The 54,239-nt window shown below is 62.5% G+C and carries 64 protein-coding genes (1 of these 64 running past the window's edge); 42 read left to right on the plus strand and 22 right to left on the minus strand.

Annotated features, from left to right (window positions below):
- Positions 1-109: 109 nt before the first annotated feature.
- From V6766_RS11220 to V6766_RS11245, 6 genes are all read left to right on the plus strand, one after another.
- Entirely contained in the window at positions 110-1,834 is a 1,725-nt protein-coding gene (locus V6766_RS11220) for a ParB/RepB/Spo0J family partition protein (RefSeq protein WP_448466435.1), read from the plus strand.
- A gap of 95 nt (positions 1,835-1,929) precedes the next feature.
- Positions 1,930-2,346: a hypothetical protein gene (locus tag V6766_RS11225; RefSeq protein ID WP_448466437.1), complete on the plus strand. Its 417-nt coding sequence runs from the start codon at positions 1,930-1,932 to the stop codon at positions 2,344-2,346.
- A complete protein-coding gene (locus V6766_RS11230) occupies positions 2,343-2,600 on the plus strand; it encodes a DUF6117 family protein (protein ID WP_448466439.1) in 258 nt (85 codons plus the stop codon). Before V6766_RS11225 ends, V6766_RS11230 begins: the two co-directional genes overlap by 4 nt.
- A gap of 174 nt (positions 2,601-2,774) precedes the next feature.
- Entirely contained in the window at positions 2,775-7,082 is a 4,308-nt protein-coding gene (locus V6766_RS11235; RefSeq protein WP_448466441.1) for a strawberry notch-like NTP hydrolase domain-containing protein, read from the plus strand.
- Entirely contained in the window at positions 7,082-8,119 is a 1,038-nt protein-coding gene (locus V6766_RS11240; protein ID WP_448466443.1) for a DUF7146 domain-containing protein, read from the plus strand. Before V6766_RS11235 ends, V6766_RS11240 begins: the two co-directional genes overlap by 1 nt.
- Positions 8,120-8,431: 312 nt before the next feature.
- Positions 8,432-9,355: a DUF2493 domain-containing protein gene (locus V6766_RS11245; RefSeq protein WP_448466445.1), complete on the plus strand. Its 924-nt coding sequence runs from the start codon at positions 8,432-8,434 to the stop codon at positions 9,353-9,355.
- Positions 9,356-9,388: 33 nt separating this feature from the next.
- Here the strand turns inward: V6766_RS11245 and V6766_RS11250 are convergent, their stop codons facing one another.
- Positions 9,389-10,222, minus strand: coding sequence for an RES family NAD+ phosphorylase (locus tag V6766_RS11250; RefSeq protein WP_448466447.1), 834 nt, complete (start codon positions 10,220-10,222; stop codon positions 9,389-9,391).
- A gap of 712 nt (positions 10,223-10,934) precedes the next feature.
- Between V6766_RS11250 and V6766_RS11255 the strand changes: the two genes are divergently transcribed.
- The 16 genes from V6766_RS11255 to V6766_RS11330 all read left to right on the plus strand — a co-directional run bounded on the left by V6766_RS11255 (position 10,935) and on the right by V6766_RS11330 (position 22,095).
- The gene (locus V6766_RS11255; protein WP_173186699.1) at positions 10,935-11,261 is read left to right on the plus strand and encodes a DUF736 domain-containing protein; all 327 of its coding nucleotides are present in this window, start codon (positions 10,935-10,937) and stop codon (positions 11,259-11,261) included.
- A 189-nt stretch (positions 11,262-11,450) separates the two neighbouring features.
- Positions 11,451-11,705: a helix-turn-helix domain-containing protein gene (locus tag V6766_RS11260; RefSeq protein ID WP_114215823.1), complete on the plus strand. Its 255-nt coding sequence runs from the start codon at positions 11,451-11,453 to the stop codon at positions 11,703-11,705.
- Positions 11,706-11,840: 135 nt separating this feature from the next.
- Entirely contained in the window at positions 11,841-12,107 is a 267-nt protein-coding gene (locus tag V6766_RS11265; RefSeq protein WP_200334603.1) for a DNA -binding domain-containing protein, read from the plus strand.
- 118 nt (positions 12,108-12,225) lie between these two features.
- A complete protein-coding gene (locus V6766_RS11270) occupies positions 12,226-12,450 on the plus strand; it encodes a transcriptional regulator domain-containing protein (protein WP_201766666.1) in 225 nt (74 codons plus the stop codon).
- Positions 12,451-12,673: 223 nt separating this feature from the next.
- Positions 12,674-13,000 carry a DUF2285 domain-containing protein gene (locus V6766_RS11275; RefSeq protein WP_353389893.1) on the plus strand — a complete coding sequence of 109 codons (327 nt, stop codon included), beginning with the start codon at positions 12,674-12,676 and terminating at the stop codon, positions 12,998-13,000.
- Positions 13,001-13,140: 140 nt separating this feature from the next.
- On the plus strand, positions 13,141-13,422 hold the full coding sequence (locus V6766_RS11280; protein WP_448466451.1) for a helix-turn-helix transcriptional regulator: 282 nt from the start codon (positions 13,141-13,143) through the stop codon (positions 13,420-13,422).
- Between the two features lie 10 nt (positions 13,423-13,432).
- Positions 13,433-14,320 (plus strand): replication initiator protein A, encoded by an 888-nt coding sequence (locus tag V6766_RS11285; protein WP_448466453.1) that lies wholly within the window; start codon positions 13,433-13,435, stop codon positions 14,318-14,320.
- A gap of 211 nt (positions 14,321-14,531) precedes the next feature.
- Complete coding sequence (gene parA / locus V6766_RS11290; RefSeq protein ID WP_448466455.1) at positions 14,532-15,185, plus strand: ParA family partition ATPase; 654 nt, start codon at positions 14,532-14,534, stop codon at positions 15,183-15,185.
- A complete protein-coding gene (locus tag V6766_RS11295; protein ID WP_448466457.1) occupies positions 15,182-15,433 on the plus strand; it encodes a hypothetical protein in 252 nt (83 codons plus the stop codon). The genes parA and V6766_RS11295 overlap by 4 nt, the downstream gene beginning before the upstream one ends.
- Positions 15,430-15,951 (plus strand): DUF2840 domain-containing protein, encoded by a 522-nt coding sequence (locus V6766_RS11300; protein ID WP_448466459.1) that lies wholly within the window; start codon positions 15,430-15,432, stop codon positions 15,949-15,951. The genes V6766_RS11295 and V6766_RS11300 overlap by 4 nt, the downstream gene beginning before the upstream one ends.
- Positions 15,948-16,493, plus strand: coding sequence for a S26 family signal peptidase (locus tag V6766_RS11305; protein ID WP_448466461.1), 546 nt, complete (start codon positions 15,948-15,950; stop codon positions 16,491-16,493). Before V6766_RS11300 ends, V6766_RS11305 begins: the two co-directional genes overlap by 4 nt.
- Before the next feature lie 68 nt (positions 16,494-16,561).
- Positions 16,562-16,909, plus strand: a complete 348-nt coding sequence (locus V6766_RS11310) for a DUF736 domain-containing protein (RefSeq protein WP_448466463.1) — start codon at positions 16,562-16,564, stop codon at positions 16,907-16,909.
- A 4-nt stretch (positions 16,910-16,913) separates the two neighbouring features.
- Entirely contained in the window at positions 16,914-17,630 is a 717-nt protein-coding gene (locus tag V6766_RS11315) for a lytic transglycosylase domain-containing protein (protein ID WP_448466465.1), read from the plus strand.
- A gap of 243 nt (positions 17,631-17,873) precedes the next feature.
- Entirely contained in the window at positions 17,874-19,613 is a 1,740-nt protein-coding gene (locus V6766_RS11320) for a relaxase/mobilization nuclease domain-containing protein (RefSeq protein ID WP_448466467.1), read from the plus strand.
- Positions 19,614-19,642: 29 nt separating this feature from the next.
- Positions 19,643-21,634, plus strand: a complete 1,992-nt coding sequence (locus tag V6766_RS11325; RefSeq protein ID WP_448466469.1) for a conjugal transfer protein TraG — start codon at positions 19,643-19,645, stop codon at positions 21,632-21,634.
- A 5-nt stretch (positions 21,635-21,639) separates the two neighbouring features.
- Positions 21,640-22,095, plus strand: a complete 456-nt coding sequence (locus V6766_RS11330) for a CopG family transcriptional regulator (protein WP_448466471.1) — start codon at positions 21,640-21,642, stop codon at positions 22,093-22,095.
- An 18-nt stretch (positions 22,096-22,113) separates the two neighbouring features.
- On the opposite strand, the gene V6766_RS11335 is transcribed toward V6766_RS11330, so the two are convergent.
- Positions 22,114-23,400: a hypothetical protein gene (locus V6766_RS11335; RefSeq protein ID WP_448466473.1), complete on the minus strand. Its 1,287-nt coding sequence runs from the start codon at positions 23,398-23,400 to the stop codon at positions 22,114-22,116.
- A 193-nt stretch (positions 23,401-23,593) separates the two neighbouring features.
- Here V6766_RS11335 and trbB point away from each other — a divergent pair, with 193 nt between their 5' ends.
- The 11 genes from trbB (at position 23,594) to V6766_RS11390 (ending at position 33,435) form a co-directional block, all read left to right on the plus strand.
- Positions 23,594-24,622: a P-type conjugative transfer ATPase TrbB gene (trbB, locus tag V6766_RS11340; RefSeq protein WP_448466475.1), complete on the plus strand. Its 1,029-nt coding sequence runs from the start codon at positions 23,594-23,596 to the stop codon at positions 24,620-24,622.
- A 68-nt stretch (positions 24,623-24,690) separates the two neighbouring features.
- Positions 24,691-24,966: a TrbC/VirB2 family protein gene (locus tag V6766_RS11345; RefSeq protein WP_448466737.1), complete on the plus strand. Its 276-nt coding sequence runs from the start codon at positions 24,691-24,693 to the stop codon at positions 24,964-24,966.
- Positions 24,966-25,247, plus strand: coding sequence for a VirB3 family type IV secretion system protein (locus V6766_RS11350; RefSeq protein ID WP_448466478.1), 282 nt, complete (start codon positions 24,966-24,968; stop codon positions 25,245-25,247). Before V6766_RS11345 ends, V6766_RS11350 begins: the two co-directional genes overlap by 1 nt.
- Before the next feature lie 13 nt (positions 25,248-25,260).
- Positions 25,261-27,699: a conjugal transfer protein TrbE gene (trbE, locus tag V6766_RS11355; protein WP_448466480.1), complete on the plus strand. Its 2,439-nt coding sequence runs from the start codon at positions 25,261-25,263 to the stop codon at positions 27,697-27,699.
- Positions 27,696-28,454, plus strand: coding sequence for a P-type conjugative transfer protein TrbJ (trbJ, locus tag V6766_RS11360; RefSeq protein ID WP_448466482.1), 759 nt, complete (start codon positions 27,696-27,698; stop codon positions 28,452-28,454). The genes trbE and trbJ overlap by 4 nt, the downstream gene beginning before the upstream one ends.
- A gap of 13 nt (positions 28,455-28,467) precedes the next feature.
- A complete protein-coding gene (gene trbK-alt / locus V6766_RS11365; RefSeq protein ID WP_448466484.1) occupies positions 28,468-28,875 on the plus strand; it encodes a putative entry exclusion protein TrbK-alt in 408 nt (135 codons plus the stop codon).
- A gap of 2 nt (positions 28,876-28,877) precedes the next feature.
- Positions 28,878-30,248, plus strand: a complete 1,371-nt coding sequence (gene trbL, locus V6766_RS11370) for a P-type conjugative transfer protein TrbL (RefSeq protein ID WP_448466486.1) — start codon at positions 28,878-28,880, stop codon at positions 30,246-30,248.
- Positions 30,249-30,250: 2 nt separating this feature from the next.
- Positions 30,251-30,934: a conjugal transfer protein TrbF gene (gene trbF, locus V6766_RS11375; protein WP_448466488.1), complete on the plus strand. Its 684-nt coding sequence runs from the start codon at positions 30,251-30,253 to the stop codon at positions 30,932-30,934.
- The gene (trbG, locus tag V6766_RS11380; RefSeq protein WP_448466490.1) at positions 30,931-31,956 is read left to right on the plus strand and encodes a P-type conjugative transfer protein TrbG; all 1,026 of its coding nucleotides are present in this window, start codon (positions 30,931-30,933) and stop codon (positions 31,954-31,956) included. The genes trbF and trbG overlap by 4 nt, the downstream gene beginning before the upstream one ends.
- Positions 31,953-33,206: a TrbI/VirB10 family protein gene (locus V6766_RS11385; protein ID WP_448466492.1), complete on the plus strand. Its 1,254-nt coding sequence runs from the start codon at positions 31,953-31,955 to the stop codon at positions 33,204-33,206. The genes trbG and V6766_RS11385 overlap by 4 nt, the downstream gene beginning before the upstream one ends.
- A 1-nt stretch (position 33,207) precedes the next feature.
- Positions 33,208-33,435 carry a DUF2274 domain-containing protein gene (locus V6766_RS11390; RefSeq protein WP_159599682.1) on the plus strand — a complete coding sequence of 76 codons (228 nt, stop codon included), beginning with the start codon at positions 33,208-33,210 and terminating at the stop codon, positions 33,433-33,435.
- Here the strand turns inward: V6766_RS11390 and V6766_RS11395 are convergent.
- The 3 genes from V6766_RS11395 to V6766_RS11405 all read right to left on the minus strand — a co-directional run bounded on the left by V6766_RS11395 (position 33,380) and on the right by V6766_RS11405 (position 35,570).
- Entirely contained in the window at positions 33,380-34,366 is a 987-nt protein-coding gene (locus tag V6766_RS11395; protein ID WP_448466495.1) for a LysR substrate-binding domain-containing protein, read from the minus strand. The genes V6766_RS11390 and V6766_RS11395 overlap by 56 nt on opposite strands.
- A 44-nt stretch (positions 34,367-34,410) precedes the next feature.
- Positions 34,411-34,887, minus strand: coding sequence for a PaaI family thioesterase (locus V6766_RS11400; protein ID WP_448466497.1), 477 nt, complete (start codon positions 34,885-34,887; stop codon positions 34,411-34,413).
- A 128-nt stretch (positions 34,888-35,015) separates the two neighbouring features.
- A complete protein-coding gene (locus V6766_RS11405) occupies positions 35,016-35,570 on the minus strand; it encodes a 2'-5' RNA ligase family protein (protein WP_448466499.1) in 555 nt (184 codons plus the stop codon).
- A 108-nt stretch (positions 35,571-35,678) separates the two neighbouring features.
- On the opposite strand from V6766_RS11405, the gene V6766_RS11410 reads away from it, so the two are divergent.
- From V6766_RS11410 to V6766_RS11420, 3 genes are read left to right on the plus strand one after another with little or no spacing between them, the layout of a single operon-like run.
- A complete protein-coding gene (locus V6766_RS11410; RefSeq protein WP_234187005.1) occupies positions 35,679-36,317 on the plus strand; it encodes a LysE family translocator in 639 nt (212 codons plus the stop codon).
- Positions 36,314-36,706 (plus strand): nuclear transport factor 2 family protein, encoded by a 393-nt coding sequence (locus V6766_RS11415; RefSeq protein WP_448466502.1) that lies wholly within the window; start codon positions 36,314-36,316, stop codon positions 36,704-36,706. The genes V6766_RS11410 and V6766_RS11415 overlap by 4 nt, the downstream gene beginning before the upstream one ends.
- A complete protein-coding gene (locus V6766_RS11420; RefSeq protein ID WP_084466028.1) occupies positions 36,703-37,065 on the plus strand; it encodes a cupin domain-containing protein in 363 nt (120 codons plus the stop codon). The genes V6766_RS11415 and V6766_RS11420 overlap by 4 nt, the downstream gene beginning before the upstream one ends.
- A gap of 56 nt (positions 37,066-37,121) precedes the next feature.
- Here the strand turns inward: V6766_RS11420 and V6766_RS11425 are convergent, their stop codons facing one another.
- Genes V6766_RS11425 through V6766_RS11435 form a run of 3 tightly spaced genes read right to left on the minus strand, consistent with a single transcriptional unit; the run spans position 37,122 to position 39,800 of the window.
- Positions 37,122-38,330, minus strand: coding sequence for a tetratricopeptide repeat protein (locus tag V6766_RS11425; RefSeq protein ID WP_448466504.1), 1,209 nt, complete (start codon positions 38,328-38,330; stop codon positions 37,122-37,124).
- Positions 38,331-38,355: 25 nt separating this feature from the next.
- Entirely contained in the window at positions 38,356-38,808 is a 453-nt protein-coding gene (locus V6766_RS11430; protein ID WP_448466506.1) for a GNAT family N-acetyltransferase, read from the minus strand.
- Positions 38,805-39,800 carry an alpha/beta hydrolase family protein gene (locus V6766_RS11435; protein WP_448466508.1) on the minus strand — a complete coding sequence of 332 codons (996 nt, stop codon included), beginning with the start codon at positions 39,798-39,800 and terminating at the stop codon, positions 38,805-38,807. Before V6766_RS11435 ends, V6766_RS11430 begins: the two co-directional genes overlap by 4 nt.
- 65 nt (positions 39,801-39,865) lie before the next feature.
- Here V6766_RS11435 and V6766_RS11440 point away from each other — a divergent pair, with 65 nt between their 5' ends.
- From V6766_RS11440 to V6766_RS11450, 3 genes are read left to right on the plus strand one after another with little or no spacing between them, the layout of a single operon-like run.
- Complete coding sequence (locus tag V6766_RS11440) at positions 39,866-40,459, plus strand: cupin domain-containing protein (protein ID WP_448466510.1); 594 nt, start codon at positions 39,866-39,868, stop codon at positions 40,457-40,459.
- Positions 40,456-41,025 (plus strand): YbhB/YbcL family Raf kinase inhibitor-like protein, encoded by a 570-nt coding sequence (locus tag V6766_RS11445; protein ID WP_448466512.1) that lies wholly within the window; start codon positions 40,456-40,458, stop codon positions 41,023-41,025. The genes V6766_RS11440 and V6766_RS11445 overlap by 4 nt, the downstream gene beginning before the upstream one ends.
- Positions 41,026-41,064: 39 nt before the next feature.
- Positions 41,065-41,553: a GNAT family N-acetyltransferase gene (locus V6766_RS11450; RefSeq protein WP_448466514.1), complete on the plus strand. Its 489-nt coding sequence runs from the start codon at positions 41,065-41,067 to the stop codon at positions 41,551-41,553.
- 84 nt (positions 41,554-41,637) lie between these two features.
- On the opposite strand, the gene V6766_RS11455 is transcribed toward V6766_RS11450, so the two are convergent.
- From V6766_RS11455 to V6766_RS11465, 3 genes are read right to left on the minus strand one after another with little or no spacing between them, the layout of a single operon-like run.
- Positions 41,638-42,807: an MFS transporter gene (locus V6766_RS11455; RefSeq protein ID WP_448466516.1), complete on the minus strand. Its 1,170-nt coding sequence runs from the start codon at positions 42,805-42,807 to the stop codon at positions 41,638-41,640.
- Positions 42,794-43,354 carry a hypothetical protein gene (locus V6766_RS11460; RefSeq protein ID WP_448466518.1) on the minus strand — a complete coding sequence of 187 codons (561 nt, stop codon included), beginning with the start codon at positions 43,352-43,354 and terminating at the stop codon, positions 42,794-42,796. The genes V6766_RS11455 and V6766_RS11460 overlap by 14 nt, the downstream gene beginning before the upstream one ends.
- Positions 43,354-44,268, minus strand: a complete 915-nt coding sequence (locus tag V6766_RS11465) for a LysR substrate-binding domain-containing protein (protein WP_448466739.1) — start codon at positions 44,266-44,268, stop codon at positions 43,354-43,356. Before V6766_RS11465 ends, V6766_RS11460 begins: the two co-directional genes overlap by 1 nt.
- 173 nt (positions 44,269-44,441) lie before the next feature.
- On the opposite strand from V6766_RS11465, the gene V6766_RS11470 reads away from it, so the two are divergent.
- Entirely contained in the window at positions 44,442-45,341 is a 900-nt protein-coding gene (locus V6766_RS11470) for a branched-chain amino acid transaminase (protein WP_448466520.1), read from the plus strand.
- 192 nt (positions 45,342-45,533) lie between these two features.
- On the plus strand, positions 45,534-46,886 hold the full coding sequence (locus V6766_RS11475) for an aminotransferase-like domain-containing protein (RefSeq protein ID WP_448466741.1): 1,353 nt from the start codon (positions 45,534-45,536) through the stop codon (positions 46,884-46,886).
- On the opposite strand, the gene V6766_RS11480 is transcribed toward V6766_RS11475, so the two are convergent.
- The 5 genes from V6766_RS11480 to V6766_RS11500 are packed head-to-tail and all read right to left on the minus strand — an operon-like array spanning position 46,825 to position 49,853.
- Positions 46,825-47,691, minus strand: a complete 867-nt coding sequence (locus V6766_RS11480) for a DMT family transporter (RefSeq protein WP_345900610.1) — start codon at positions 47,689-47,691, stop codon at positions 46,825-46,827. The genes V6766_RS11475 and V6766_RS11480 overlap by 62 nt on opposite strands.
- A 1-nt stretch (position 47,692) precedes the next feature.
- Positions 47,693-48,436, minus strand: coding sequence for a sulfite exporter TauE/SafE family protein (locus V6766_RS11485; RefSeq protein ID WP_448466523.1), 744 nt, complete (start codon positions 48,434-48,436; stop codon positions 47,693-47,695).
- 6 nt (positions 48,437-48,442) lie between these two features.
- A complete protein-coding gene (locus tag V6766_RS11490) occupies positions 48,443-49,093 on the minus strand; it encodes a LysE family translocator (protein ID WP_448466525.1) in 651 nt (216 codons plus the stop codon).
- A 1-nt stretch (position 49,094) separates the two neighbouring features.
- A complete protein-coding gene (locus V6766_RS11495) occupies positions 49,095-49,634 on the minus strand; it encodes an RBBP9/YdeN family alpha/beta hydrolase (protein ID WP_448466527.1) in 540 nt (179 codons plus the stop codon).
- Between the two features lie 12 nt (positions 49,635-49,646).
- Positions 49,647-49,853 (minus strand): DUF1737 domain-containing protein, encoded by a 207-nt coding sequence (locus V6766_RS11500; protein WP_448466529.1) that lies wholly within the window; start codon positions 49,851-49,853, stop codon positions 49,647-49,649.
- A gap of 138 nt (positions 49,854-49,991) precedes the next feature.
- Here V6766_RS11500 and V6766_RS11505 point away from each other — a divergent pair, with 138 nt between their 5' ends.
- Positions 49,992-50,633, plus strand: coding sequence for a hypothetical protein (locus tag V6766_RS11505; RefSeq protein WP_448466531.1), 642 nt, complete (start codon positions 49,992-49,994; stop codon positions 50,631-50,633).
- Between the two features lie 27 nt (positions 50,634-50,660).
- On the opposite strand, the gene V6766_RS11510 is transcribed toward V6766_RS11505, so the two are convergent.
- The 6 genes from V6766_RS11510 to V6766_RS11535 form a co-directional block, all read right to left on the minus strand.
- The gene (locus tag V6766_RS11510; RefSeq protein ID WP_448466533.1) at positions 50,661-51,053 is read right to left on the minus strand and encodes a hypothetical protein; all 393 of its coding nucleotides are present in this window, start codon (positions 51,051-51,053) and stop codon (positions 50,661-50,663) included.
- Positions 51,050-51,529, minus strand: a complete 480-nt coding sequence (locus V6766_RS11515) for a hypothetical protein (RefSeq protein ID WP_448466535.1) — start codon at positions 51,527-51,529, stop codon at positions 51,050-51,052. The genes V6766_RS11510 and V6766_RS11515 overlap by 4 nt, the downstream gene beginning before the upstream one ends.
- Positions 51,530-51,601: 72 nt before the next feature.
- On the minus strand, positions 51,602-52,489 hold the full coding sequence (locus tag V6766_RS11520; RefSeq protein WP_448466537.1) for a hypothetical protein: 888 nt from the start codon (positions 52,487-52,489) through the stop codon (positions 51,602-51,604).
- Positions 52,490-52,583: 94 nt separating this feature from the next.
- Complete coding sequence (gene pdxY / locus V6766_RS11525; RefSeq protein WP_448466539.1) at positions 52,584-53,429, minus strand: pyridoxal kinase; 846 nt, start codon at positions 53,427-53,429, stop codon at positions 52,584-52,586.
- Positions 53,426-54,106 carry an MOSC domain-containing protein gene (locus tag V6766_RS11530; protein WP_448466541.1) on the minus strand — a complete coding sequence of 227 codons (681 nt, stop codon included), beginning with the start codon at positions 54,104-54,106 and terminating at the stop codon, positions 53,426-53,428. The genes pdxY and V6766_RS11530 overlap by 4 nt, the downstream gene beginning before the upstream one ends.
- A protein-coding gene (locus V6766_RS11535; protein ID WP_448466543.1) for a glutamine amidotransferase crosses the window boundary here: on the minus strand, positions 54,103-54,239 show its 3' end. Its footprint extends 562 nt past the window's final position; only the last 137 of its 699 coding nucleotides appear in the window; the start codon falls outside the window, past its right edge; its stop codon occupies positions 54,103-54,105. The genes V6766_RS11530 and V6766_RS11535 overlap by 4 nt, the downstream gene beginning before the upstream one ends.

The raw sequence follows: 54,239 nt of genomic DNA on the forward strand, positions 1-54,239 counted from the left end.
GAAGTCCTTAGAATCAGCGTTATCCAGCCAAAAGGACACTTGACGCATAACCTAAAATATGCACCCTCTCGATCAATTCCGGGCCTTTCAGGACATGTGCACCAAAGGCATGACCGAGGAAGAGATCGCCGCCGCCTTCTTCGTTTCGGCCCAGGTCGTGAAGCAGCGGCTCCGGCTTGCCTCTGTCTCGCCGGCGCTGCTCGACATCTATGCCGAGGACGGCATGACGCTGGAGCAGCTCATGGCCTTCACGGTTTCCGGCGACCATGACCGCCAGCAGCAGGTCTGGGATGCCGTGAAGGATTCCTGGTCGAAGGAGCCCTATCAGATCCGCCGGATGCTGACCGATACCACGGTCCGGGCCTCCGACAAGCGCGCCGTTTTCGTCGGCCTCGACGCCTATGAGGTGGCCGGCGGCATCATCATGCGCGACCTGTTCCAGTCCGACGATGGCGGCTGGCTGCAAGACGTGGCGCTGCTCGACCGGCTGGTCGCCGAGAAGCTGAAGGCCGAAGCCGACACAGTTGCAGCCGAAGGCTGGAAGTGGATCGAGGTCGCCGTCAGCTTTCCGTATGGCGCGACCCATGGCCTGCGGGCGCTGGAAGGCGAGCCGCTCGACCTGACTACCAATGAACAGGCGACGATCGCAGCCCTGAACGCTGAATATCAGAAGCTCGAAGCCGAGTATGAAGGCGTTGACGACCTGCCGGAAGAGGTCGATCAGCGTCTCGGCGAGATCGAGACAGCCCTTGCGGCCTTCGATGAGCGTCCCATCCGCTTCGAGCCCGCCGACATCGCCCGCGCCGGCGTCTTCGTCAGCGTCGGCCATGACGGCCGGCTCGACATCGAACGCGGCTATGTCCGCCCCGAGGACGAGGCGCCCGAACCGGTGCACGACATCGAGGACGGCGAGACCGGCGAGGTTCAGCATGATCCGGCTGATCCGCGTGTGCAGCGCGCCGTCATCACCATCGGCGGCGAACCGGCCGACAGCGAAGACGAGGAGGAAGAGGCGATCAGGCCGCTGCCCGACCGTCTGGTCACCGAGTTGACCGCGCACCGGACGCTGGCGCTGCGCAACGCGCTGGCTGAGCATCCGCATGTCGCCATGACCGCGTTGCTGCACAAGCTGGTCTCGGACACCTTCCAGCATCGCATGTGCAAGGGCGCGCTGGAGGCGAGCGTCAATCACATCTTCTTCCCCGTGCAGGACGAGGGGCTGAATGACAGCCCATCGGCTCGTGCGGTGCAGGAGCGTAACGAGGCTTGGGCAGGCGACATCCCCGCCGAAGACCAGGCGCTGTGGGACTGGCTGGCCGGGCTCGACGATACCAGCCGCATGGCGCTGCTCGCCCATTGCGTCAGCTATGGCGTCAACGCCCTCTACGAGAAGCCCAACCCCTATGGCGGCAACGGCGTCTCGCAGCACACGCTGGACATGCGGCTCGCTCAGGCTGACCGGCTGGCGCGCGCGACCGGTCTCGACATGGTCGAGGTCGGCTGGCGGCCCACGGTCGGCAACTATCTCGGCCGGGTCACCAAGCCGCGCATCCTCGAAGCGGTACGCGAGGGTGCGGGCGAGCAGGCCGCGCAGCTCATCGACCATCTGAAGAAGGGTGACATGGCACGGGAAGCCGAGCGCCTGCTGGCCGACACCGGTTGGCTCCCGGAGCCCCTGCGCCTGGCAGCCGAGGCCGAAACCGCCACGCCCGACGTCGACGCGGGTGCTGAGGATGACGGGGCCGACCTGCCAGCCTTCCTCACCGAGGGCGATGAGGATGAAGACGTCACCGCGGACGAGGACGACGAAGTCCACGCCATCGCGGCCGAATGATCACAGGAGGCGGGGTGGCTCCAGCCGCTCCGCCCCATTCCCCTCTCATCGAGCCCGGCCATCGCGCCGGGCTCCTTTCGTTTCAGGAGCCTGACATGGCCGACTACTTCACTCATTTCTCGTGCCTTCTCGATGTCGGCACGCCTCAGAACGCCGCTCGGGCGCTCGATCTCTACAACGTCCTTTCGGAGGAAGGCGTCTCGGAGGAACCGCCTTCAGACGGGTTCCTGCTCTCGATCCAGCCCGAACATGGCGGCACGAACCTCTGGATGCGCGATGACGTCACCGGCGATCCCGAGCGGCTGATCCAGTTCGTCAAACGGTGCGCTGTGGAATTCGGTCTCACCGGCCGCTGGGGCTTTCAATACGCCAATACCTGCTCGAAATCTCGGCTCGATGGTTTCGGCGGCGGCGCGCATGTCCTCGATCTCGCCACGGGCGAGACCGTCGACTGGACTTACACCGATGGCTGGCTTGCCGAGCTTCTCTCTGGCGATGGAGAATGGACATGAGCATCCCCGACCATGCTAGGTGCAATTTCCAGACGCTGCTGCGCGCGGCGGCGGATGGCAATCTCGCGCTCATGGAATGCCTCGACGCCGAGACCGGCGCCCATCGCTATGTCATCTGCGCCGTTGGGCGCGATAGCGGAGATTATGTCTTCACTCCCTTCGGCCATCTCGCCGTCGACAATCCCTATGACGCCTATCTGCCACCTGATCCTGACGATCCGGGCGGTTTCTTGCGGCCCGAAGCGCCATCATAGTTGTGGTAGCCAGCCCCCTTCCCCCCGATCGGCAAAGCGCCCCGCCTCGCGGCTGGGCGCTTTTTTCATGCCCGCCTTCGAGAGTGAGAGGCCCGCCGGGGCGGAATGAGTCCGGGGGTTCGAGAGAGAGCGCCGGCCGGACTTATCCGTTCACGCTCTTTCGAGGATCTCCCGATGACTGTCTTTTTACCCGTGGCCGCTCCAACAGCGCCCGTCGCCCGTGGGCCTGCCATCCTGTCGGCAGCCCAGAACCTGCTCGGCCATCTCGAACGCGGCGAGCGCATCGATACGCCGCTGCTGCGTGCGGTGATAGAAACCGCGTTCTGCGCTTCCGATTCCGCTGGCGCATGGGATTGGAAGACCGCCTACGAAGCCTGCGAGGTCGCCGCCGTCCTGTTCCTGCGGAAATTCGGACGCGCACTTTTCCGCAAATCCGTGTCTCCGGCGGCACGGCTCTCCACGCTAGCGAAAGTCGCGGCGCTTTTGCCCACCCATACTCGCCGATCCGAGGAATCTCAGGAGCTCCAGCAATTCTCGACACCAGTGCCGCTTGGCCTCGCTGTGGTGACGGCGGCGGCGATCACGCCGGACGACATCGTGCTGGAGCCTTCAGCTGGCACTGGCCTGCTCGCCATTCTCGCATCGATGGTCGGCGGATCGCTGATCCTCAACGAATTGGCCGACCTTCGTGCAGATCTACTCGCTTCGCTCTTTCCGGCCGTCACTGTCACGCGGTTCGACGCCGCGCAGATCGACGATCACCTTGCCCCTGCCGCCACTCCCTCCGTCGTCATCATGAATCCGCCATTCTCGGCCATGACCAATGTCTCCGGCCGCGTTGCTGACGCCGGCTTTCGCCACATCGCCTCGGCCCTGAACCGGCTTGCGCCCGGTGGCCGGCTCGTGGCGATCACCGGAGCCAATGTCGGGCCGGACACGCCTAATTGGCGCAGTGCGTTCGAGCGCCTGCAGAAACGGAGCACTGTCGTCTTCTCCGCGGCAATTGCCGGCTCGGTCTATGCCAAGCACGGAACGACCTTCGCGACACGGCTGACCGTCATCGACAAGATGCCGGCTGGCGATCCGGCCACCTTTCCGACGTCGCCCGGCATGGCGCCCGATGTCGCCACGCTGCTCGGTTGGATCGAGCGCGACACGCCGGTCCGTCCACCCGTCGCCCTGCCAGCGATCCCCGTGCCGCTCTCGGCCGCGCCCCCGAAATCCGTGCGCGGCTATCTTGCCCGCACCGCAACGTCACTTCCGGCGGCGCCGATCGGCATCGACCCCGATGGTGTTAAGCTTGGCTACGAGACCGTGGACTGGACGCCAGCCGAGGGCGCGCATCTGACCGACGCGATCTATGAAGAATACGGATTGCAGTCGATCCGAATTCCTGGCGCGCAGGCCCACCCGACCAAGCTCGTCCAGTCCGCCGCCATGGCGAGCATCGCGCCGCCGAAGCCGGGCTATCGGCCGACCCTACCGGCGAACATCCTGGCTCTCTTGTCCGACGCCCAGCTTGAGACGGTGATCTATGCCGGCGAGGCCCACAGCGATTATCTCGCCGGATCGTGGACGGTCGACGAGACCTTCGATGTCGTGAAGGCCGCACCCGCCGAAGCGCCCGACACCATTCGATTCCGCCGCGGCTTCATGCTCGGCGACGGCACCGGCGCCGGGAAAGGCCGCCAGTCGGCCGGCATCATCCTCGACAATTGGCTCCAGGGCCGGCGCAAGGCGGTCTGGATCTCAAAGTCCGACAAGCTGATCGAGGACGCACAACGCGACTGGTCCGCGCTCGGCATGGAACGCCTGCTGGTCACACCGCTGTCGCGGTTCCCCCAAGGGCGCCCGATCACGCTGTCGGAAGGCGTCCTATTTGCAACCTACGCCACGCTGCGGTCCGATGACCGTGGCGAGAAGGTTTCGCGCGTCCGACAGATCGTCGATTGGTTGGGCTCCGATTTCGACGGAGTGATCATTTTCGACGAGAGCCACGCGATGCAGAACGCCGGCGGCGGCAAGGGAGAACGGGGCGACGTCGCCCCATCGCAGCAAGGTCGCGCCGGCCTACGGCTTCAGCATGCCATGCCGAATGCCCGCGTCGTCTATGTCTCCGCCACTGGCGCCACCACCGTCCACAATCTCGCTTATGCCCAGCGGCTCGGCCTTTGGGGCGGCGACGATTTTCCCTTCGCCACGCGCGCGGAATTCGTGGAGGCCATCGAGGACGGCGGCGTTGCAGCGATGGAGGTGTTGGCGCGCGACCTGCGTTCGCTCGGACTCTACACTGCCCGTTCGCTCTCCTACGACGGCGTGGAATACGAATTGGTCGAGCACGCGCTGATCGATGAGCAACGCCGCATCTACGACGCTTATGCCGGCGCGTTCGCCATCATCCACAACCATCTCGACGCGGCGATGCAGGCCGCCAACATCACCGGGTCGACCGGCACGCTGAACCGGCAGGCGAAATCCGCCGCCCGCTCGGCCTTCGAATCCGCGAAGCAGCGCTTCTTCGGGCATCTGCTGACCTCGATGAAGACGCCGACCCTGATCGGCTCCATCGAGCACGACCTGGCGGCGGGCCATACCGCTGTCGTGCAGATCGTGTCGACCGGCGAGGCATTGATGGAACGTCGCCTGGCCGAGATCCCGACCGATGAGTGGAACGACGTGCGCGTCGACATCACGCCGCGCGAATATGTTCTCGACTATCTCGCCCATTCCTTCCCGGTGCAGCTCTACGAGCCGTTCACCGATGGCGAGGGCAATCTGTCGTCTCGCCCCGTCTATCGCGATGGCCAGCCCGTCGAGAGCCGCGAAGCCGTCGCCCGCCGCGACGAACTGATCGAGCGCCTCGCGTCGCTTCCGCCCGTGCCGGGCGCGCTCGACCAGATCGTCCAACGCTTCGGCACCGATATGGTAGCCGAGGTGACGGGCCGCTCGCGGCGGATCGTCCGGAAGGGCGACCGTCTGGCCGTGGAGAACCGCGCGCCATCAGCCAACCTCGCCGAAACCGCCGCCTTCATGGATGACCTGAAGCGCATCCTCGTCTTCTCGGACGCGGGCGGCACCGGCCGCAGCTACCATGCGGATCTGTCGGCGAAGAACCAGCGGCTGCGCGTGCATTACCTGCTCGAACCGGGCTGGAAAGCCGACGCGGCGATCCAGGGGCTGGGCCGCACCAACCGCACGAACCAGGCGCAGCCGCCCTTGTTCCGTCCAATCGCGACCGACGTGAAAGCGGAAAAGCGCTTCCTCAGCACGATCGCGCGCCGGCTCGACACGCTCGGTGCGATCACACGCGGGCAACGCCAGACAGGTGGCCAGGGCCTGTTCCGGCCCGAGGACAATCTGGAATCCTGCTACGCCCGCGATGCGCTGCGCCAGCTCTATCTCCTGATCGTGCGCGGCAAGATCGAAGGCTGCTCGCTCCATCGCTTCGAAACCGCCACCGGCCTCAAGCTGATGGACGACAACGGCATCAAGGACGAGCTGCCGCCGATCACCACCTTCCTCAACCGGCTGCTGGCGCTGACTATTGAGCTGCAGGGCATTCTCTTCACCGCCTTCGAACAGCTTCTCGATGCGAAGGTGTCGGGCGCGATCGCCAGCGGCGTCTACGACGTTGGCCTCGAAACCCTGACGGCGGAGAGCTTCGTCGTCACCGATCGCACGACCATCTACACGCACCCAGCATCGGGCGCGCAGACCCGACTGCTGACCATCACCCAGCGGACTCGCAATCGCCCGCTGTCGCTCGACGACGCGCTCGGCTGGCTAGACGATCGCGGGGCGAAGCTGCTGGTGAACGAACGATCCGGGCGCGCCGCCGTGCAGATCCCTGCACCGTCGCTGATGCTCGACGATGGCGAGATCGAACGTCGCGTTCGGCTGATCCGGCCGATGGAGCACCACCACGCTTCGTTGAAGTCGATGGCGGAAAGCCATTGGCAGGAGGCCGACCGCAGCACCTTCGCCGCAGCCTGGTCCGACGAACTCGCCGATGTGCCCGCCTACAGCGACAGCACCATCCACATCGTCGCCGGATTGCTGCTGCCGGTGTGGAAGCGCCTGCCGAACGAGTCGACCCGCGTTTACCGGCTTCAGACCGACGATGGGGAACGCATCATCGGCCGCCGCGTCTCGCCGGCCTGGGCCGCAAACGCCGCCTCGACCGGCACGACCAGCCTGTCGGCCGACGACGCCTATGCGGCTCTGATTGACGGGCGGACGATCCTCGACCTCGCGGAAGGGCTTCAGCTTCGCCGCGTGCGTGTCATGGGCGCCAACCGCATCGAGCTATCCGGCTTCACCGAGGCCATGCGGGATCGCCTTCGCGCCTATGGCCTCTTCACCGAGATCATCTCCTGGTCGCTGCGGTTCTTTGTTCCGATCGACAGCACGGGACCGACCGTGCTCGACAAGCTGCTCGACACCTATCCGGTGGCCCGGATCGGCGAGCGGGAGGCCGCGTAATGGCCCGCCGCGACGCTTCCGACCTCGCAACCCGTCTCGGCCTGCAGGCCGAGGCGGTGTGCAAACGCTATCTCGGCGCCGGTCGCCGCCAGGGAAACTATTGGCAGGTTGGCGATGTTCGCAACACGCCGGGCCAGTCGATGTTCGTGCGCCTGAAGGACACCGCCAAAGGCCCCGCCGGCAAATGGACGGATGCCGCGACGGGCGAGCATGGCGATCTGCTCGACGTGATCCGTGAATCGCTGGGCCTCATCGACTTCGCGGATGTCGCCGAGGAGGCCCGCCTGTTCCTTAGCATGCCTCCCGATCCCGAACCGCAACTGGGGCAGCACGCGCGCACGCCGGCACCATCAGGGTCGACCGAAGCCGCACACCGGCTCATCGCGATGTGCCAGCCGATCGGCGGGACGCTCGTGGAAGCGTATTTGCGCGGACGCGGCATTACGGCTTTGCACGGATGCGGAAGCCTGCGCTTCCATTCCCGGTGCTACTATCGGCCCGACGAGCACAGCCCGACCGAGACCTGGCCGGCCATGGTCGCCGCCGTCACCGATCTCACCGACAAGATCACCGGCGCGCATCGGACCTGGCTCGCGCCCGACGGTTCAGACAAGGCGCCAATCGACATCCAGCGTAAGGCGATGGGCGACCTTCTTGGGCACGCGGTCCGCTTCGGGCTCTCCGGCGACGTACTGGCGGCCGGCGAAGGGATCGAAAGCGTCCTATCGGCTCGTGAGGTCATGCCCGGCATGCCGGCGGCTGCGGCACTCTCCGCGGCGCACCTCGCCGCCATCCAGTTCCACGATGCACTGCGCCGGCTCTATATCGTGCGCGACAATGATCGCGCCGGGGACGGTGCGAGGAACACGCTGATCGAACGGGCGAACGCGGTCGGGATCGAGGCGATTGCCCTGTCACCCATGCTCGGGGACTTCAACGAGGATCTCCGCACCTATGGCCGTGACACGCTGATGGCGCATATCCGGGTGCAGCTCGCACCGCAGGACGTCGCCCGCTTCATGCTCCTGGCGGCGTAGACCGGCGACTGAACGGCGGCGGCGCGCGGCCGCCGTCATACTCGCACGGATGCACGGCCCCTTGGAGAGGACCGCGCCTCGGCCTTCGAGAGGGCGATCGGCCCACAAGCGGCTCGGACAGGCAATGCCTGCGGCCGACTATTTTCCGGCGGCGGCCGAGGCCGCCTTTCCATCGCGAAACAAAATAGCCGGCCTCCGGCATCCTCCGCGTTGCTCCGGCCCGGCGCCCGCGCCGGGTGCAGGTCCGCTCCGCCCGTGGGCTCCGTCGCCATGAAGGCCGCGACGGTCGCGGTCCAGCCAAGGGAGCATCCCATGAGCGAGCACGACGACTACGAACCCCACCACGAATCGTCACCCACCGATCACGTCCTCAACGAACTCCAGCTCCACGGCTACCGCCCCTTCGCCGACGAGCCGGATCAGCGTCTCCTGCCAGACGGCAATCAGGTCACGGGCGCTGTCGCAGACATCTTCGACGCCCTGATCTCGACCCTGGAGGACACCCGCCTCGAACCCGACCTCGACGATCTCCTGTGGTCGACCGTCAACATCTTCCACCGCGCCACCGAACGGATCGCTCGCGAACTCGACGACAACGAGCAGGCGCAGAAACGCTCACAGCGGCAGCAGGACGGCAGCGAGGTGAAGTCGGTCGAACTCGAGCGCCAGATCGCGGAGGGCAAGACTCTCATCGAACGGCAGAACGCTTTCGAACTGATGCGCGACCAGGCCGCCGAACACTACGAGCGCCAGATCGGCAAACCCTGGCTTCCTCGCACTGGCTCAAAGGTCAACCATCGCAACCTGACCTCCGCGATGATCGACAGCCGCGACTTCCTCATGGCTAGGAAGCGCGCCGAGCAAGAAGTCCTCCTCCCTCCCGGCCCGAAGATCGTCGTCACCGGCGGACTCGACTTCGATGACCACCAGCTGATCTGGGCCAAGCTCGATCAGGTCCACGAGAAGCACTCCGACATGGTGCTGATCCACGGCAAATCCCCGAAGGGTGCCGAGAAGATCGCTTCGCTCTGGGCCAAGAACCGCAACGTACCGCAAATCGGCTTCGCACCGGACTGGACGAAGCACGGTCGCGCCGCGCCCTTCAAGCGCAACGATGACATCTTGGCGATCGTCCCGAAGGGCGTAATGCACTTCCCCGGCACCGGCATCAACGACAACCTCGCCGACAAGGCCAAGAAACTCGGCATCCCGGTCTGGAAGTTCGGCGGCGCGTGAGCGCCGCCCGATCTGCACCGAGCTAAACGAAAACTACTCTTCCTGCTCTGAATTCAAATGCTTCGTCGCAAACCAGCGGTTGCCGATTTCCTTGAAAGCGACCTCAATGCCAGTTATTTCATACGGGGCACAATTGATTGCGTCGGCGGCGTCCGGGCTGAATAGGACAATATTGAAGCCTTTTTCGCCGAACTGGCTCTTATAGACTATGGCCTCATAACCGCTGTCTCGAAAGAGTTCCGCCAAGATTTGCGTAGGCACGTAATCGGCGGCATCGTCGGAAACAGTGACAGGCCGGGAAAAAGCACTGTCGATGTCGACCCACACCGCTTTTTCCTTCACCTCAGCGCTCACAGGCGTCCCGTCGAGAAAGTGTCGGAGGCCGACCTCGCTGAAGGATGATTTCCCGTGACCGCGCGACAGGTCGATTGCTCTAAGTGTTCGCAACAGCTTAAACTGGGCGACTGAAACAGAAGCCCCGACCCAAGGCCTCACCTCCGAAATCGCCGTTTGTTCCGTCGTGCCGAGATAAAGAACCGGGATGCCAGCGGGATTGGCGCGTCCCTCGGTGGCTTGATTGGAACGGGGTTTCATGCGCGCAGCGCCGTACCCAGCGGGCTCTTCCCCCAGTTCGTTTCCGTCCTCATCGGTCGGCGTGTTCCAGTCAATACCCCGCTGCGCGCGGAAGAGGATCATTCCTGCTGGTAGTTCGACGTCGCGACCGCGGTTCGTAGCGCGGACAGTGGCGAGAAAGACCTCTTCCTCTCGTGTCAGCACGTACCGCCGCTCATGCCGCACGCGACGAGCGAACTTCAAATAACTATCCCATGATGCAAATTCCGGTTTCTCCGGATCATCGAGTTCCATCGAACGGTCCCCTACTTGTATTCCTTAATATAGAAAGCACAGTTTTTCAGCAAACGTCCCGCCTACGAAGGAGCTCAGCTCTGACATTCCAGGCAACAATACGGCCTGGGATCAGATCGTGGACGTTCACCCCGCTACTGGCGTTGATCCTGGGGCGGACTGATCGCATGACGCCGTCACCCCATGAAGGGTCGGCTATGCTAGCATGCCGCCGCTTTGGCTGCGACTGGGAGGTGATTGCAGCGTTGAGTCCGACACTTTGGGCGCCGGTTAGCGGGGCCCCGACGCAACAAACCATGACGTGATGGCGGGCGCTCATGACGCGGAAGAGCGTGGCGGTGGAGAAGCACATCCGGTCAGCCGGTAGGGAGGGATGAGCCGGTGAGACATCGAACAATCTCCGTGCCGGTCGTGTCAGGTCGCCATCATCTCCGTGAGACATCCGTCCGCCGACCGCTCCAAACGGCCTCTCCAATGGGCTGATCTGGCCAAAGAACAGCTTCGCCTCGACCGCCTATGCCGCAACGGCGCGTCCCGACTTTCTTCCCCTGTCGGCCAAGGCCGTCATTCCTCGCGAGGCAAGAAACTCTTGCCTGCGCCATCCTCCGCTTCGCTCCGGTCGCAAGCGATGCGTCGTCGGTCGTCTCCGGCCAACCGATCGCCATCGAGGCCGCATGGTGCGGGCTCGAAAACGGAAAACGGAGATTTGAACATGGCAACCATCGGCACCTTCAAGAAGACCGGCTCGAACGAATTCACCGGCGAAATCGTCACCCTCAGCGTCCAGGCCAAGGGCGTGCGCATCGTCCCCGACCAGCGCGCCACCGGCGAGAACGCCCCCAGCCACCGGGTCCTGGTTGGCCGCGCCGAGATCGGCGCCGCCTGGACGAAGCGCTCGGGCGAAGGCCGCGACTATCTGGGCCTCAAGCTCGACGATCCGAGCTTCAACGCCCCGATCTACGCCAACCTCTTCGACGACGAGGAAGGCGACACCCACTCGCTGATCTGGTCCCGCCCCAACCGCCGCAACGGCGACTGAGGCCCGCAGCCGCCCCGCCCGGACAATCCGGGCGGGGCCGAAGCGCTGCTGCCGCAACCGAATCAGTTAAGCCGAAACGACGGCTGAAGCTGGCCAATCAGCAGAAATAGCTTGGCTTGCGGCCTCAAGAACGACTATTATAGTCGTAGTTCTGGCGTGCGTGCCAGCGTGAGTGGGAAGTGATCATGCATGATCACCGCCCGACAATCACGGGCCGCACGCGCGTTGCTGGGTTGGACACAGGAGACGCTCGCTGACAAGGCCCAAGTATCACTGACCGCATTGAAGCGCCTCGAATCCGAAAACGGCCTCGAGGTGTATGAAACGACACGCGATCAGGTTCGTCGGGCCTTTGAAGGCAACGGCATCGTTCTCCTCACATCCGACCAGGGTGAAGGTGTTATGCTCGTCCGTGCGAAAATCGACAGTCGCAAGTCTTCGTGATTTCTGCCCGTTTGAACTGACAGGCGATACAGGCGGCGCATCGCCTGATGTGTGGCGATGCTCGCTGCTTCGCATCCAAATCCAATGGTTAACACCGGGATTTAGAACGGCTATAAATGGGTACTGGGGGACAATATGACGGACATAGATTTTCTCGACGAACCGCCGGAAAGCGCGGTGCTCACGGCATATGACCGTAAGCACATGGTTCTCTATCTGCGCCTGCTCGACGCGGCGACGGACGGCGCCGACTGGCGCGAAGCCGTCATGATCCTGTTCGGCCTCGACCCCACGAACGAGCCAGAACGTGCGCGCCATGTCCATGATACCCATCTGGCCCGCGCGCGCTGGATGACGGAGCACGGCTATCGCTTGTTGGTGCGCGAAGGCCATCTTCATTGATTAATTGCGATGCAGTCACGGCATCGCATGTTGCAACCCTCAGGGCTTCCGACCGGTATTACAATCGGGAATCATCACAGGCCGCGATACGCACGAACGATGCGAGCCTGGAGGTAACATGACTCCCGATATATCGAACTGGAGAGCATCACCGAACTACGACTATATTGATCGCCTTGTGGCGCCCGACCTCGCCTGGGAATGGTTGCGGCGCAACAGCGAGTATCAGCATGACTATTCCAAGGTCGAAGGTCAGACGGATGAGTCCGAACTGCTGGTGAACGCGGTCCGGCGACGCTGGGGCCTGCAATTTCCTTGTCCACCCTATTTTCACCGCCGTTGAGACCCCCGTCTTCTGGTCGCCAGAGGAAGACAGCAGCGTCGTCATCCTGACGGATGTTCCCTCGCTCCTTCCCTCCGACAACATTTTCATCGACGCACTCGATCCGAACGCGCCCCGCCGCGACGAAACCGGCGAGCATTTTCTCCATGATCTCGGCAACGGGCAGTCGCTGCACCTGGTCCGCCTGATTGGCGTCGATGGAGCCCGGCCGCTGGCGGCTCTTGTGCCCCTCGACGCGGACGGCCTTGATCGTGTCGAAGCGGTCAGCCGCCTCGTCAAGGCGCTTCATGGGCGCGCGGTGCCACAAGATGCCCGATTGACCGATCAGCAATTGCGCCGTGCACGCCATATGCTGCAAGCCGTCGATGGCCGGACCAGCGGCGCAAGCTACCGCGAAATTGCCGAGGCCCTCTTCGGCGTGCGTCGCGTCGCCGATCAGCCGTGGAAAACCTCCGCGCTGCGAGACACCGTCAGGGATCTCGTCCGCGACGGCCTTGCCATGATCCAGGGCGGGTATCGTCAGCTTCTTCGTCATCGCCGCCGATCCTAGCGAATTCTCCCTTTTCGGGAGGGGGGAGAATTTAGCCCTTCCATCTTCGCCCTCCCTCCTGCCGGGCCTTCTTCGCCACCGTGCTTTTCGTCCGCCGCCGATCCTCGACGGCTCTAACGAACCCCACGGAGGCTCGATCCATGCGACCCGATCTCGCCGTTTTGCCGCCGCGCTTTCTGCGCACCAAAGAGGCGGCCGAATTTCTCAGCCTGTCAGCCCGAACCCTCGAAAAACACCGGACCTATGGGACTGGCCCGGCCTACCGCAAACTCGGCGGCCGGGTCGTCTACGCGGTCGATGACCTGCAGGCCTGGACCGAACGCGGCGCCGTCACCTCGACCTCCGATCCGCGCGGCGCAGTGCTGCCCGCCAAGCGGCAAGAGCCGACGCAGCCGGCCCATGCCGGCCGTTACGCCCGCTGAGCGGTCGACCATGACGTTTCACCGTCACAGCAGCGAGCGGGATCAGCTCGATCTCTTCCGGACATTGCCCGGCGATCTCGCGCCGCGCGACGCCCAGGACCTCATGGCCTATCCGTTCTTCTCGCTCGCCAAGTCGAAGCGCCTGGCGCCGATCGACTTCAAGGCCGGGTCGATCGTCATCCGGGTCGAAGCCGTTGCCGAACACGGCATGGCGACCATCTGGGACGCCGACGTGCTGATCTGGGCGGCGTCCCAGATCGTCGAGGCGCGCGATCTGGGTCTTCGCCCGTCGCGCCTGATGGCGACGACACCCTACGAAATCCTGACCTTCATCGGCCGCGGCGTCAGCCTGCGTGATTATGACCGCCTCAAGGCGGCCCTCGATCGCCTTCAGTCGACCACCGTGGCGACATCGATCCGCCAGCCAACCGAGCGGCGGATGCATCGCTTCTCCTGGATCAACGAGTGGAAGGAGAAGGCCGACCATCGCGGCCGTCCGCTCGGGCTCGAACTGATCCTGCCCGACTGGTTCTACGCCGCCGTGCTCGACGACGCGCTCGTGCTGACCATCGACCAGGCCTATTTTGATCTGACGGGCGGGCTTGAGCGCTGGCTCTACCGGCTTGTGCGCAAGCATGGCGGCCGCCAGGAATATGGCTGGAGTTTCGATCTCCTCCATCTGCACGCCAAGTCGGGGTCGCTCTCGCCCCTGAAGCATTTCGCTTACGACCTGCGAGATATCGTCCGGCGCCAGCCGCTGCCCGGCTACCGGCTCGTGATCGAGCAGCCGTCAGGTCTTCCCGAACGCCTTTCCTTCGCTCCGACCGATCCGGCGCCCTTCGGCGTGCCCCGGCTTCGCCGTCGCCGTGCAACCTCTCGCCCTGGGGATAAGCTGTGAATAGTCTCGTGCTATCAGGGACCGCGCCTATCGTGCCATCGGGAACCCGATCCTCGTGCTATCGGGGACCGGAATCGTCGATTCCTCGCCTTGAATCAAAAGCTTGTGGCGCCCGTAACTTATCTAACCAGAATTCCTATGGAATTCTTCTAACGCACGCCGCCGTTTCTGCGATTGCGGAAAACCGCTCACCGACGATCGGGAGCGCGTCATGATCGTCGCGCTGCTCAATCAAAAAGGCGGTGTCGGCAAGACGACGTTGGCGCTGAATCTCGCCGGGGAACTGGCCCGTCGTGGTCAGCGCGTCACCCTGATCGACGCGGACCCGCAAGGTTCGGCGCTGGACTGGTCGCAGCAGCGCAGCCGCGAGGGCCTTCCCCGCCTGTTCGGCGTCGTTGGCCTGGCTCGCGACACGCTGCACCGGGACGCGCCGGAACTGGCCCGCGACGCCGATCATGTCGTCATCGACGGGCCGCCGCGTGTCGCCGCGCTGATGCGCTCGGCGCTGCTCGCCGCCGACCTGGTCCTGATCCCCGTGCAGCCGTCTCCGCTCGATGGCTGGGCTTCGGCCGAAATGCTGGCGCTCGTCACCGAGGCGCGCATCTACCGTCCGGAGCTTGCCGCCCGCTTCGTCCTGAACCGTTGCAGCGCGCGTACCGTGCTGGCGCGCGAGACGGCCGAGACGCTGGCCGATCACGATCCGCCGGTGCTCTCCAGCACCATCGGCCAGCGCATCGCCTTCGCCGCCGCTGCCCAGTCCGGCCGTCTCGTCTCGGAGCTCGACGACGACACGCCCGCCGCACGCGAGATCGCAGCACTGGCGGACGAGCTCGACCGGCTTGGCATCGGGAGGGCCGCGCGATGAGCGAGCATCCGACGCGCCGTAGCTTTGCTGCCCGTCCAGCCGATCCCGAACATTGGATCAAGGCGGCCGACACTCCGTCACGCGAGGGTGAGGCCAGCGGTTTCACCGCACGGCTCACGATCGATGTGACGCCGGAGCTGCGCGGCCGGATCAAGATCGCCGCCTTCCGTCGGGGCATCACGGTCGCTGACATGCTGCGCGACCTGCTCGCGCGCGAATTCCCCCAAACCGAAGGAGATCATCCATGACCAGCGCCGCGGTTCCCACCGCGCGCGGCGGCCCGGTGCCGCGCGCGCATTCCGCCGACAGCCTTACCCATGTCGAACTGACGCATATCGAGAAGCGGATCGAGAACTGGATCAGATTCGGCCGCGAGGTGAGCGAACAGGTGCTCGACCGCAGGCGGCGCGTCTTCTCCTACCGGCCGGGCAGCATCTTCGCCTTTGTGCGTTGGGCGGCGAACGACTTCGGCACGATCATCTCGCGCATCGACATCGTTCGCGCCGTTGAGCCAGGCGAGCCTTACCAGACGCTCCCCTTCGTGCGGCCTGGCGGCGACATCCTGCTCAAGATCGAGGGTTGGCCCAAGGTCGAACAGGTGCTCCGCCACATCGACGCGGTGGAAGCCGCCGGCATCGATGCTTGCGACGTTGCTCCCGATCACTGGCGGCATGTCGCCAACCGGATGAGCGCCGGTCATGAACCGCGCGCTTACACGGCAGACCGTCATCAGGCATGGCTGAAGCGGCGGGAGATCGAACAATGACCCGCTTCGGCTATGTTATGGCGACGTATTTCTCCGTCATGGGCGTCGTCATCGCCGCGTTCATTCCGACGCCGCTGCGCCTCGTCTGGAACGCCTCGGCCAGCGTGCCGATCGGCCTCTACGATCTCGAACGCCCAAACGACCTGGCCGTCGGCGATCTGGTCGCCGCCATGCCCGACAAGCCACTCGCCGACTTCATGGTCGAGCGCGGCTATATCGGTCGCGGCGTGCCGCTGATGAAGCGCGTCATGGGGCTTCCCGGTCAACGGGTTTGCCGCACCGGCAACGCCGTCACCGTCGATGCCGTGCCGCTCGGAGATGCCCTCGATCGCGACAGCCAAGGTCGAGAGCTGCCCGTCTGGCAGGGCTGCCGCCGCATCGCGGACGGCGACATCTTCCTGATGAATCCTGACGTGCGCGACAGCCTGGACGGCCGCTACTTCGGCCCGATCCCGGCGCGCACCGTCATCGGCAAGGCGGCGCCGATCTACACCGACGAGGCCGGTGACGGTCACTACGTCTGGCGTGCCGCCACGCGCTGATCGCTTCCCCATCGGCGGAAGCGGTGTCTGCCGATGGGTTTCCCAACGCCGCCGCCAAGGAACCCACCATGCCCCAGATCGGCCAATTCACACGCGAGACCTCCGGCTTTGTCGGGCGCATCGAGACGTTCACGCTCTTCCGCGACATCGTCATCGTTTCGGCAGAGCCGTCCGATGCCGAGAACGCGCCGGACTTCCGTATCCACGCCAGCGACGACGGCAAAGCGGAGGCCAGCCCGGAAATCGAAGCGGGCTGGAAACGCACCGGTGAACGCGCGGGCGAATATATCGCCTTGCTGATCGACGATCCGGCTTTGCCGCAGCCGATCCGCGCCAACCTGTTCCGTGACGACGATGCGGGAAGCGCATGGTCGCTGCACTGGAGCCGCCCGCAGGCGCGCGGCAGGAAGGACTGACGCCATGCGCCGTCCCGCCCTCCTTCTCCTTTCCGGCCTGACCTTCGCCGCCCCGTGGGCGACCTCCGCACTGGCGCAGGCGGAGCCGGTGCAACGTCCGGCGCCTGTCGATCCCTATGCCGCCCATATCGCGGAGGCCTCGCAGCGTTTCGGCATCCCGACGGCATGGATCAGGGCCGTCATGCGGGCCGAGAGCGCGGGCGACCGCCAAGCAGTCTCGTCGGCCGGCGCGATGGGGCTGATGCAGATCATGCCCGACACCTGGGCGGAACTGCGCGTCCGACATCGGCTCGGCAGCGATCCCTATGACCCGCGCGACAACATTCTGGCGGGCACGGCTTACCTGCGCGAACTCTACGACCGTTACGGCTCCCCGGGATTTCTTGCTGCGTACAATGCCGGTCCCGGCCGTTACGAAGCCTCGCTTTCCGGTCGCCCGCTGCCTGCCGAAACCCGCGCCTATGTCGCAGCCATCGCGCCGCTCATCGACGGCGGCGAAACCATCGAGCCTGTCATGGTCGCCTCAGTTGAGGTGCTCGCCTGGACCCGCGCGCCGCTGTTTGTAGCGCAACGGATAAGCGCCACGGCTGCCGATCCCGTGTCGGCAGATCGTCCAGCGAATGACGCACCGACAGCAACTTCCGTGCGCGATATCTCTGCCATAGCGCCGCAGTCCGGCGGCTTGATCGTGCCGCGCCCTGCGGAAAGGCCGGTCCCATGACCGCATTGCCTCCCATTCGCATCCTGTCGGGCTCTGGCGCAACATGGAGGGTGCTGGGGGTGGAGGCAGGCACCACGACCGAAGGAGGGCAGGATAAAAGGGCGCACATTGCGCTTCGGTCGGTTGGTTGTTTTTGCTGGATTTTCTGGAAGGTTCCGCACCTTGCGGCCTTCATCGGCAATGTGCGCTACACGACCAAGCCGCTGTACTCCCTAGAGCTTTTGCACATTGCGGGGCCGCGCCATGTCCGATGAGCGCGAATTCCGTGTCCGCCCGGGCCGCATCCGCTCGTCGGGCGCACAGCGGGCCAAGCCCTTCATCGCGCAGGCGCTGGCGGCGGCGAAGAAGGCTGGCGGCGGCGTATCACGCTCAGGCCGCATCGTGCCCGGCAACCGCTCGCGTTTCGGGCACGGCCAGCGCGCAAGCATCCAGGCCAACCGCCTCATCACTTCGCGCTCACGCGGAGCCGTCATCAAGGCGCGCGTCGTGCGCCATTCGGCCCGGACCGCCCCCCTCGGGCAGCATCTCAACTATCTGCGCCGCGAGGGCGTAACCCGCGATGGAGAGAAGGCCCGCCTGTTCGGGCCGGAGACCGAGAATGAGAACCCCGGCGCCTTCGCCGAGCGCTGCCAGGGCGACCGGCACCATTTCCGCTTCATCGTCTCGCCTGACGACGCTCTGGAGATGGCCGACCTCAAATCCTTCACCCGCGATCTCGTGGCTAGAATAGAAAAGGATCTCGGCACCCGGCTCGACTGGGTGGCGGTCGATCACTGGAACACCGAGCACCCGCATGTCCATCTGATCGTGCGCGGCATTCGTGACGACGGCCAGGACCTCGTCATCGCGCGCGACTACATCAAGGAAGGGATGCGCGACCGGGCGCGCGATCTCATCACCCAGGAACTGGGGCCACGCACCGATCTCGACATCCGCCGCACCCTCAAGCGACAGATCGAAACGGAACGCTGGACCCAACTCGACCGTCAGCTTGCCCGCGACGGGCGCGATACCGGCATCATCGACCTTGCGCCGGTTCCCGGCCAGCAGCCCGACGAGTTCCACGCCCTGAAGGTCGGGCGCCTGCGCAAGCTAGAATCCCTCGGCCTCGCCAGCCAGGTCGGCAACGCGCAATGGTTCATCAAACCCGAGGCCGAGAAGACGCTGCGCGAGCTGGGCGAACGTGGCGACATCATCAAGCGGATGCACAAGGCGCTGACCGAGCGCGGTATCGACCGCGGCTCCACCAACTATGTCCTGGCGGCCGAAAGCCTCGATCTGCCCGTCGTCGGGCGGCTGGTCGAACGCGGTCTCGATGACGAGCTGAACGGCACGGCCTTCGCCGTGGTCGATGGCGTGGATGGGCGCACCCATCATATCAAGCTGCCCGACCTCAATGCGGCCGGCGACAGTGCGCCGGGCTCGATCGTCGAACTCAGGAAGTTCGATGACGCGCGTGGCCAGCGCCGCGTCGCGCTCGCCGTGCGCTCCGATCTCGACGTTGATGCTCAGGTCACGGCGTCGGGCGCCACCTGGCTCGATCGGCAGAACATTGCGCGCGAGCCGGTCGCTCTCTCCGAAGGCGGCTTCGGCGCCGAGGTGCGGCAAGCGATGTCTGCCCGCGCTGAGCATCTAATCGAACAGGGTCTTGCCGAGCGGCAGGGCCAGCGCATCAGTTTCGGCCGCAACCTGATCGACACGTTGCGCCGCCGGGAGCTGGAGGCGGCTGGCGACAAGCTCGCCACCGAGACCGGCCAGCCCTTTAACCGGTCAGGCAGCGGCGAATATGTCGCCGGCAACTATCGTCAGCGCCTCACGCTCGCCTCCGGCCGCTTCGCCATGATCGACGACGGGCTCGGCTTCCAACTCGTGCCCTGGACGCCCTCGCTCGAAAAGCAGCTCGGCCGCCATGTCTCCGGCGTCGCCCGCGACGACGGCGGCATCGACTGGAGTTTTGGCCGCAAACGGGGGCTCGGCCTCTAACCCTTCATTCCCAAGAAAGGACCGTTGCCATGTCGGCCACCAAAATCCTCTGGGGTCAGATCCTCACTGTCTTCCTGATCGTTCTCGCCACCACCTGGGGCGCCACCGAATATGTCGCGTGGAAGCTCGGCTTCCAGGCGCAGCTCGGGCCGCCGTGGTTCACTGTTCTCGGTTGGCCTTTCTACCTGCCGCCGGCCTTTTTCTGGTGGTGGTATTTCTACGATGCCTACGCACCGGACATCTTCACGAAAGGCGCGTTCATCGCCGCCTCCGGAGGCTTTATCGCCGTGGCCGTCGCCATCGGCATGTCGGTCTGGCGGGCGCGTGAGGCTAAGAAGGTCGAAACCTACGGCTCCGCCCGCTGGGCCGAAAGGCAAGAGGTAACGGCCGCCGGGCTCCTCGGCCCCGATGGCGTGGTGCTCGGCAAACTCGATCGCGACTACCTGCGCCACGACGGGCCGGAGCACGTGCTGTGCTTCGCACCAACGCGATCCGGCAAGGGCGTCGGCCTGGTCGTGCCCTCGCTGCTGACCTGGCCGGGCTCGGCGATCGTCCACGACATCAAGGGCGAGAATTGGCAGCTCACCGCCGGCTTCCGCGCCCGGCACGGCCGCGTGCTGCTGTTCGATCCGACCAATGCGAAGTCCTCCGCCTATAATCCCCTGCTCGAAGTCCGCCGCGGCGAATGGGAGGTGCGCGACGTCCAGAATATTGCCGACATCCTGGTCGATCCGGAAGGCAGCCTTGAGAAGCGGAACCATTGGGAGAAGACCAGCCACGCGCTTCTGGTCGGCGCGATCCTCCATGTCCTCTATGCGGAAGAAGACAAGACGCTCGCCGGTGTCGCCGCTTTCCTCTCCGATCCCAAGCGGCCGATCGAATCGACGCTCGCCGCGATGATGAAGACGGCGCATCTCGGCGAGGCCGGGCCGCATCCCGTCATCGCCAGCGCCGCGCGCGAGCTGCTGAACAAGTCGGACAACGAGCGGTCGGGCGTGCTGTCCACCGCCATGTCCTTCCTCGGCCTCTACCGCGATCCCGTCGTCGCTGAGGTAACGCGCCGCTGCGACTGGCGCATCACCGACATAGTGACGGCCGAGCAGCCGACGACGCTCTACCTCGTCGTACCGCCGTCCGACATCAACCGCACCAAGCCGCTGATCCGCCTGATCCTCAACCAGGTCGGCCGTCGCTTGACCGAGGATCTTCAGGCCAAAGCCGGGCGGCACCGACTGCTCCTCATGCTCGACGAGTTTCCGGCGCTTGGACGACTCGACTTCTTCGAGTCGGCGCTGGCCTTCATGGCGGGCTATGGGCTCAAAAGCTTCCTGATCGCGCAGTCGCTAAATCAGATCGAAAAGGCTTACGGGGCGAACAATAGCATATTGGACAACTGCCATGTCCGCGTGAGCTTCGCGACCAACGACGAGCGCACCGCCAAGCGTGTCTCCGATGCCCTCGGCACCGCGACCGAGATGAAGGCGATGAAAAACTATGCGGGCCACCGGCTCTCGCCGTGGCTCGGGCACCTGATGGTGTCACGGTCGGAAACGGCGCGGCCGCTGCTTACCCCTGGCGAGATCATGCAGCTTCCGCCGACCGACGAGATCGTCATGGTCGCGGGCACGCCACCGATCCGGGCGAAGAAAGCCCGCTATTATGAAGATGCCCGCTTCAAAGAGCGCCTTCTGCCACCTCCCGCACTCACCGCGCCGAAGCAGGGACGACCGGACGACTGGACCACGCTGCCGACCCCGGCGCGGCCTGTGCTTGCCGAGACAATAGCGGCCTCCGGTGCCGAAGACGACGATCCGACCGAATCCGAACGCCGCCAGCAGCCTGAACTCAACCGCGTGAAGCCGGTCGAGAAGGCGCCGCACATCGAAAACGAGTTCGAGATCGATGCCGATCGCGATGACGAGATGGAGGACTCTGCCACCCGCAACAGCCGGATGACTGGGATCATGCAGGGCGTGGCGCGGCAGGTCTCGCTCGATCCGAACGACGGCATGGAGCTGTGACCGTCATGGAGACCCGCAAGAAGAAGTCCCAGATATCCGTCTATCTCGATCCGGCGATCATGACGATGCTTGCCGACCATGCCGCGCGCCGGGATCAGTCGCAGTCGATGATCGCCGAGGCAGCGATCGCGTCCTTCCTGTCACCGGATGCGGCTGAGCGCCGGGAAGCAGTGATCGCCAAGCGTCTCGATCAGCTCAACCGGCGCATGACCCGGCTCGAACGCGATAGCGGCATCGCGGTGGAAAGCCTGGCCGTGTTCATCAAGTTCTGGCTCGCGACCACGCCAGCCTTGCCCGAACCCGCTGCACAGGCGGCACGCGCCAAGGCCGGCGAGCGCTATGACCAGTTCGTCACCGCGCTCGGCCGGAGGTTGGCCAAAGGGCCGAAGCTCCGGCAGGAAATCAGCGAGGATGTGGGTGATCCCGTCGGTTGTCATGAGAACGCAAACGAACCGGAATGATATCGCCGCTCAGTGTGTTTAGATATTTGCCTCGAAATTCTTGAAAGGACTTGTGTTAACCGCGAGACCAGTGGCAACGGTGGCCACCTCCCGATGATCTAGCTTCGCACGGCGCCGGTCATAAGTTTGCGAATTTGTGTCGATAGCGTTCAACAACTTGGTCATGCGTGCCGCATCGATCCTGTCGAGGATCGGCGAGATGAAGCGTCCAAAGCGCATATCTGCGTCGTCGTAGCTCCCGCACTTGCCATAGTTCTGGATAGCAATATCACATGCCTCTGGAAGCAGACTTTCTTTCGCAGCATTGTCGAGAAAGTCGGCCCAGTTGTCGGCCGTTACGCCGTCGAAAGCATCGGGGCTCTCCCCCGCCATAGCAGCTATGAGTGCCGCGAAATCCGTATGCAGGAAGATCGCCGTCAGCTTAAGGTTAATGTTGGCGTCTATCTGTGCCTTGATGAGGATATGCGCGGCATTGTTGAGCGAGCCGTGCAGCGCAGGATACTCGGTCAGGAAACCGATGAGGGCGATGAGCACGTCCGCGTCCGGTCCGACATCGCTGAAATAGGCCCGGTCTCCGTCAATCGTGGCCCGGATCGCTGCAGGGTTGCGGTCGCAAATGACGCCAAGGGCGGCAACATTGATGTCGCGATGCGCGTCGGTGTCGGCGTTGCGAAGTTTGAAGCAGAATTTCCAGAGTGCCCGGAACAGTTCCATTTCAATCGCCATCGGCATGTTCGGGAAGTAGCGCGCATCGAGATAGGTTTTGAGCGTGCCCTTCGAGATCAGCGATGCCTTGTTGGCCGCGATGTCGCCGACGAGAGCGTTGACGACTTTCTTTGAAAACAGTGGTGGTCGCAGCAGGACCGCCTCCAGCGCGGTACGGATATGGGCGCGTGCAGCTTCCTTGGTGGGATGGAAAAGGAGGTTAGTCCCCGTCAGGACGGGATGGGCTGACAGGTGCCGCAACTTCTGCAGGCCTTGTAGTTGCGTATGTTCACCTGCTTCAAGCAGTTTGGTGCGCTTGAACACTTCGTCCAGTAAGTATACTTCCCAGTCGGGACTTGTGGGATTGGCTACCTGCTTTGCCTCAACGTCTTTCAGAAGACTATCGGCCGTTGTGTCGCCATGCATGTCCCGTAGCGTCTGGAGTTTGTAGACAAGATCGCAAACGACGACGGTCCATAGCATAACAAGGCTGCTACGGTAGCAGCCATTGGCGAACGATCGAACAACCTCGCCAAAATATTCACGCGAGCGCCTGTCGATGATTCGCTCTGCCGCAAGATCAATAGAAAATCCTGACATACTTCTCTCGATTACCTCATTTCAATGACAATCGTAGCGATATCGGCTTGGGAAGCGTCGTGCCGCCGTTCTCCTGTATTTGCACGCTACACTACTACGCCCATAAATCCTTGTTGAATCGGCCCAAAATCCGGCTCTTTTAATCAACCCCGCAAGGGGAAGGTCTGTCGATCCCCGCTGAACTCGGGGCGACATGAAGGCTTCACCTCAAAATCTGGAAGGACTGGCACGCGGCGCGCGGATGCTGCGCACGGCGCTCGGCCCCGCGATTGCCCGGCTTCTCGAAGACCCTGCCGTTGTCGAGGTGATGCTGAATCCGGACGGCCGCATCTGGATCGATCGGTTCTCCGAGGGATTGGCCGATACGGGCGAGCGGCTGTCGCCTGCCGACGGCGAACGTATCGTCCGCCTGGTCGCGCATCACGTCGGCGCCGAGGTCCACGCCGGCGCCCCGCGCGTCTCGGCCGAGTTGCCCGAAACGGGGGAGCGGTTCGAGGGGCTGTTGCCGCCTGTTGTCGCCGCGCCCGCCTTCGCCATCCGCAAGCCTGCCATCGCGGTCTTCACGCTCGACGATTATGTCTCCGCCGGGATCATGTCGGCGGCCCAGGCCGAGGCGCTGCGCGAAGGCGTTGCCGCCCGCGCCAACATTCTCGTTGCGGGCGGCACCTCCACCGGCAAAACGACGCTGACGAATGCGCTGCTGGCCGAGGTCGCAAAGACCTCCGATCGCGTCGTCATCATCGAGGACACGCGCGAACTGCAATGTGCCGCGCCGAACCTCATCGCCATGCGCACGAAGGACGGCGTCGCCTCGCTCTCCGATCTCGTTCGCTCGTCGCTCCGCTTGCGCCCCGACCGCATCCCGGTCGGTGAGGTGCGCGGCTCGGAAGCGCTCGACCTGCTCAAAGCCTGGGGCACCGGCCATCCGGGCGGCATTGGCACCATCCACGCGGGCAGCGCCATCGGCGCGCTCAGGCGCATGGAACAGCTCATCCAGGAAGCCGTCGTCACCGTCCCGCGCGCGCTGATCGCCGAGACCATCGACCTCGTGGCTGTTCTCTCCGGCCGCGGTTCCGCGCGCCGGCTCTCCGAATTCGCCCGCGTCGAGGGCCTCGGCCCAGGCGGCGATTACCACGTCGCGCCGGCCATCATTGAGGCCGACGGCGGTGCGGCCCCCACCAGCCAGGCCCCCAGCACCAGCCACGAAGGAGAATCCCTGTGATCCAGCACCTACGCCCCGTGCGCCTCAATGAACTGCATCAGCGCCTCGCCACGACCGTATCGGTCGCCATGGTTTCCGTGGTGATGGCCGCGCCCGCCCACGCCTCCGGCTCGTCCATGCCGTGGGAAGCGCCACTGCAATCCATCCTCCAGTCGATCGAAGGCCCGGTCGCCAAGATCATCGCTGTGATTGTCATCATCTCAACTGGCCTGGCGCTGGCCTTCGGCGACACGTCTGGCGGTTTCCGCCGGCTGATCCAGATCGTGTTCGGCCTGTCGATCGCGTTTGCCGCCAGCTCGTTCTTTCTCAGCTTCTTCAGCTTCGGCGGCGGGGCGCTCGTCTGATGGCGGGCGCTGTCGATCAGGGCGGCGAGGTTCCGGGCTTCACCGTTCCGGTCCACCGGGCGCTGACCGAGCCGATCCTGCTCGGCGGCGCTCCCCGCGCCATTGCGATCATGAACGGCACGCTGGCCGGCGCGGTCGGGCTCGGCCTGCGCCTCTGGCTGGTCGGCCTCGCCATCTGGGCGATCGGTCATTTCGCAGCCGTGTGGGCTGCCAAACGCGATCCCCTCTTCGTCGATGTCGGCCGCCGTCACCTGCGCATCCCCGCGCATCTCACGGTCTGAGGGGAGCGCACCGATGATGAACCTCGCAGAATATCGCAATCGCAACAGCCGGCTTGCCGACTTCCTGCCCTGGGCCGCGCTGGTCGGCTTGGGCATCGTGCTCAACAAGGACGGTAGCTTTCAACGCACCACGCGGTTTCGCGGTCCCGATCTGGATTCGGCCGTGCCCGCCGAACTGGTCGCCGTCGCCGGTCGCCTCAACAACGCCTTCCGCCGTCTCGGTTCGGGCTGGGCGATCTTCGTCGAGGCACAGCGCCATGCCGCCGCCAGCTATCCGGCCAGCACTTTTCCAGACGCCGCGTCGGCGCTGGTCGATGCCGAGCGCAAGGCCGATTTTGAGGAAGCCGGGGCGCACTTTGAATCCAGCTATTTCCTGACCTTTACTTATCTGCCGCCTGCCGAAGATGCCGCTCGCGCCGAGACGTGGCTCTACGAGGGCCGCGAGAAGGCCGGCATCGACCCCAACGAGGTGCTGACCGCCTTCGCCGACCGTACCGACCGGCTGCTGCGGCTGATCGAAGCCTTCATGCCGGAATGCCGCTGGCTCGATGACGGCGAGACGCTGACCTATCTGCATGACTGCGTCTCCACGCACCGCCACCGCGTCCGCGTCCCCGAAACGCCGATCTATCTCGACGCGCTGCTCGCCGATCAGCCGCTCACCGGCGGGCTGGAACCGAAATTGGGCACGTCGCATCTGCGCGTCCTCACCATCACCGGCTTTCCGACTGCGACCACGCCCGGCCTGCTCGACGAGCTGAACCGGCTGGCCTTTCCCTATCGCTGGTCCACCCGAGCGATCCTGCTCGACAAGACCGACGCCACCAAGCTGCTCACCAAGATCAGGCGGCAATGGTTCGCCAAGCGCAAGTCCATCGCCGCGATCCTCAAGGAGGTGTTGACTAACGAAGCCTCCGTGCTGGTCGATACCGATGCGGCGAACAAGGCCGCGGACGCCGACCTCGCGCTGCAAGAACTCGGCGCCGACTATGCCGGCATCGCCTATGTCACCGCGACGGTGACGGTATGGGACGCCGATCCGCGCATTGCCGACGAGAAGCTGCGGCTGGTCGAAAAGGTCGTCCAGGGCCGCGACTTCACCGCGATGGCCGAGACCATCAACGCCGTGGACGCATGGCTCGGCAGCCTGCCGGGCCATGTCTACGCCAATGTCCGGCAACCGCCGATCTCCACGCTCAATCTCGCCCACATGATCCCGCTTTCGGCGGTGTGGGCGGGGCCGGAACGGGACGAGCATTTTGCGGCGCCCCCACTGCTCTTCGGCAAGACCGAAGGCTCGACCCCGTTCCGGTTTTCCCTTCACGTCGGCGATGTCGGCCACACCCTCGTCGTCGGCCCGACCGGCGCGGGCAAGTCGGTACTGCTGGCGCTCATGGCCTTGCAGTTCCGCCGCTACGCCGGCGCACAGGTCTTCGCCTTCGACTTCGGCGGCTCGATCCGCGCCGCCGCACTCGCGATGCGCGGAGACTGGCACGATCTCGGCGGCGGCCTGACGGACGGCTCAGAGACCTCCGTCTCGCTTCAGCCGCTGGCGCGCATCGGGGAGACGAGCGAACGCGCTTGGGCCGCCGACTGGATCGTCGCCTTCCTGACACGGGAGGGCATCGCCATCTCGCCGGAGGTAAAGGAGCATATCTGGACAGCGCTGACCTCGCTGGCTTCGGCGCCGGTCGAGGAACGCACGATCACCGGCCTCTGCGTGTTGCTCCAGTCCAACGACCTGAAGCAGGCGCTCCGCCCCTATTGCATCGGCGGCGCCTGGGGGCGGTTGCTCGACGCCGAGAGCGAACATCTGGGTACTGCCACCGTCCAGGCCTTCGAGACCGAAGGTCTGATCGGAACCGACGCCGCGCCCGCCGTCCTCGCCTATCTCTTCCACCGGATCGAGGACCGGCTCGACGGATCGCCAACCCTCATCATCATCGATGAAGGCTGGCTGGCGCTCGACGACGAGGGTTTTGCCGGTCAGCTCCGCGAATGGCTGAAGACGCTCAGGAAGAAGAATGCCTCCGTCATCTTCGCCACGCAAAGCCTCTCGGATATCGACGGCAGCACCATCGCACCTGCCATCATCGAGAGCTGCCAGACCCGGCTCCTGCTACCCAACGAACGGGCGATCGAGCCGCAGATCACCGCCATCTACCGCCGCTTCGGTCTCAACGACCGCCAGATCGAGATCCTCGCGCGGGCCATGCCCAAGCGCGACTACTACTGCCAGTCCCGGCGCGGCAATCGGCTGTTCGAATTGGGCCTGTCGGAGGTAGCGCTAGCGCTCTGCGCCGCATCCTCCAAGACCGATCAGGCAGCGATCGCCCGCATCACTGCCGAGCACGGCCCGGATGGCTTCCTCGGCGCATGGCTGCGCCTGCGCGGCGCCGGCTGGGCCGCCGACCTCATTCCCAACCTCACCAACCTGGAGACACCATCATGAAACTGCGCCGTTCACGCGCAGTGCGGCTCGCTGCCGCGCTGTTTACCGCTCCCGTCGCCGTCGCGCCCATGCTGGCGACGCCGGCTTACGCCATCATCGTCTTTGATCCGACGAACTACGCGCAGAACGTCCTTCAGGCGGCCCGCGCGCTCCAGCAGATCAACCAGCAGATCACACAGCTTCAAAACGAAGCGCAGATGCTCATCAACCAGGCCCGCAACCTCGCGAGCCTGCCCTATTCCTCGCTGCAACAGCTCCAGCAATCCGTGCAGCGGACGCAGCAGCTTCTCAGCCAGGCACAAAACATCGCCTACGATGTCCAGCAGATTGACCAGGCGTTTAACCAAAAATACGCCAACGTCTCGCTCTCCGCGTCGGATGCGCAGCTCGTCGCCGACGGCAAATCGCGCTGGCAGAACACCGTCGGCGGTCTGCAGGACGCCATGAAGGTGCAGGCTGGTGTCGTCGGCAACATCGACACCAACCGCGCCCAGATGTCCGCGCTCGTCGGCCAGAGCCAGGGCGCCACCGGCGCGCTTCAGGCGACGCAGGCCGGCAACCAGCTCCTCGCTCTTCAGGCCCAGCAGCTCGCCGACCTCACTGCCGTCGTCGCGGCGAACGGTCGCGCGCAGGCGCTGCAATCGGCCGAACAGGTGGCTGCGGCGGAACAGGGCCGCGAACAGCGTCGCCGCTTCCTGACGCCGGGAACGGGCTACCAGCCGGGCAACGCCCGGATGTTCCCCGGCAGCAACTGAAGGGGGGATAGCCATGGACGGCAAGATGCTCGCCCGGCTCGGCGCCGTCGTCTTCGTCGGCGCCGCCATCACCGCCACGGTCATAGAACTGACCCGCAAGCCCGAGGAGCCGCAGGTCCGCACGCTCCTCCATGAGCGCGACGACGTCGATGCGCCTCGCCAGATCCTGCGCCGGTGCCGCGACATGGGCGAAGCGGCCACGCGCGATCCCGCCTGCCTCGATGTCTGGGCAAAGGCCCGCGACCGATTTCTGGGTCAAAGCCCGAAGCCTTCCCAACCGGGCGGGACCAGGACGTTGGCACCGGAAGCGCCGAGGACTCTCTTCCCGGACGAAGCCCCCGCCATGAAGGAAAGCGCGGCCACACCCAAGGACACCGCACCGGTCGCACAGCCCGAACCCGTCCGGCCGGGAGCGCACTGACGATGGGCGGCACCGGCGTCATCGACCATTTCCTCGAGGTTTTTACCCGCTACATCGACGGCGGCTTCGGCCTGCTCGGCGGCGAGGTCGCCTTCATCGCCACCACGCTGATCGTCATCGACGTGGTGTTGGCAGCCCTCTTCTGGTCGTGGGGCGCCGATGAGGACATCATCGCCCGCCTGGTCAAGAAGACGCTCTTCGTCGGCGTCTTCGCCTACATCATTGGCAACTGGAACAATCTTGCCCGGATCGTCTTCGAGAGTTTTGCCGGCCTCGGCCTGAAGGCGTCCGGCACGGGCTTTACCGTCACCGATCTTCTTCGCCCCGGCAAGGTGGCGCAGACCGGTCTCGACGCCGGCCGCCCGCTGCTCGACTCGATCTCGAACCTGATGGGCTACTGGTCCTTCTTCGAGAACTTTATCCAGATCGCCTGCATGCTGTTTGCCTGGATGCTGGTGCTGCTCGCCTTCTTCGTCCTTGCCGTCCAGCTCTTCGTGACGCTGATCGAGTTCAAGCTGACGACGCTCGCGGGCTTCGTGCTGATCCCCTTCGGCCTGTTCGGCAAATCCGCCTTCATGGCGGAACGGGTGCTCGGCAACGTGATTTCCTCCGGCATCAAGGTGCTGGTGCTCGCCGTCATCATTGGCATCGGCTCGACGCTGTTCTCCGAGTTCACTGCCGGGTTCGGCGGCGCAACCCCCTCGATTGACGACGCCATGGCGATCGTGCTCGCTGCGCTATCGCTGCTTGGCCTCGGCATCTTCGGTCCCGGCATCGCCAATGGCCTGGTCTCCGGCGGCCCGCAGCTTGGCGGTGGCGCCGCTGTCGGAGCGGGTCTCGCCGCTGGTGGCATGGTCGCGGCGGGTGCGGCCACGGTGGGCGCAGTCGCATCTGGTGGCGCTGCCCTTGCTGGCGGCGCCGCTGCCGCTGCCCGTGGCGGGGCCGCGCTCGCCGGTGGTGCGTCCACCGCCTACAGCCTAGGTGCTGCCGGCCAATCCGGCGCATCGGCTGTGGCGTCGGGGCTTGGCAATGTCGCCAATGCCGGTGCGCAGGCCGCAGCCTCGCCGTTGAAACGCGCGGCTTCCCAGGCCGCTGATGGCCTCAAGTCGAGCTACCAGTCTGGTGCGCGTGCAGCCTTCGAAGTGACCGGCGGATCGTCCACTGCCGGCACCATCGGCGGCGAAGCCGACGCTGAGACCGCTTCGGCTTCCACTGCATCCCAATCTCCCGCCAACGACGGCCCACCCGCCTGGGCGAAGCGCATGAAGCGCTCTCAGCAGATGTCCCACGGCGTCCAGGCCGCGGCTCACGCCGTCAAGTCGGGCGACAGCCATGGCGGCGGCTCTTCCGTCAACCTATCCGAAAGCGACTGACCATGTTCAAACGACCGGCCACCCATTACGGCAGATCACCACAACCCGAGACGCCCTACCAGCGCGCCGCCCAGGTCTGGGACGACCGCATCGGCTCCGCCCGCGTGCAGGCCCGCAACTGGCGCTTCATGGCCATCGGATCGCTGGTGCTCTCGGCAGGATTGTCGGCCGCACTGGTCTGGCAGTCGATGAGCGGCTCGATCGTTCCCTGGGTGGTTCAGGTCGACAAGCTCGGCCAGGCACAGGCGGTCGCGGCCGCTGTCGCCGATTATCGCCCGACCGATCCGCAGATCGCGTTTCATCTCGCCCGCTTCATCGAAGAGGTCCGCTCGATCCCCGCCGACGCGATCATCGTCCGGCAGAACTGGCTCCGGGCCTATGACTTCACCACGCAGGCCGGGGCATTGGCGCTCAACGATTATGCCCGCGCGAACGATCCCTTCACCAAGGTTGGCAAGCAGCAGATCGCCATCGAGGTCTCCAGCGTGATCCGGGCCTCGCCGGACTCGTTCCGCGTCGCCTGGATCGAACGCCGCTATCAGGACGGTTCGCTCGCCTCGACCGAACGCTGGTCCGCCATCCTCACCGTCGCCGTGCAGATACCACGCGACCCCGAAAAACTCCGGGCCAACCCGCTTGGAATCTACGTCAACGCCATCAACTGGTCGAAGGAGCTTGGACAATGACACCGACCTTCCGCGCCGCCGGGAGGCCGGCTTTCCGTAAATCCGCTTTCTTGACTCTCCTCGTTTGCACCTCGGCGCTCGCCGGTTGCACCACGATGCAGAAGCCCCCGGAAATTTCCTATGACGATGCCGCGCCCGCCGTGCAGGCAGTCGATCCGCCCGCACCCGTCACGGTGGTCGAACTGCCAAAGCCGCTGCCGCTTCCCGGCCAGATGAAGCCGGTGGAAGTCTCGCGCCGGACGCCCGAGCCAACCGATCCCGCCGCCCGCGTCAATCAGGCTAATGCACAGGCTCGCGTGCAGCCCGTCCGCAACGGCTTCATCAACTCCATGCAGGTCTATCCCTTCACGACAGGCGCTCTCTATCAGGTCTATACCGCTGTCGGGCAGATTACCGACATCGCCCTGCAGCCTGGCGAGACCCTCGTTGGCTCCGGCCCGGTCGCCGCCGGCGATACAGTACGCTGGATCATCGGCGACACAGAGAGCGGCACGGGCGCGACCAAGCAGATCCACATTCTGGTGAAGCCCACGCGCACCGAACTTATGACCAACCTCGTCATCAACACCAATATGCGCACCTATCATATGGAGCTACGCTCGACCGAGAAGACCTACATGGCCTCGGTCTCCTGGCAATATCCGCAGGACCAGCTCATCGCGCTGCGTCGCCAGAATGCGGAGGCCCAGGCCACCCAGCCGGTTGCCAGTGGCGTCGATCTATCCCGCGTCAATTTCCGCTACGAAGTGACGGGCGATCGCGCGCCGTGGCGGCCGCTACGCGCCTTCGACGACGGCAAACAGGTCTTCATCGAATTCCCGCGCGGCATCGGTCAGGGCGAGATGCCGCCGCTCTTCGTCGTCGGCCCCGAAGGCGACACGTCCGAGCTGGTGAACTACCGGGTGCGCGGCAACTACATGGTCATCGACCGGCTGTTCGCCGCCGCCGAGCTACGCTTCGGCGCAGCCAAGAACCAGAAGCGCGTGCGCATCTCCCGGACTGACGGGAGGCCTGCGTCGTGAACGAGATCGATCCCGATAAGGAGGAAGGCTGCAAGTCCGGGCTGGAACCCCAGCCGGAGTCCGACGATGATGCCCGGCCGTTGACCGGAGAACCGGCGGCGCCGATGCGGCTGCGTCCGGAGCCGCCGCGCGTCACCCGGCTCTCGCGCAAAGTGCTGACTGGTCTCGGTCTGGTCGCCGGTGTTGGTATCGGTGGCGCGCTGATCTATGCGCTTCAGGTGCAGCATGACGGCCGGTCGAACGAGGAGCTGTATTCGACCGACAACCGGCCGACACCCGATGGCCTAAACACGCTTCCGAAGGACTATACCGGCCCGGTCCTCGGCCCACCGCTGCCAGGCGATCTCGGCCGCCCGATCCTCGATGCGCAGAACCGCGGCCAGCCTGTGACGCCGTCAGGGATCGGCCCCCCCGCCGCGCAGCCCGGCCTCAGCGCCGAGGAACAGCGCCGATTGCAGGAGTTGGAGGCCGCGAGGACCGCGCGTCTCTTCACTTCGACCGAGACGCGCAACATGGCCTCGCCCGCCACCACGACAACAACCACAACGACACCCTTGCCGGATCTGACCGGTCTCGGCCTCGCGCCGCAGCCAGCGACGCCTTCAGCGCAGGATCGGCAGCTCGCCTTCCTCAATCAGGCGCCCGACAGACGCACCGTATCGACCGATCGCGTTGCCGCTCCGGCATCGGCAAACATCCTTCAGGCCGGCGCGGTTATTTCCGCCGCGCTCATCACCGGCATTCGTTCCGACCTGCCCGGCCAGATCACGGCGCAGGTGACGGAGAACATCTATGACAGCCCGACCGGGCGCATCCTTCTCATCCCGCAGGGCACGCGCGTCATCGGACAGTATGACAACGGCGTTGGCTTCGGCCAGCGCCGTATCCTGCTCGTCTGGAACCGCCTGATCTTGCCGAACGGCCGTTCGATCGTGCTGGAACGCCAGCCGGGCGCGGATACGCAAGGCTATGCCGGACTGGAGGATGGCGTCGATTATCACTGGGGAGAACTGTTCAAGGCAGCCGCGCTCTCGACGCTGCTCAGCATCGGTTCGCAAGCCGGTTCGTCGGACGAGGAAAGCGAAATCGTCCGTGCCCTGCGCCAGGGCGCTGGCGACAGTATCAGTCAGACCGGCCAGCAGATCGTTAGCCGCCAGCTCAACATCGCGCCGACGCTGACGATCCGACCGGGCTTCCCCGTTCGCGTCATCGTCACCCACGATCTCGTGCTCGAACCCTATGGAGGCTGACATGGCGAAGTTGAAACTTGGTCCGATCGCTGATGACAAGCCGGTCAAAGTCACGGTGGAACTGCCTGCGAGTCTCCATCGCGACCTCGCCGCCTATGCCGAAATCCTCGGCAGGGAGGGAGGGCACGCGCCCGCCGATCCCGTCCGCTTGATTGTGCCCATGCTGGAGCGGTTCATTGCGACAGACCGGGGTTTTGCGAAGGCCAAGCGCCAAAGTTCGTCTGCCTAGAGATCTTTGATTTCGATAGATGCTTGGCCAAGCTCAACAACCTGCGAAAAGCTGGATTGTCGTTCCGAGGAGACCATACGGCACAAAATGGCAGACGTTCTCCTTGGATAGGGCGGTAGGCAACACCAGGAAAACAGGCAGCTGTCGTGGATTCGCTTGTAACCGTGAGTCCGCGGCCGAATGCCACCAAAGGTAGCAGATTATCTCTCCCTACACATTGGGGCTCGATTTGCGGATGATGTCCTAGTTCGGCCAACCGCATCACGAGAAAATCGTGAATTTCCTGGCCTGGCGGCGCGTCACTGACAATAAACGTTGAATCAGTTAGATCAGTCCATTTTACTTCGGTTTTGGCAGTCAAGTGATGATGCTCGGGCAGAGCGACAAACACCTTCTCCGACCACAACTCTGCGGAGTCGTAATCCGGACGTTTGGAAGTTCCAGTTAAAAAGGCCACGTCAATTTCAAGGCGGCGGATAGCTGATAAGTGATCCGCAGGGCTGCCATCAATGAAGTCCATCCGAACCTGAACGTGATTGGTTCCATATGCTTGGAACAAGTCTGCAAGAAATCCCGATGCCAGCGAAGAAAATATGCCGATCCTTACCGATCCCAGGTCGCCTCGCGCGATGACTTGGATGTCTCTGGTTCCCTCCGTCAGGGTTCTGAGAGCCTTACGGGCGGCAGGAAGAAAGCGTTCACCAGCTACGGTAAGAGCTACGCCGGAGCTGTGGCGGTGAAAGAGCGAAGCGCCGATTTGATCCTCGAGATTACGAATTCGTCTACTGACGGAAGACTCCTGCACCGATAAGGATAGCGCCGCTTTGCGGAAGCTCCCTTCCTCCGTTGCGGCAACAAAGTATCGTAGGTGACGTAGCGCGATGGCATTCGGCATCTGTGTCAAGGAGGGGGAAAGGGGTACTTCACACACAACTCGTTCCTTTCAGACCCTGCGTCTACACACAATGCAACCACCTATTTGGGGTTAGCGTGCGACAGCGAATCCCGGCGGCCCATCATGCAAATGAGCGTTTGCTGACCAATTGCCACAAGCGTTCGGCCATCAGCAGAGTCGGCAAACACTTCAAATTGACAGATTGTGAGCGTCTTTCCGGCCTTGATCACTTTGCCTAGCGCTTCGAGTTTATCGCCTAGAGCCGGGTTCAGCAGATTGATCTTGAATTCCACGGTGAGAACCGAGCTGAACTCTGGGAAAAGCGTAAAAGCGGCATAGCCGCCGGCAGAATCCGCGATCGCGGAAGTTCCTCCTGCATGGAAATAACCGTGCTGTTGGGAAAGCTCAGGCCGGAAAGGCATCTGGACAGATACCAGTCCCTGGCGAATTTCGGACAGTGTCGCGCCCAAATGGCTCATCAGCCCCTGGCGACGAAAACTGTCACGAACCCGCTGCTCAACGCTCGCGTCTACGGCACTGCCAATAACCCTTTTCATGACCCCTCCGGAGCAATGACCCTGGATGCCAAAACTACCGGGAGGTGGCGACATACTGGAGTGAAAAGCCCTGACAGGATGCTGAGAAAAACTCAGGTTCTTTCCGTCCACCATCGTCGTTGAAAGTTCTACTGGAGAGGGAAACTTGCCAGAATTTCGACTGGCGGAAACTGCACAAGCTCGATCGCCGTAATATGACCGTCGTGATGGTCGAAATTGCGCATCGCCGCTTCCAGAGCCTTCTCCGGCTTTCCTTTGAGCGTTGCGACCGTGACATGAGGTACCCAACTACCAACCAAATGATGTTCGTGTATTTGCTGCCCTCGAACGGCTTCCACAATATTCTCATGAAGTGCAAGGAGCGATTGAGTTACGACAGGTGCCAGAAAAACATAGGATGGGGTCCCTGAAAATATTCCAAAGTGACTCATTTTTATTTTGAGCTGGCCAATATTTTGGCAAGCTGCGGCGAGTTGCTGAATTATGGGATCAGCACGTTCACCGTCCTCTATCACTGCCAAGGTGATGTGTGGTGGATAGTCCAGCTGCTTTTCTGCGTTCGGAGCCCGAACGAGGAGATCGTACCTTAACCGGTCTATTGTCTTGGAAAGGTTATCGTCCAATCGTGCAGCTATAGCCAATGGCATGGGTCCATCTGATCCTTGAAAGCGCTGGAAATTCATTGTGTTCCCGACATCGTGCATTTGGTTGGCCGGCAAGCGAGAGAGAAAGGCTCATCTTTGCATGATGAATTCTCAGCAGCGTCTCTCTCCATTCAATGACAGGTATGTATGGCCATTTTTCAGTATCGAGATGGCCTGCAAACGGATCTCTGGATGGAAACCGCAACACTTACCGGCCTTGCACTTTATGCTTTCGTGATGACGATCACGCCGGGGCCGAACAACCTCATGCTCACCACATCAGGCCTTGTCTTTGGCATGGCACGAACATGGCCACATATTCTCGGAATTCCTTTTGGTGTTGCCGTTCAATTGATGTCGGTCGGAGCTGGCCTTGGGGCTGTCTTTGCACTTGAGCCCCGTATCCAGATTTTTTTGAAAATTATTGGCACGGCTTACCTGCTCTGGCTTGCTTACAAACTCTGGCGTGCCGCCGAGATGCCCGATGCCTCTTTGGCAAAGCCGGTTTCTTTTTTCCAGGCTGCCGCATTCCAGTTCGTAAACCCCAAGGCCTGGCTGATTGCGGTAACCGTCATCGCGGCCTTTATTTCTCCAGATAACGGCTATCTGATCCAGCTTGTCTTTGCCTCAGCGATTTTCACCGTTGTCGGCATTCCATGCTTGGCAGTGTGGGCGGCCTTCGGGGCTGGACTGCGACAAGTGCTTCACGATCCATCGAAACTTCTTCTCATAAATCGCAGCATGTCCGCGCTCGCGGCACTGACAGCAGGATTGTTTTGGCTATGAATTTTCTTTCACGCAAAGATCTCGAAAATCATACAACTACATGGATCGAAGCATGGAACCGCCACGACGTCGATGCGGTGATCACGCCATTTTCCAAGTCGGTTGTATTCGTTAGCCCGAGGGCGGCAATCGTGACCGGAGACGCAACGGTGCGAGGCCGAGATGCGCTTTATGACTACTGGACGAAAGCCCTCGCCGCCGTTCCCGACCTGGAATTTAGACTTGAATCCATCACCTGTGACGAGAACGCGCAAACCGTTCTGGTCCACTACGTGTCGCATGCCGGTGGAAAGACTCTTCGAGCATGCGAACTCATGCGGTTCGAGAATGGACTGCAAGTTTATGGCGAGGCGTTTTATGGCGCGGATGTTTCGGAGCCGTCGCAATGAGACCCGTCGAACCTTCAAGCGAGAATTTCTATCGTTGGGGAAACGGCTGTTCGGGCTGGCGCCTGCTCGACCTCGAGCACCTTCAGGTGAGGCAGGAAACAATGCCGCCGGCGACGGCTGAAGAGCCCCATGTACATCGTGAGGCGCATCAATTCTTTTATGTGCTGGATGGGCAAATGACGATCCTCACCCCCATCGGCGTCACTCTCATTAGTCCGGGCCAAGGAATGCATATACCGGCCGGGCAACCGCACTGGGTCAGAAACGACGACGTTTCCGATCTTATATTCCTGCTCTCATCCAGCCCAAGTACATCCGGTGACCGCTACCCCGCCGACCCAACGAATTGGGGGGCTTGAGCTTGGATCGACGGCTATCGTCACGCAAAATTGCCTCTGGTGATCAGGTTGTGCGATCAGCGACACTGTAAAACGGTCAGCAGCCCCATTTCGATATGCCCTTCGCTGAATTCGTGCACAACCTCGCCTTGTTCAAGAAGCTTGAAGCCTGAGCGCTCGGCTATCGCCTCAATATAGGCGGAGCCGTGGGAAAAACAGCCCGCCTTGGCGAGTTCCGGGTTGATGCAGGGACCAAAGCCAAGACGGTCTCCTTTGTCATTTGGATAGACTGTGAAGGCAAACAGGCCTCCGGGATCCAGGATATTGGCGACGCTCGGGAGGATTGTGGCTAGGTCTCCGAAATGGATCAGGACGGCCGCAGCCGCGACCGCATCGAACCGAAGCGCGGTGGCAGAGAGAAACGACGCCAGATCGTCGCGGACAAGTGTGTCGTAAAGCGATTTTTGTCTTGCGACTGACAGCATCGCCTCGGACAGATCAATGCCCGCCAGATGCGCGGCCCGATCTCGCAGCAGGCCACCGACCAGTCCGGTTCCGCATCCTATGTCGAGAATCCGGTTGCCGTGTCGGGGCAACAGCCGGGCGAGCGCGTCGCCGACATGGCGATGCGCCAGATAGCCCTCCGCCCGATCCCAGTCGCGCGCCCTGGATGAATAGAGTTGGTCGAGCTGCGCCGCGGGAGCACTAAAGGGGACCGGCCCCCTGTTCATTTGCGCCAGACGCATCCGGGCGCCATCGACATCACCCGGATTTTCGCCCAGATATCTCTCCAGATGGGCGGTGGCCTCTTCATGATCGCCGGCATCGACCAGCAGATCCCCGAGCAGGAAGCGGGCGCCGGCATGGCCGGGCGCGTGTGACAGGCACCGGCGCAAGGGTTCGATTGCCGAGCCTCTGTTGCCCGTATCGGTCAATGCGACAGCCAGGTTGTAGAGAGCGTTCGGATAAGTCGGGCGGCAGGCGACGGCGTTCTCGAACGCGGCGATCGCTTCCGGCAATCTGCCGTGCTTCCGCAGCGCAATGCCGAGATTGTTCCGGGCCGTTGCGTCGTCGGGTTGAAATTTGGTCACGGCTGTCAGCGTTTCGATTGCTGCCGCAAGCCTACCTTGCGCCATTTCGATCAGGCCGAGAAGGTGCATCGCGTCGACTGGCGGCGGGTCTTGCGCACAGATAGTGCGGCAGATGCTTTCGGCCTCGCCGAGGCGACCGGCACCATACGCCTCCAGCGCAAGGCTCAGATCAAAGATGGCGGTGGCATGGGTCATGGGTGGTTCTCGCCATTGGCAACCCTCAGTCAGCCATCTCGATCTGGTAAGTCGCCATCGGCCTCAGCGTCGCCACGCGGTCATACAAGTGCCGGGCGGCCGCGTTGTCCTCGGCCGTTTCCCAGTAGAGACGCCGCCAGCCCTCCTGCCTGCCCAGAACCTCCAGATGTTCGATGAGCTTCGTTGCAATGCCCCGGCCCCTGTGCAGGGGAGAAACCCAAAGGTCTTCGAGATAACAGACGAGGCGTAGCGAGAATGTGTGGGGATGGAGAATTGTGTGCGCCAACCCGACCGGTTCCCCGGCCCGAAACGCGAGCCAGGCATTCATCGGTGAGGAGGGATCGAGAACGCGCTGCCACAGCCCGGCGATGACCGCCTCGTCCATGTCCGCGGCGCCGAAATGCGCGCAGTTTTCTGCCCAGAGTTTTTCCCAGTCGCTTCTGTCTTCGTGGCTTGCGGCCTTGATCGTTATCGTCATGTCGTTGTCTCAGGAATTGCTTCATCGAGCAGCCGGCCGGGCGCGTCGGCCGGGATCTCGCCCGCGCGCAGCCAGTCAAGCGCGAGCGGCCACAGACTGTCCCTGAACCGGTCATGGAAGAAGGCGAAATGTCCGATGGAGGATACGTCAATGTCGGCCGGGGCAATGCGCCAATGATGCCGGTGGCTGGACGTGAAATAGGCGAGCAGCCGGTCGAGGGCTGCCGGGGTGCCGTGCGGATCGTCTTCAAGGCCAATCGCGAGTATAGGCGCCGTCACCCTGGCGAAGCGTCTTTGCAGGATTACAGATTCCCGCTCCCCACCAATGAAAAGATCCTGCCGCACGGTATACTCGAACCGGGCCTTCATCCGGCTCCAGTCCCGGACCACGCCGGCGGGCGTGTCCTCCATCCAGCCAAGCCGTTTGGCCGGAAAAAAGCCGAATATCCTTGTCAGAAACGGCATGACGATGTGCCACTTGATATACATGCGCCGGCGTTCGGCCTCGCTGTAATCCCGCCAATAGGCGAATTGGGATCCGACGGTAAGAATGCGTCCTATCCGCCGGTTCGAGGGCGCAAGCCCGATGGCAAAGCCGCCGATCGAATGGCCGACGACATGGATTTCCCGCCCCGGAAAAGTGCGTTCAGCGTATGCGAGCGCTGCCTCCAGATCGTGCGCGCCCCAATCCACCCAGTCGGCACGGAATCCGCGCAGGGATTTCGGTCGGGATTCGCCGATCCCCCGGTAATCGAAGGTGAGCACATCGAATCCGTTGAGAAACAGGTAGTCGGCGAAGCGCGAGTAGTAGCGGCACTTTACAGACGTCGCGGCGCTGATGATCACGATCGGCCACGCGGCCGAAACACCGCTGTGTCGCCATAGAAACCCGCCGAGAAGCCGGCCATCGTCCGTTTCCAAGCGCAGAGGCAAGGCCTGGCCTGCCACCTCCCGGACGCTGGCGATGTCTTTCTCGTGTCCGGGGTTGATCACGCTCGCGCCCCTCGATTGTTGCTTTCAGATATCCGTTTTTGCTTCGCCAGAATGGAGATTGTCGAATGAGCATCCCTCCATATGGCGTGAGAAGCACTCATTTGTTTTCATCTTCGATTGCAGGTTCTTTTGCTGAAAAGCTTGAAATCAGCCAAGGAAAGTCGATGCATCCAATCGTTCACCTTCGAGAACTACCGCTTCAGACACAATCGCATGGTGGAGCTTATGAAGCGCGCACGGCTGCCGTCGCAGCGCCGTCTGGCGCGAAGCGGCTTGGCGCTCGCTACGTTGAAATACCCCCGGGCAAGAAGGCTTGGCCCTTTCATTGCCACCATGCAAATGACGAGCTCTTTGTCATTCTGGCGGGGGCCGGTGTGCTGCGATATGGCGAGGAAGAACATCGGGTGAGCGCTGGTGATGTCGTCGTTTGCCCCGCCGGCGGCGTTGAAACAGCGCATCAATTGCGGGCAGGAGGCTCCGAACCGCTTTGCTATCTGGCGATCAGCACCATGAATGAGCCCGACGTCCTGGAATATCCCGATAGCGGCAAAGTGGCGGTTTTTGCTGGCTCCGCCCCGGGTGGGGAGAAAGACGCCCGACGCCTGGAACTGACCGTGAGGAAAAAAGCCGCGATCGGCTATTGGGAGGGGGAAGAATGAAGCTGCGACGAAATAAGGGACATGCGCTTGCCGCCAACCCTGCCTGTCTGGCGCTGGCGCTTCTCGCCTTCGCTGCCCTGCTGCCCACATCAGCGCTTGCGATGGAGCTGACCAGTCCATCCTTCGATGACGGCGGCAGGATTCCTGACCGCCATGCGTTGCGCGGTCTCGGATGTCTTGGCCAGAATGTCTCGCCTGCCCTTCATTGGAAAGACGCTCCAGAGGCGACGAAGAGCTTTGCCGTGACCATGTTCGATCCCGATGCGCCAACCGGGAGCGGCTGGTGGCACTGGGTGCTGGTCAATATTCCCGCCGATGCGACCGGTCTGGCCGAAGGCGCACGGCCGGGAAAGGCAATCGCCACGCGGACTGATTTTGGCATGGCCGGTTACGGCGGCCCCTGTCCGCCGGTCGGCGCTGAACCGCATCGCTACGTCATCACCGTCTATGCGCTCGATGTCGACAGCCTGCCGCTGGACAACTTATCTTCAGGCGCGATGGCAGGCTTCATGATCAATAGCCACTTGCTCGCCAAAACAAGCATCACTGGATATTTTGGACGATAAGCCCAAAGCGCGGTCGAGAAAAAGATCCCAGGTGGAAAAATGTCGGGCTCACAAGATGGTACAGCGAGAAGCCCGTTAATACGCCGTCTCTCCAGCAAGGACGCTGCCCACCTCGCGCCGCTCCTTAACGCTTATCGCGCAGAAATGTACCCCGCCTCACAGACAGAGAACCTCCGTCAGGAAGCTGCCACCGCCTTGCTGTCGAGCCAGACGGCCGAGGTGATAGGCGGTTTTCTGGACGGCAAACTGTCGGCATTCGCCGTTTTCTTCGATCTACCGGAAGCAATTTCAAACGGACGCGCCGGACAGCTCGACGACCTCTATGTGGCTGCTGGCGCTCGCGGCCAACGTCTGGCCCAGCGATTGGTAGAGGCGATCGCAGCGATCGGCAGAGCGCGCGGCTGGGTTCATCTGAGATGGCTTGTGCCAGAGGACAATGAAGCTGCACTTCGGACCTATGAGCGCTTTGCCAAAGCAGCATCCTGGAAAAGCTACGTGTTGTGGTTGGGCGATAGCGCCCCTTGGTGAGGGAGAATATCTTCAGTCTTTTATTCAGAAGGTTTGCGGGCATCTATCTCATCGGAGCTCTTCCCTTTCGCCCTTGCTGAAAGGTCATGATCTTCGCGACAAATAGAACGCCATGGCGGCCGAAGTTGCGCCGAAGACGCATGTGCCGGTCCAACCCCACGCCGCATAGGCAACGCCTCCAACGCCGGCACCGACCGCCCCCCCAGCGAGCATGGTCGCCATGAACACGGTGTTAAGCCGGCTGCGGGCGGTCAGATCGAGTGCATAGACACGCGTCTGGTTCGCAACCTGCGAGGACTGTACGGCACGGTCCATAACTAGGATACCGAATACCAAACTGATGAGAGAACCTTGCCAAAGCCCGAAGACGAAGAAGGCGAGCGTCACGAGGCCAGCGCCGACTGTCACGACGACGGCGGGTCCGCGTCGATCCGCAAAACCCCCGGCAATTGGCGCGGCAAGCGCCCCGCAAACTCCGACAAGCGTCAGAAGGCCAACCGCCGTTCCTCCAAGCTGATAAGGTGGTTCGGATAGCAACAGCGCGAGATTCGACCAGAAGCCAATAAAGGCTGCGAAAATCAGGAATTGCACTGCGACTGCTTCCCGGAGAACACCATGCGTTCGCAGAAGCGTCCATAAGGAACCAAGCAGCCGCAGATAGCTCAAGTCAGTTGTTGGCGGCACACGAGGCAGCCAGAGCGCAAGCGCCACACCAATTACCGTCATCATTGCTGCCGAGAACCAGAACACGAAGGGCCAGCCCCAAAGGTCCGAGATTGTGCCGCTGACCGTGCGGGCAAGCAGGATGCCGATCAATATGCCGCCCGTCACTTTGCCAAGAATGCGTCCACGCTCGGAAGGTGGGGCAAGATGCACGGCGAGTGGAACGATTTGCTGCGTGACGGTGGTAAATAAGCCGACAGCGAGACTGGCGACCGCCAGCCACACAAAACTCGGAGACAAGGCCGCACCAATCAACGCGATCACCAACGCAACGAAAGTACGGAGAATGAGAGATTTGCGCTCCAGCCGGTCTCCGAGTGGGGCGAGAAGCAACACGCCGAAGGCATTACCTGCCTGGGTGAGAACCGGCACGATGGCAGCAGTCCCCGCGGCCAGCCCAAAATCTGCCGTCAGATGACCGAGGAATGCCTGATTATAGTAACTGTTGGCGACGGTCGCACCCGCACTGACCGCGAGAAGGCGAACCAGTGCAGCGGACAAATGTTCAGATAGGGAGCTATTCGGTTTCATAGCAGCCGCTGGCCCGGATGTACTCGATCAGGGTGCGTTCCAGATTTCTGCCCCCAAGTGTAGCAATGTTCGGCATGACAATACGCCGGGTGGTTTTATGTCTGTCTTTACAGAAGGAAGTGATTGGCTGGCGGATTGGATCAGACCGGAACTCAGCCTTTCGATAGTCCACATTGACGAGGAGAGGTCCTGACCACAGCAGCGTTGGTGTTGAAATATCGACGTCTTTCCAGGGTATTGGCTTGCCGCCAAAATACCGCCCGACGATGAGGCCGTTGGCCTTGAAAACATACATCGGGCCACGGCTCCGGCGGTAGCTGAACACCCCAAGCAGGAGCACCAGCGTCACTGTTATAAAAAAAGCTCCGGGGATGGCCGCCGTTGCAAACTCTGAAAGTGACTTGGCTTTGAAAGAGGCGATGGACATGCTGATCGCACCAAGCAGAAACGGTAGCGTGAAGAAAAGAAGCAGTGCCGCCCGCCAATAGGACAAGTAGATCGGAAAATCAGGAAGATGCGTGGCGTTGGCGCGTTCCTCCGGTGCCATTATCGTTTCTCTCGCTCCGCTGGTCGGCATGTCTTTGCGGCCTCTGCCAGCATCCAGGTCCTGACATTCCTGATGCGGCGGTCGCGCTCAAGGGCCGGCGGATAGCAGAGGTAATAGCCTGCGTTTGCCGGCACTTGGTGCGGCATGATCGGGCCGAGCCGTTCGGCGGCTATGTCGCATGCGGCAATTTCGATGCCCGCAAAGGTAATTCCTGCGCCGTCGATCGCGGCCTTGAGGCCAAGGCCCGAAGAGTCGACGATTGTGACTGCCGCAGGGCGGGTCGGACCGCCCGGGAGCGTTTCGTTCCAACGCTGGAAGTCCTCGCGCCGATGCTGGGACAGAAACAGGTTGGTTTGCGAGATGGCTTGGCGAATATCGATTTCGTCATTCGTTTGCCAGTCATCCGGACGGCCAAGCAACGCCACATTTTCGTCGAACAGGCGCTCGGAGAGAACACCAGCCCATTGCCCAGAACCATGGCGCACAGCAGCATCTGCAACGCCGGCGCCAAGATCGACGGCGGTTTGGGTCGTCGAGATCAAAAGTTCGAAGCCGGACCGCGCAAATGGATAAGACGCCATCCTTGGCGACAGCCAATGAACCGCAAATGTCGGCAGCATGGACAGGCGCAAGGGACCAAGCTTCCGTTCCTGTTTCACTGTCGCGACGGCCTGGATGATCCGCGTGAAGCCGATGGTGAGATCCGGAGACAGTTGCCGTCCGGTCTCCGTCAGTTCCAGGCGCGGCCCCACGCGGCGCATCAGTTCCACCCCGAGCAGATCCTCGAGGATCCTGAGTTGATGACTGACGGCGGAGGGCGTCACGCCGATTTCCTCGGCCGCATCCTTGATCGACATGTGGCGTGCGGCGGCCTCGAAAGCGCGCAGGGCATTCAGCGGCACGGACAATCGCATCGTTTCGGTCATGGCGCGCTCGCTCTCGTATTTTCCGTCCTCGCCGGATGCCGCCGTTCTCCTCCTGCACTTGGCATCGAACAACGAAATCTCAGCTTTCTCTGAGGATTGCTCACTCGCCAGGCACGGATGTTGGGTGACAATGGGGTGTCTTTCAAAGGGGCCAAATTGCTATGAGTAACGTGCTTGCTTTCGATGATCGCGATGGCCTGATCTGGCTCAATGGAGCACTCGTTCCCTGGAACGAAGCCCGGCTCCATGTCATGACCCATTCGCTGCATGCCGGCGGGGCCGTGTTCGAAGGAATTCGGGCCTATGACGGAGGTATATTCCTGTCCAACGCGCATTTCTCCCGCTTCCAGCGTTCTGCCGAGATCGTCGGGTACACGCTTCCCTATTCCAGCCTTGAGCTCGTCAAAGCATGTGAAGCCGTTCTCTGGGCGAACGAATTGAAGGATGCCTATATCCGTCCCATTGCCTGGCGCGGCAGCGAGAGTGTGACGGTGGCCGCCCGCAACGCCACTATCCACGTTGCGATTACCGCCTGGGATTGGCCGACGCCGGCCGCCGAGGGAAGGAGCACGACGGGTATTCGCCTCCAGCTCTCCTCCTGGAGGCGTCCGCGTGCCGATACGGCGCCGACGGCCTCCAAGTGCTCCGGCCTCTATATGATCGGCACACTCGCGCGGCATGCCGCAAATGATGAGGGTTTCGACGATGCCCTGCTGCTCGACGTCGACGGAAATGTTGCCGAAACGACCGCGACGAACATCATACTGGTCGAGGGTCGCAAGCTCGTGTCCCCGGTAGCAGACTGTTTTCTCGACAGCATCACCAAACGCCATGTCTTCGCTCTCGCGCAGAAGGCTGGCCTGGAACTCGAGGAGCGAAAAGTCTCGCTGGAGGAGTTGTGCGCGGCAGATGAAGTCTTCGTTGTCGGCACTTCGATCGAGATCCAGCCCGTCGTCGAACTCAAGGGGCCAGCGATTGGAGCCCAATGGAGCGTTGGCCCTCTTACCCAAAGCCTCATCGACAACTTTCAGAACTCGGTTCGCCAACAATGTCCCGCATAGGCGGACACCCTTGCCAAAAGGGCCGGGTTTCGATGCGTTCTCCATGTCGTTCTTCTCGGAGCAAAAGATTTTTCGTGATAGCCAATAGTATTTGATGTTACACTTCTCGTAAAATGTAAAAGCGTAACATGACACTATCGGGCTACTCACATGCGTCTACAATCACCCTGGCAACCTCGCCTTACTGGTGACATGGACTCTCCATGCGATCGGCTCGTCGCCGCCGTGTCGGAGGACATCGCAGCCGGGCGATTGGAGGTTGGAGACAGGCTTCCGGCCCACCGCGATCTTGCCTGGCGTCTCGGCATCGGCCTTGGCACGGTGACGAAGGCCTACGGAATCCTGGAGCGGCGCGGCCTGCTGCGCTCGGTCAAGGGACGGGGCACGTTCGTGGCCGTTACCGAAGCCCGCAGAGGCGACGTCATCGATCTTTCGCGCAACGCGCCGCCCGCCGTCATCAGCGAGAGGCTTCTGTCCCGATCTCTCAACGCGATCGCCAGGCGTATCGACGCGGATGTTTTCAATACCTATCCGCCCGTAACCGGGCATCAGAGGTTCCGCCAAGAAATGGCGCGCTGGTTTCGCCGTCTCGGTCTGGACGCCGACCCTGCCTGCCTGCTTCTGACCAATGGTGCGCAGCACGCGCTGTCCGTCAGCCTCTCCACGCTCTGTGGTCCCGGCGGTACGCTCTATGTGGAGGATCAGACCTATCCCGGTGTGATCAACGTTGCGCGCCATCTTGGCGTCAAGCTCACTTCAATTGCTATGGATGACGAAGGCATGCTGCCGGATCAGCTTGAACGGGAACTCGCGACAAGTCGCGGCAGCAACGCGGCAGTCTATCTCACGCCGACGATGCAGAACCCGACCACGGGTTCGATGAGCAAAGCGAGAAGGGCCACGATCGCGCAAATCTGCCGCAAGTCAGGCATAATCGTGATCGAGGACGACGTTTATGCCCTCGCGCCCGACCCGGACTATCCGCCGATCGCGAGCCTTGCGCCTGAGCATGTCTTTTATATCAACAGCCTTTCGAAGACCCTCAACCCGGCTTTGCGGATCGGCGGTCTCGTGGTTCCGCGAGTGTGGCTGGAACGCGCGGAAACTGCGATGCATGCCAGCGGGCTGATGGTCAGCCCGCTGAGTTGCTCGGTCATGGAACAATGGCTTCTCGATGGAACGGCCGATGCCATCAGCACGGCTATACAGGAAGAGGCCATTCGCCGCCGTGCGATGGCAACGGGCTTGTTGGGGCAAGCTGTACGCCAACCTATCCATGTCGGTTATCATCTGTGGGTTCCGCTAGGCCATTCCCATGCCGGGGCACTCGAGACTGCGGCGAAGGCCTTGGGCATTCTGGTTACGCCGCCGTCTTCAACCTCCGCAAACGGCATTAGCTCCGGAATCCGTCTTTGTATCGGTGCGCCATCCTCTGAAGATCTTGAGCAGGCGCTTCCCGCGATCAGGCGCATAGTCGATCGCTTCAGGATCGAGACCGGCGCAGGGACGGCCAGAAATACCAGACCACTGCTGCCACTACGATAAGACCACCTGCGATCGCCGATTTCCCCGGATCTTCGGCGAAGGCCAACCAAACCCAAAGCGGACCGAGAACCACATCCAGAAGTGCGATCAAAGCCGACTCCGACGAAGCGACATGGCGTCCACCTGCAAGAAATAACAGGAATGCGAGCGCGGTCGTGAGAAAGGCCAGCATGAATATCAATCCGAGCGCACCGCCCCCCGGAAGCTGGCCGGATGAGAATGGGAATGCCGCGATCGCACACAACGCTGCCCCCGCAGCATTCACGTGAATGAGATTCAGGGCTCGATTACGGCGTGTGACGATGAGAAGCGCGCCAAAGCTCAGCGTCATTGCGAAGGCCAGCAAGTTACCCTTGATATCGCTCGCCGCCAGTGCAGTGCCTGCAACGAACACGATCCCGATCATAGATACCGTGCTCGCCATCAACAGGCGTCGCGAGGCCGCTTCCCGACCGACCGCGAAGGCCAATGCGGCTGTCACGAAGGGAAGTGTCGCGTAGATGATCAAAACGTTTGCGACCGTCGTCATCGTGAGTGCGGCGACATAGCAGAACATTGCGGTGGCGGAGAAGCAGGCGGCCAGGCAGAAGCGCCAGTCGAAACGCACCGCTTCCGCCGGCCTTGCGATGGCGATGGCAACAAGGCAAAGGCAGGCGAAGAGAGAACGCCACAGGATCAGATCCCAAAGCCCAAGATCAATTGCGCGTACGAACAGGCCAGCAAGGCTCCAGAGCACGGTTCCTGCGCCAACCAGTATCAGACCGTAGACGCGCCGCTCCCCACTCTGTTCCTCTGACCGCCGCATATCAAAAATAGAACCAGGTCAGGCCAAACCCGACGGCAATGACGATGCCGCGCAGGATGGTCGGATTGATCCAGCGAGCGAAGCGCGCACCGAGATAGCCGCCCGCAATAGCGCCTACCAGAACCGCGAATGCGGGCCCCCAGGCTATGATCCCTGTGGCAATGAAAACTGTGACCGCGAGACTCGAGACGATTGTTGCCAGTGCATTTTTTACCGCGTTGGCCTCGTTCACGTCGCTAAGCCCGATCAACGTCAGAACAGCCATGAGCAGGATACCGAGGCCCGCACCGAAATATCCGCCATAGATTGCGACGAGCAGATCTGTCGCAAAGATGACTGGCCTCGGCAGCATTCCGGGGCGGTCCCTTCTTATCCAGGAGCGTAGCCTGGGACCGAGTGCGAACAGGATCGTCGCGACGAGCAAAAGCCATGGTATAAGCTGGCGGAATATTGCATTCCCAGTGATCGAAAGAAGTACCGCGCCGATAAGGGAACCGAGAACGAAAGCAGGCGCACTGGACTTCAATCGTCCGGCATTCCGGCGCAATTCCTCCCGATAACCGAACAGGCTGGTCGCATGTCCAGGCCAGATCGAAATCGCACTTGTGGCATTGGCGACAACCGGAGGAACGCCAGCCGCAAGGAGCGCCGGGAAAGTAAAGAAAGTGCCGCCCCCGGCGACTGCATTGCAGGTTCCGCCAACAAGACCGGCGGCGACCAAAAGGGCCGTGGTATTTATATCCATACCTGATCAACCCCGTTCTTCGAAAGCCAGCCGGACACCGAAGGCGATCAGGACCGAGCCAGTCACTCCATCGACGCCACGCTTGAATAGTGAACTATGGAAAACGCGCGTGAATGGCCGCGTCGCCGCCGTGATGGCCGCGAACCAGATGAGCCCCATGAGCGCATGAATAGCCGCCAGGGCCATGCTGAACATGACAACCGGGACATCCTGCGGAATGAACTGCGGCAGGAAGCTGACGTAAAACACGCCGACTTTCGGATTGAGAAGATTGGTCATCAGACCGCGCCAAAACCAGTTGGCACTTTTATTGGCCGATTTGCCTGCCTGCACGCTGTGGAGCGCCCCTTCCTCCTCGACGGTTCTACGGATTGCGCTCCGAATCATCCGCGCGCCCAGCCAGATGATGTAGCCAGCGCCGAGATATTGAAGAAGCCGGTAGCCGACTTCCGATACGGTGAGAACGGCTCCGAGGCCCGCCGAAGCCAACAGTCCCCACGCCAGAACACCTGTTACGACCCCGGCGCCAGCCTGCATGGCCTGCTTGCCGCCCTCAACAGTGGCAGTGCGCAAGACCATGGCCGTGTCCAGCCCAGGCGTAATTGTCAAAAGAGCGGCGGCGATCGAAAAGGCGGCAACGGCGGAAAAGGCATCCATGTCACGACCTCAGGCCAGCGCAGAATGCACCGAAGAGCATCCGCCCCTGGTCCCAGATACCGAGGCCGCTTGCGCCATTGATATGGCCGCACGGGCCAATCTCGATGCAACCGGCACCCCATTCTTCAGCGCGTGCCTTCACATAGTCCGGGGTGGCATAAGGGTCGTTGGCGCTTGCGACGATGAGGGCCGGGAACGGCAGACGATGACGTGGCGGGTTTGCGAAGCTGGCCGCTGCGGCCGGGAATGCAGCGGAGGCAGGATCAGGGACTGCGACCAGAAAAGCACCCATAACCCGGCCCGCGACCATCTCTGCCGCGTGCGCGACGAGCAGGCAGGCCAGACTATGCGCGACGAGAACAGGCGGCGATGGCGAATTGTCGATTTTCCTTTCCAGCGCGTCTTGCCAGTCTGCAAGATGGGGCTTGTCCCAGTCGGAAGGATGGAACCGGGTAAAGCAAGGGTCTGACGCCTCCCAATGCGTTTGCCAGTGGGTTTCACCGGAACCGCCGATACCTGGCAATGTGATGAATGAGGTCATTCCGTCGCCCTTCTATTGTTGGGAAAGATCCATCGAAGGCTCGTAACTGCGGTCAGGAACATCCTTCGTGATCGCCTGCCCGCAAGTCACGGCCTGACGCACGCCGTCGTAGGTCAGGACCGGGCTCCCGTGCAGGCTCCAGCCCAGGTTGAGGGCCTCAGTGATGCGGTGACAGAAGGCAGCGTCATCGACGCCGGTCAGCAGACGATAAGCTCTCATCGTGAGGATCCCCAGTTTCCTGCTCGAAATCATAAGCATCTTCGGGAAGCGCTAAACTGAAGTCATCTCAGCCGATCCGCAGTATTTCTCATTTCGCCATTTCTTGGACCGGCGAGCAGTGCGTAGTAAGCAAGGGACATGAACGAGATATCCGACGGCTCCGTAAGGGTTACGGCGCTACGCCTTTTGGAAGAGGATCCACTCCTTGCCGCTTCCCGACGGGATTGGCCGGAGGCGGCCGGCGCTCTTGGTTGGCGATGGGAGACATTCGTCGGCGAGGAGCTCATCAATCCATTTTGCGGCAGCCCGACCGATCATGAACTCGACGCCTGCACACGGTGCCTGTTACGATTCGGTCGCCTGAGTTTTCTTTCCTCGGACGCCGAGCCATTCCGCTCGGCCGGCCACCAATTGCTGGAGACTGGTAGTCGACCGAATTTGCTAGGCCGTATGCGTAAGCTGCTGTTCAAAGAGCCGCTTTGGCTTGTCTCGGCGGTTCATGAAGTTGCGATGAGAGAGGCGTATTTTGCCTACGGGCGATGGGACTTCGGGCACCAGCCCATGCTGGTAATGGACAGGGGCACCAAACCCGCCCCAGATGAAGCTGATTTCCTTGTGGGGCTCCTCGCGGGCGACGAACGAAGGTTGCGGAGAAGGCCGCGCGGCATTTTCGCCTGGGTCGCGCCCTTGGTGGATGGCGTCGGCATCTTCGTTGTTCCGGCCCGATCGGGGAATCGAACCCGTCTTGCGCAGGATTTCATGGCGACTTTTAGAAGTTGATCTGACATAGATATTTTGTGGAAGCTATCACCGATAGCGCCAGACAGGTTTAATTGACACTTCTGCCCCGGCGTCAGAAAGCGAGACTTTCGCTGCAGCGATCTTGCGCGCATCGCCAGAGCAGACGAAAACGGGCCGATCCTCCGCGCTAAGCAACTTTTTCTTTGCCTCAATCCAGTTGCATTCTGCAAGAATCGCGAAATTCTTGATCAGCTTGAGAGAGATTTCTGGCGCGAACAATGAAAGCCGGTAAACAGTATTATCGAGATCCATCGCTGATATATTTGAGCGAATAATGCTCCAGCCGCAGGCCTCACAGACAAGCCCCGCATTCGTCTTGTTTGTAAATGACCGGAGCTCTCCGCCGCAAACTTCACACTTGACGGAAGATTGATGCGATTGCGGGGGTATTTCCGTCATCTGTTCTTTGCACTCAGCAAATTTTCGGCGCGAAACGAGAGCGGGCACCCATGCTCTGCAAGCCGTTTGATCGCGTCGCGTGCGATATCCCTGTTGCCCGTGTTGCCGACGAAGCTCGACAGAGAATCCGAAAATTCCAACACGATATTGGCCGTCCCGACAGTTTGTCGGTAGTCCACACGGGAAACCACGTCATAGGGTTTCCTACGCCTCCTGATTACACGGCACTCGATATGGTCGCCGTGCAAAATAAGCGTTGGCTTCAGGTCACTCGATGACCAGCAAATCCAGGGTACGCCCCGCCAGCCCGAAAATGCAGCAACCAACGGAATGTTCGCGACCTCTCCTGCGGTCTCGATCCTGCTGTGCCTCACCACCGACAGGCGGTTCTTGATGGTGAGAAACAACGTCAGCCAGCCGACACCGATAAGCAGGACAATGGCGAAAATGAAAATCGTTGCTTCCGCTTTGCTCATCCGAGCTGGCCTGCCGTTTTGTAACTCGGAGGCAAGGCGCATTCTGCGGGACGCATCTTCCAGCCAATCATCTCAATAATCGTAGTTTTCATATTCGCGGGTACTCAGTTCATCGTCCGGAATGAATTCTTCTTCATCTAGGGTGAACGCCACCCAAGCCCGCATATGAAGTGTGAACAACGGTTCGTCTGCCGCCCTGGCAAGGGCAAGAGCGGCGCTGCGGGCCTCTCCGATCGACCAACCCGTACTGTTGAGGGTCAACCAGGCTTCCTTTAGACGACCGCTTTTAAGGTACTCTCCGAAAACCTGGTTCAGCGGCGCATTCGCGACAAGCCAAGGCGGCAGTTGAGATGCCCCATTTCTCAGCCACGAGCGCCCGTGCTCACTGAGCTCGAAATAGGCGACATCATTTGCATTCTCGTCAGATAAACCGGACAGGCTGATCGCCAACGGCGCAGCCCGTCGTTCGCCGATGCCAATGGGCACGCGTACAGTATACGCGGCGAGCTTATCCAGCTTTTCCGGATCGTCACCGAATTCGAGGGTATGTGCGTCTATTTCAGCAAATTGACGACTCGAAATCCCGGCCGCCTTACTAAATGACGCTATTTCTTTGGCCTCGTCGTTCCCATCCCTATAAACGAGCGCCCGGACCAACAGCCAGTTTGCAAATTGCTCATCATCAAGAGCGATTTCCTCCAGCAGGAAGTGGTCCTCCGGCCCCGCGCAGACATAGCGTCGGATGTGGTCCGGCTCGTCACAGAACCAGCGCATCCAGATCCCTTCATATTCCGGCAAGCTACCATTCGAGGTGATGGGAATGAGAGCGGGCGGGCAACCATAGTATTCGGCAGGCTGACCGATCAGAAAGGTTTCTTTCAGGTGTGACCCGAGCCGGTACTGCCGGAGCCATAATGGGGCGCTCAATTTCTGGAGGAGTACGTCATATCGATCAAGCATGAGCATCCACTTTTTGCAAAACCCTCAATTCGATATTGCTAATTCACCTCAGTGAACACTGAAGTCTTCTCAGTTCAGATGAAATAATCCTCATTCAAAAACCGAGCGTCAGAAGAGCGCGACGGAACTCCGGTTCGCTCAACAGCACTTCGCCGGCGCCGAGGGCACGGGCGTGGTCCATCGCGCGCGATGTGAGGCGCTGCGCTGCTTCGACGCTCTGCGTCAAGGGCAATCCGCGCGCGAGCCCCGCGACGATCAGCCCGGCGAACAGATCGCCGGTTCCTGGAAGCGCGACCGGCAGGTGCTCCACCGGATGACGGCTTGCGTCGGCGGCTCCGAGTATGACGCTTTCGATATGGCCGGCGGGCGTATCGTCGAGCGTGCACCCCGTGGCGATAAGATAGGCGCCGGGCGCGATGCGGAGAAAGGCTCGCGCGGCTTTGAGGTCCGCCATGGACACGATCGGCTGCCCGGTTAGCCAGCCCAGTTCGAACGGGTTCGGCGTCGCGATATCGGCCATCGGCAGCAATCGGTCGCGCATGACGTCGGCGATCGCCTCCGGCACATAGAGGCCGGGGCCTGTGTCGCCCATCACCGGATCGCAGAGATAGACAAGGCGTGGATTGACGGCCTTGGCCTCGGCCACGAAATCCGCGACCATCAGCGCCACATCGAGCGAGCCGATATAGCCGGTCAGGATGAAATCCGCGCGTTCCGGCAGGCCGCGCTCGCGTGCCCCCTGCAACAGGTCCGAGAAGAGTTCCGGCGGTAGCGCCCGGCCACGCAGCGTCGGATAGTCGGGCGTGTTGGAAAAGATGACGGTCGGGATCGCCGCCACCTCCAGCCCAGCCGCCTGCATCGGAAACAGGGCGGCGGAATTGCCGACATGGCCGAACACGACCTGACTCTGGATCGATATCACGAAGGGAGGAGAGGTCATGGAGTGCCGTCCAGTCTGTTGCGCCAATCCTCCACCCGACCGCTCTCGAGCCGCCGCACCGCATATTTCCGCCAGCCTTCGGCCAGCACGTCCAGGGCTGCGATGCCCTTCAGTTCGTTCAGGTTCAGCCGATCGACATAAAGCGCATGCCAGAGCCGGTGGAGCGTCCAGTCCGGCGCGATGCGATCCACCAGTTGAAGCCGGTCCCCCGTCTTCACGAGTCCGTCTTCCAGCACGCGATAATACCAGCCTGTGCGGCCGCTCTGCTGCACGCGACGGGCCATGTCAGGCACCTCGAAGCGATGATTGAGTTTCCAGCAGGGCTGTCGCCCCTGCGAGACCTGCAGGAGTGCCGTGCCCAGCCGGAAAACATCTCCCACTGCGACGGTGTTTTCGGTGGGGCCGGATGCCGAGATGTTCTCGCCAAATCCGCCGGGATCGGCAAGCGCCGGCAGATCGCCGAGTTCTTCACGCCAGAGCGGATAATGATCCAGCGGGTAATGGTGCACGGCCTTTTCGACGCCGCCATGCACCCGTCGGTCGGCCTGCTCGTCGCCTTCGAACCCTTCAGGGCCGAGCCGAAGCGGCCCCGTCACCGGCGCCTTCATGATGCCGCTTTGCGCGTCGCTTCCCGCCAGCGGTCTGGCGCGCCCGGTCAGAAGGGTGATCACGGTCATGCGGGCAAGTCCTGCAGCCATGCGCGGAGCATGGATTGGCCGGCATACCTCAGCGCCGGGCCGTACGCGATGGCGTCGCGACGCAGGCTGGCCGGGTCGATGCCGGCCTCAGCCAGTTCCACGCTGTGGCCGA

The sequence above is a fragment of the Martelella sp. AMO21009 genome (assembly GCF_053484295.1).

Bases quoted from the DNA above. Each gene is read 5' to 3' on its own strand.
- V6766_RS11265 (WP_200334603.1), top strand. From the start codon at position 11,841: ATGACGGACATAGATTTTCTCGACGAACCGCCGGAAAGCGCGGTGCTC.
- V6766_RS11445 (WP_448466512.1), top strand. From the start codon at position 40,456: ATGAAGCTGCGACGAAATAAGGGACATGCGCTTGCCGCCAACCCTGCC.
- V6766_RS11415 (WP_448466502.1), top strand. From the start codon at position 36,314: ATGAATTTTCTTTCACGCAAAGATCTCGAAAATCATACAACTACATGG.
- V6766_RS11530 (WP_448466541.1), bottom strand. From the start codon at position 54,106: ATGACCGTGATCACCCTTCTGACCGGGCGCGCCAGACCGCTGGCGGGA.
- V6766_RS11410 (WP_234187005.1), top strand. From the start codon at position 35,679: ATGGCCATTTTTCAGTATCGAGATGGCCTGCAAACGGATCTCTGGATG.
- V6766_RS11470 (WP_448466520.1), top strand. From the start codon at position 44,442: ATGAGTAACGTGCTTGCTTTCGATGATCGCGATGGCCTGATCTGGCTC.
- V6766_RS11315 (WP_448466465.1), top strand. From the start codon at position 16,914: ATGCGCCGTCCCGCCCTCCTTCTCCTTTCCGGCCTGACCTTCGCCGCC.
- V6766_RS11485 (WP_448466523.1), bottom strand. From the start codon at position 48,436: ATGGATATAAATACCACGGCCCTTTTGGTCGCCGCCGGTCTTGTTGGC.
- V6766_RS11350 (WP_448466478.1), top strand. From the start codon at position 24,966: ATGGCGGGCGCTGTCGATCAGGGCGGCGAGGTTCCGGGCTTCACCGTT.
- trbL (WP_448466486.1), top strand. From the start codon at position 28,878: ATGGGCGGCACCGGCGTCATCGACCATTTCCTCGAGGTTTTTACCCGC.
- V6766_RS11450 (WP_448466514.1), top strand. From the start codon at position 41,065: ATGTCGGGCTCACAAGATGGTACAGCGAGAAGCCCGTTAATACGCCGT.
- V6766_RS11305 (WP_448466461.1), top strand. From the start codon at position 15,948: ATGACCCGCTTCGGCTATGTTATGGCGACGTATTTCTCCGTCATGGGC.
- pdxY (WP_448466539.1), bottom strand. From the start codon at position 53,429: ATGACCTCTCCTCCCTTCGTGATATCGATCCAGAGTCAGGTCGTGTTC.
- V6766_RS11425 (WP_448466504.1), bottom strand. From the start codon at position 38,330: ATGACCCATGCCACCGCCATCTTTGATCTGAGCCTTGCGCTGGAGGCG.
- V6766_RS11295 (WP_448466457.1), top strand. From the start codon at position 15,182: ATGAGCGAGCATCCGACGCGCCGTAGCTTTGCTGCCCGTCCAGCCGAT.
- V6766_RS11320 (WP_448466467.1), top strand. From the start codon at position 17,874: ATGTCCGATGAGCGCGAATTCCGTGTCCGCCCGGGCCGCATCCGCTCG.
- trbK-alt (WP_448466484.1), top strand. From the start codon at position 28,468: ATGGACGGCAAGATGCTCGCCCGGCTCGGCGCCGTCGTCTTCGTCGGC.
- V6766_RS11260 (WP_114215823.1), top strand. From the start codon at position 11,451: ATGATCACCGCCCGACAATCACGGGCCGCACGCGCGTTGCTGGGTTGG.
- V6766_RS11335 (WP_448466473.1), bottom strand. From the start codon at position 23,400: ATGTCAGGATTTTCTATTGATCTTGCGGCAGAGCGAATCATCGACAGG.
- trbG (WP_448466490.1), top strand. From the start codon at position 30,931: ATGACACCGACCTTCCGCGCCGCCGGGAGGCCGGCTTTCCGTAAATCC.
- trbF (WP_448466488.1), top strand. From the start codon at position 30,251: ATGTTCAAACGACCGGCCACCCATTACGGCAGATCACCACAACCCGAG.
- V6766_RS11240 (WP_448466443.1), top strand. From the start codon at position 7,082: ATGGCCCGCCGCGACGCTTCCGACCTCGCAACCCGTCTCGGCCTGCAG.
- trbB (WP_448466475.1), top strand. From the start codon at position 23,594: ATGAAGGCTTCACCTCAAAATCTGGAAGGACTGGCACGCGGCGCGCGG.
- V6766_RS11280 (WP_448466451.1), top strand. From the start codon at position 13,141: ATGCGACCCGATCTCGCCGTTTTGCCGCCGCGCTTTCTGCGCACCAAA.
- V6766_RS11430 (WP_448466506.1), bottom strand. From the start codon at position 38,808: ATGACGATAACGATCAAGGCCGCAAGCCACGAAGACAGAAGCGACTGG.
- V6766_RS11245 (WP_448466445.1), top strand. From the start codon at position 8,432: ATGAGCGAGCACGACGACTACGAACCCCACCACGAATCGTCACCCACC.
- V6766_RS11300 (WP_448466459.1), top strand. From the start codon at position 15,430: ATGACCAGCGCCGCGGTTCCCACCGCGCGCGGCGGCCCGGTGCCGCGC.
- V6766_RS11465 (WP_448466739.1), bottom strand. From the start codon at position 44,268: ATGCGATTGTCCGTGCCGCTGAATGCCCTGCGCGCTTTCGAGGCCGCC.
- V6766_RS11520 (WP_448466537.1), bottom strand. From the start codon at position 52,489: ATGCTTGATCGATATGACGTACTCCTCCAGAAATTGAGCGCCCCATTA.
- V6766_RS11220 (WP_448466435.1), top strand. From the start codon at position 110: ATGACCGAGGAAGAGATCGCCGCCGCCTTCTTCGTTTCGGCCCAGGTC.
- V6766_RS11480 (WP_345900610.1), bottom strand. From the start codon at position 47,691: ATGCGGCGGTCAGAGGAACAGAGTGGGGAGCGGCGCGTCTACGGTCTG.
- trbE (WP_448466480.1), top strand. From the start codon at position 25,261: ATGATGAACCTCGCAGAATATCGCAATCGCAACAGCCGGCTTGCCGAC.
- V6766_RS11390 (WP_159599682.1), top strand. From the start codon at position 33,208: ATGGCGAAGTTGAAACTTGGTCCGATCGCTGATGACAAGCCGGTCAAA.
- parA (WP_448466455.1), top strand. From the start codon at position 14,532: ATGATCGTCGCGCTGCTCAATCAAAAAGGCGGTGTCGGCAAGACGACG.
- V6766_RS11270 (WP_201766666.1), top strand. From the start codon at position 12,226: ATGACTCCCGATATATCGAACTGGAGAGCATCACCGAACTACGACTAT.
- V6766_RS11325 (WP_448466469.1), top strand. From the start codon at position 19,643: ATGTCGGCCACCAAAATCCTCTGGGGTCAGATCCTCACTGTCTTCCTG.
- V6766_RS11510 (WP_448466533.1), bottom strand. From the start codon at position 51,053: ATGACGGAAATACCCCCGCAATCGCATCAATCTTCCGTCAAGTGTGAA.
- V6766_RS11255 (WP_173186699.1), top strand. From the start codon at position 10,935: ATGGCAACCATCGGCACCTTCAAGAAGACCGGCTCGAACGAATTCACC.
- V6766_RS11225 (WP_448466437.1), top strand. From the start codon at position 1,930: ATGGCCGACTACTTCACTCATTTCTCGTGCCTTCTCGATGTCGGCACG.
- V6766_RS11490 (WP_448466525.1), bottom strand. From the start codon at position 49,093: ATGGATGCCTTTTCCGCCGTTGCCGCCTTTTCGATCGCCGCCGCTCTT.
- V6766_RS11420 (WP_084466028.1), top strand. From the start codon at position 36,703: ATGAGACCCGTCGAACCTTCAAGCGAGAATTTCTATCGTTGGGGAAAC.
- V6766_RS11440 (WP_448466510.1), top strand. From the start codon at position 39,866: ATGAGCATCCCTCCATATGGCGTGAGAAGCACTCATTTGTTTTCATCT.
- V6766_RS11310 (WP_448466463.1), top strand. From the start codon at position 16,562: ATGCCCCAGATCGGCCAATTCACACGCGAGACCTCCGGCTTTGTCGGG.
- V6766_RS11505 (WP_448466531.1), top strand. From the start codon at position 49,992: ATGAACGAGATATCCGACGGCTCCGTAAGGGTTACGGCGCTACGCCTT.
- V6766_RS11500 (WP_448466529.1), bottom strand. From the start codon at position 49,853: ATGAGAGCTTATCGTCTGCTGACCGGCGTCGATGACGCTGCCTTCTGT.
- V6766_RS11285 (WP_448466453.1), top strand. From the start codon at position 13,433: ATGACGTTTCACCGTCACAGCAGCGAGCGGGATCAGCTCGATCTCTTC.
- V6766_RS11345 (WP_448466737.1), top strand. From the start codon at position 24,691: ATGGTTTCCGTGGTGATGGCCGCGCCCGCCCACGCCTCCGGCTCGTCC.
- V6766_RS11250 (WP_448466447.1), bottom strand. From the start codon at position 10,222: ATGGAACTCGATGATCCGGAGAAACCGGAATTTGCATCATGGGATAGT.
- V6766_RS11460 (WP_448466518.1), bottom strand. From the start codon at position 43,354: ATGGCACCGGAGGAACGCGCCAACGCCACGCATCTTCCTGATTTTCCG.
- V6766_RS11455 (WP_448466516.1), bottom strand. From the start codon at position 42,807: ATGAAACCGAATAGCTCCCTATCTGAACATTTGTCCGCTGCACTGGTT.
- trbJ (WP_448466482.1), top strand. From the start codon at position 27,696: ATGAAACTGCGCCGTTCACGCGCAGTGCGGCTCGCTGCCGCGCTGTTT.
- V6766_RS11330 (WP_448466471.1), top strand. From the start codon at position 21,640: ATGGAGACCCGCAAGAAGAAGTCCCAGATATCCGTCTATCTCGATCCG.
- V6766_RS11400 (WP_448466497.1), bottom strand. From the start codon at position 34,887: ATGAAAAGGGTTATTGGCAGTGCCGTAGACGCGAGCGTTGAGCAGCGG.
- V6766_RS11235 (WP_448466441.1), top strand. From the start codon at position 2,775: ATGACTGTCTTTTTACCCGTGGCCGCTCCAACAGCGCCCGTCGCCCGT.
- V6766_RS11515 (WP_448466535.1), bottom strand. From the start codon at position 51,529: ATGAGCAAAGCGGAAGCAACGATTTTCATTTTCGCCATTGTCCTGCTT.
- V6766_RS11495 (WP_448466527.1), bottom strand. From the start codon at position 49,634: ATGACCTCATTCATCACATTGCCAGGTATCGGCGGTTCCGGTGAAACC.
- V6766_RS11475 (WP_448466741.1), top strand. From the start codon at position 45,534: ATGGACTCTCCATGCGATCGGCTCGTCGCCGCCGTGTCGGAGGACATC.
- V6766_RS11230 (WP_448466439.1), top strand. From the start codon at position 2,343: ATGAGCATCCCCGACCATGCTAGGTGCAATTTCCAGACGCTGCTGCGC.
- V6766_RS11405 (WP_448466499.1), bottom strand. From the start codon at position 35,570: ATGAATTTCCAGCGCTTTCAAGGATCAGATGGACCCATGCCATTGGCT.